The organism is Nocardia sp. NPDC001965 (genome assembly GCF_053594175.1).
In genome coordinates, this window is sequence record NZ_JBSFDZ010000012.1 from 115343 (window position 1) to 172528 (window position 57186).

A 57186-nucleotide genomic window follows, 5' to 3' on the forward strand; every position below is an offset into this window, starting at 1 on the left:
CGCGGCGGCCTTGGTGGCTGTCTTCTTGGCCGTGGCCTTGGCGGCCGTCTTCTTGGCCGTGGCTTTGGCGGCCGTCTTCTTCGCTACCGTCTTGCGGGCCGCGGTCTTGGTGGCCGCCTTCTTCGCGGCGGTGCTCTTGGCCGGCGCCTTGGTGGCCGTCTTACGAGCCGTTGTTTTGGCGGGCGCCTTCGTGGCGGTCTTCTTGGCGGTGGTTTTCTTCGCCGTTGTCTTCTTGGCTGTGGATTTCTTGGCCGCCACAGGAGCATTGACGCCGCGTTTCACCGCGGGGCCGGTTGCCGCCAGCTTCTGTTTACCGGCGATAACCGCCTTGAACTGGGCGCCGGGCCGGAAGGCCGGCACCGAAGTGGGCTTCACCTTGACGGTTTCCCCGGTACGCGGATTCCGCGCGACCCGGGCTGCCCGCTTACGCTGTTCGAACACACCGAATCCGGTGATGGTGACGCTCTGCCCTTTGTGTACCGCGCGCACGATCGTGTCGACCACATGCTCGACTGCCGCGGTGGCCGTGCGCCTGTCAGTACCCAACTTTTCGGTCAGAACGTCGATCAGTTCCGCCTTGTTCATTGAATCCTCCGCAGACTAATGGCCCGTCGTCGGACCGACTAGGTACCACGGTAAACCCACAATGGGCAAGAGTCTATGTGCCACGCCAAAATTCATGTGGTCTAGCACACGCCCAGCTACCACGACATCTGAGCGGCCTCTAAGAGGCCGAGAACATTACGCCTGCGAAATAGGTTCCGGCAGGGTCTTTGGTTTCCAAGCCGGCCTTGTCTTTTCGAACTCGGCGATCACATCGCTACGCCGCAGCGTCAGGCCGATGTCATCCAATCCTTCCAACAGGCGCCACCTGGTGTAGTCGTCAATATCGAACGGCAACACGATGGTTCCTGCCGTCACCGTGCGCGCCTCCAGGTCCACAACCAATTCCAGTCCGGGCTGTTCCTCGAGCAACTTCCAGAGCATTTCGACATCATTCTGTGACATTCGCGCCGCCAGCAGGCCGCCCTTGCCCGCATTACCGCGGAAGATGTCGGCGAAACGTGAAGAGATAACTACCCGAAAGCCATAGTCCATGAGCGCCCAGACAGCGTGCTCACGCGAAGATCCGGTACCGAAATCCGGCCCCGCCACCAGGACCGTGCCCTGCTTGTACGGTTCGGTGTTCAGAATGAAGTCCTCGTCACCGCGCCACGCGGCGAAGAGGCCGTCTTCGAATCCCGTACGAGTGACACGCTTCAGATAGACGGCCGGGATGATCTGGTCGGTGTCGACATTGGACCGGCGCAGCGGAACGCCGATCCCCTTGTGCACGGTGAACGCTTCCATCGCAATTCTCCTGTATCAGCTATAAGTGGTTTTCGATATAAGACGGGCTCAGTTCAGGTCCGCGGGGGCCGAAAGTGTGCCCCGGACCGCGGTCGCGGCGGCCACGAGCGGCGATACCAGATGGGTCCGGCCACCTTTGCCCTGCCGGCCCTCGAAGTTGCGGTTCGAGGTGGAGGCGCAGCGCTGGCCGGGCTCGAGCTGATCGGGGTTCATTCCCAGGCACATCGAGCATCCGGCCTGCCGCCATTCGGCTCCGGCCGCGGTGAAGATCTCACCCAGGCCCTCGGCATCGGCCTGTTCCCGCACCCGCATCGAGCCCGGAACCACCAGCATTCGCACACCCTCGGCGACCCTGCGGCCCTTCAGGACCCCGGCCACGGCCCGCAGATCCTCGATCCGGCCGTTGGTGCAGGATCCGACGAAGACGGTGTCCACCGAGACCTCGCGCAGCGGCATCCCCGGGGTCAAATCCATATAGCGCAGCGCCTTCTCCGCGGACTCGCGCGCGGTCTCGTCGCCGATCTGGGCGGGGTCCGGGACATTCGCGCCCAGCGGCAGCCCCTGGCCGGGATTGGTGCCCCAGGTGACGAACGGGGTCAGCGCGCTCGCGTCGATGTGCACCTCGCGGTCGAAAACCGCGTCCTCGTCGGTCTTCAGCGCCTCCCACGCTTCGACCGCGGCATCCCAGTCCGCGCCCTGCGGGGCGTGCGGGCGGCCTTTCAAGAACTCGTAGGTGGTTTCGTCCGGTGCGATCATTCCGGCCCGGGCACCGGCTTCGATGGACATATTGCAGACGGTCATCCGCGCTTCCATCGACATATTCCGAATGGCCTCACCGCGATACTCGAGCACATAGCCCTGGCCGCCGCCGGTGCCGATTTCGGCGATTACCGCCAGAATCAGGTCTTTACTGGTGACTCCCGGCGGCAGCGCACCGTCCACGGTGATGGCCATCGTCTGGAACGGCCGCAGCGAAAGGGTCTGCGTGGCCAGCACATGTTCGACCTCGCTGGTACCGATTCCCATTGCCAGCGCGCCGAAAGCACCGTGGGTGGAGGTATGGCTGTCCCCGCACACCACGGTCGTTCCGGGCTGGGTCAGCCCCAGCTGCGGTCCGACGACGTGGACGATGCCCTGTTCCCGGTCACCCATCGGGTGCAGCCGGACACCGAATTCCGCGCAGTTGCGGCGCAGCGTCTCCACCTGGGTCCGGGATACCGGATCCGCGATGGGCTTGTCGATATCGACGGTCGGGACATTGTGGTCCTCGGTCGCGATGGTGAGATCGGGACGGCGCACCGGACGACCGGCCGCCCGCAGACCGTCGAAGGCCTGGGGGCTGGTCACCTCGTGCACCAGATGCAGATCGATGTAGATCAGATCGGGTTCGCGCGCCTCGCCCTCACCCTCGCCGCGAGCGACGACGTGTTGTTCCCATACCTTCTCCGCCAGCGTACGTGGCATATTGCGATCACCTTTCGGGCTCGGTATCCGTGCCGGGCCCGGGCCCGGCACGGATACGCGCTAGCTGGAATCCTTGCATCTCCATCCTGGACGCCACCTGGGCTGTTTGTGATGGCATCTCAGAATGCAGGACGCTAATATCGTTGTATGAGACAGCATAGCGGTATCGGCGTCCTGGACAAAGCGGTGGCAGTGTTGTATGCGGTCGCCGAGCGCCCGTGCGGTCTCAACGAACTGTGTGAGCGCACCGGCCTCCCCCGCGCGACAGCGCACCGGCTCGCTGTCGGCCTGGAAACCCACCGGCTGCTGGCCCGTGACGGTAACGGCGCCTGGCGCCCCGGTCCGGCCCTCGCCGAACTCGCCGCCGGCGCCGCGGACCCACTGCTCGAGGCCGCCGGCTCGATACTGCCCCGGCTGCGTGAGATCACCGGCGAAAGCGTGCAGTTGTACTGCCGCGAGGGCAACGAGCGGGTGTGTATCGCCGCGCTCGAACCGCCCGCCGGCCTGCGCGATACCGTCCCGATCGGCTCCCGCCTGCCGTTGACCGCCGGATCTGCCGCCAAGGTACTGCTCGCCTGGGCCGATCCCGAACTTCAGCGCACGGTCCTGGGGGATGCGATGTTCACCGACCGCACGCTGGCCGAGGTCCGCAAACGCGGCTGGGCGCAGAGCGCCGGTGAACGCGCGGCCGGGGTGGCCAGCGTTTCGGCACCGGTCCGCGATCAGCAGGGCGCGGTGGTCGCCGCGGTCTCCGTATCCGGCCCCATCGACCGAATGGGCCGCCGCCCCGGGGCCCGCTGGGCGGCGGATCTTGTCGCGGCCGCCGATGCCCTGCACCGCCGACTCTGAGCGGCGGGCAGATGCCGTCACTTATGGTGACCTGATGGGAGTGAACCAACGGTCACAGATCGTGATGACCGATACCGAGATCACCGATTTCCTCACCCGCAGCCGCGTCGCCACCCTGGCATCGCTCGGCGCGGACGGAAAACCACATCTCACCGCCATGTGGTACGCGCTGATCACCGATCCGGAGCGGCCCGACGCGATCCCCGAATTGTGGTTCGAGACCAAGGGCAAATCCCAGAAGGCGGTCAACCTGCGCCGCGATCCCACGGTCACCTGCATGGTCGAAGCCGGAAAAACCTACGACACCCTGCGCGGTGTCTCCCTGGAGGGCCGCGCCGAGATCATCGACGACCCCGAGAAGCTGTTCGCCGTCGGTGTCAGCGTGTGGGAACGCTATACCGGCCCCTACACCGAGGGCATGCGCGAATACGTCGAAGGCATGCTCAACAAACGAGTCGCCGTACGCATCGTCCCCGACCGGATCCGCAGCTGGGATCACCGCAAACTGGGCCTACCCGCCATGCCCCTCGGCGGTTCCACCGCCGGCGCCCTGGACGATTGATCGCCACCGGGTGCCGTCCCACCGGCGGCACCCGGAACCCGTCCCCGGCCGCATACCGGAACCGGTAGGGACATGATGAAACAGCAAAGGCCCATGCTCTCCATGAGCATGGGCCTCGCATGAGTAGCCCCGACGGGATTTGAACCCGCGCTACCGCCTTGAGAGGGCGGCGTCCTAGGCCGCTAGACGACGGGGCCAGGACTTCTGACCAACTCCTGGCTGGAGCGGATCGCGGATCTCTCGATCCGAAGCTCGATCAGCGTAACCGACCGGGCGGCGGCGACCAAATCGCCTGGAAAACTCGTTCCGCACCGCATCTGGACGATGAAGCTGAGAGCGATCTCCGCTGGGGTACCAGGACTCGAACCTAGAATGGCTGAACCAGAATCAGCTGTGTTGCCAATTACACCATACCCCAATGACCTGGGCTTTCGGTCGCACCGCTGGCTGCGGTGACGCCGTCGTTCCGGCCGAGAAAGAGAGTACCAAACAGCTCGGGGGAAACTACAAATCGCCTGGTCACGCCGCCACGTCAGCTAGGTAACGGTCGTGCCCGCCGACACCGCGGTACACGCGGCGGCAGGAGCCGGGACCACCTCCGGAGCTCACCGAAGACGGTCCCGGGTCCCGGAACTCACTCGGCCGGGGCCACCCATTCGCGACCCGCCCGCAAGCGCGCCATGGTGAGCTCGCGGCCCAGCAGTTCCATCGATTCGTAGAGCGGTGGGCTGATATGGGATCCGGTGACCGAAACCCGCACCGGAGCGAATGCCTTACGCGGCTTCAATTCCATTCCGTCGATGAGCGCGGCTTTCAACGTGTTCTCGATCTCGGACGCGGTCCAGGCGGTCAGCGGTTCGAGCGCGGAAATTGCGGCGTCCAATACCGGGACGGCGTCGGGTCCCAAATTCTTCTTGCCGGCGGCGGGGTCGATGGTGAACTCGTCCACCGGTATGAAGAGGAATCGCAGCAGACCCCATGCGTCGTCGAGGACGACAATTCGCGTCTGCACCAGATCCGCGGCCGCCGCGAAAATCTTCTCGTCCGTTCCGGTGCCTATATAACCGTGCTGTAAGAAAAATGTGCGCAACCGTCCGGCAAAATCGGCGGGCTCCAGCAAACGGATGTGTTCGGCATTGATCGCATCGGCCTTCTTCTGGTCGAAGCGGGCCGGGTTCGAATTCACTTTCGATATGTCGAACGCGGCGACCATCTCGTCCATGGAGAACACATCGCGGTCGTCGGCGATGCTCCAGCCGAGCAGTGCGAGGTAATTGAGGAGCCCCTCGGGAATGAACCCGCGCTCACGATGCAGGAAGAGGTCGGCCTCCGGGTCGCGTTTGGACAGCTTCTTGTTGCCCTGACCCATCACGAACGGCAGGTGACCGAATTCGGGGGTGAAATCGGTGACCCCGATCCGCCGCAGTGCGCCGTAGAGCGCGATCTGCCGCGGCGTCGACGAGAGCAGGTCTTCACCGCGCAGGACGTGGGTTATCCGCATCGTCGCGTCGTCGACCGGGTTGACCAGCGTATACAGCGGATCGCCGGTGCCGCGGGTGAGTGCGTAGTCCGGTACGGAGCCGGCTTTGAACGTGGTCTCGCCGCGAACCAGATCGTGCCAGGTGATATCGGTATCGGGCATTCGCAGCCGGACCACCGGCCCCCGCCCGGCGGCCTTGTATTCGGCGATCTGCTCGGCCGTGAGCTCGCGATCGAAATTGTCGTAGCCGAGTTTCGGATCACGTCCGGCCGCCTTGTGGCGCGCCTCGACTTCCTCTGGCGTGGAAAAGGATTCGTAGGCCTCACCGGCGTCGAGGAGTTTTTGCACCACATCACGGTGGATTTCGCGGCGCTGCGACTGCCGGTAGGGCGCATAGGGTCCACCGATTTCCGGCCCCTCGTCCCAATCGAGTCCGAGCCAGCGCAGGGCATCCAACAGCGCCTGATAGGACTCTTCGGAATCCCTCGCGGCGTCGGTGTCCTCGATTCGGAAGACGAACGTGCCGCCGTGATGGCGGGCGTAGGCCCAGTTGAACAGCGCAGTGCGGATGAGCCCGACATGCGGTGTCCCGGTGGGTGACGGGCAGAAACGGACCCGTACGTTTGTCATGGCTCTCTTTCGTTCAGCGTTTTGCGGCAACAGGATTGGTCAGCGTACCGATTCCGGAGACGGTCACCGACACAGTTTGACCGTCTTTCATCGGACCGACGCCCTCGGGAGTTCCGGTGAGGATCACATCACCGGGAAGCAGAGTCATCACGCGAGTGATCCATTCGATGATTTCCGGGATATCGTGCAGCAGTAGCGATGTGGTACTGCGCTGGCGTACTTCGCCGTCGAGTTCGGTGGTGATCTCGAGATCCGCGGGGTCGAGTTCGGTTTCGATCCACGGGCCCAGCGGGCAGAAGGTGTCGTAGCCCTTGGCCCGGGTCCACTGACCGTCCTGGGCCTGCTGATCGCGAGCGGTCACATCATTGGCGACGGTGTAGCCCAGGATGACGTCCTTGGCACGGGCGGCGGGCACGTCCTTACAGGGCCGCCCGATGACCACCGCGAGCTCACCCTCGTAGTCGACGCGGGAGGAGCTGGGCGGCAGGGCGATCGGAATACCGGGGCCGATGATGGAGGTGTTCGGTTTGATGAAGATCACCGGTTCGGCCGGGGCCTCCCCACCCATCTCCGCGGCGTGAGACGCGTAGTTCTTCCCGATGCAGATCACCTTGCTGGCGAGGATCGGAGCGAGGAGGCGGATATCGGGCAGCGACCAGCTGCGGCCGGTGAACGTCGGGGTGCCGAACGGATGTTCGGCGATTTCCTTTGCGGTCTCGCCTTCGATGGCGACGAACGCGACCCCGTCGGGGCTGGCAACTCGACCTAGACGCATGACCGAAGTCTATCCAGCCCGGTTCACCAGCCCGAATGCGCCCGACCGGTCGGTCCGGCCGGCGGAGAAACCGCGGCACTACTTGCGGACCACCCGGCCGAGAGGTGTACCGTAACCGACGTAAGTTCATACTTTGAGAATCTCATCTCAAATATTGAGATCCTTTGTTTCCGAGATGGGGAACCATGGCGCACACTTCATCGGCGGCCGTCCCGATCGCCGCACCCGGTAGGCAGATATCCTCCGCCCACCGCTGGCTCATGCTCGCCTTCGGGGTCTTCGCCCAGAGCACCAGCGCGATCTTCGTCCACGGCGTCCCGTTCCTGCTCCCCGCGCTCACCGCCGGTGGTATGCCACTGCCCACCGCCGGTCTGCTCGTCGCCATGCCCACCGTCGGCCTGTGCTGCACCTTGATCGCCTGGGGGTATCTGGTCGACCGGGTCGGCGAACGTATCGCCCTGGTCGCCGGGCCGGTGATCATGTGCGCGGCCGGTGCCGCGGCCGCTGTCACGACCAGCTACCCAGCTCTCGGAGTTCTGCTGTTCCTGGGCGGTATCGGCGCAGCCAGTACCAACGGCGCCAGCGGCCGGGTGATCGTCGGCTGGTTCCCACCCGACCGCCGCGGCCTGGCCATGGGAATCCGCCAGACCGGCCAGCCGCTGGGGGTCGGCATCGCGGCCATGTCGATTCCGCTGGTCGCGGACCGATTCGGAGTGGCGCCCGCCTTGAGCGTGCCCGCGATCCTGGCCGGACTGGCCGCGGTGTGCTGCCTGCTCGGGATCATCGACCCGCCCCGTCCCGCGCGGGCAGCGACCACCGGCACCAATCCCTATCGGGGCAGCAGCACCCTGTGGCGGATCCACGGCGTCTCGATCCTGCTGGTCGTCCCCCAGGCCACCGTCTGGACCTTCGCCCTGCTGTGGTTGCACCGCGATCTGGGCTGGTCGCTGGCCGCGGCCGGCGCCCTGGTCACCGGCACCCAGATTCTGGGGGCGCTGGGCCGGATCGGCGCAGGCGCCTGGTCCGACCGAGTCGGCAGCCGGATGAGGCCGTTACGTCAGGTAGCGGTCGCCGCGGTCGCCACGATGACCCTGCTGGCACTCACCTCGTGGACGCACTGGTGGTGGGCCGCGGTACCGCTGCTGGTGATCGCCTCGGTGGTCACGGTCTCCGACAACGGTCTCGCCTTCACCGCGATCGCCGAACGCGCCGGCCCGTTCTGGAGCGGCCGGGGCCTGGGTATCCAGAACACTGGGCAGAATCTGACCGTCGCCGCCGTACCGCCGGTATTCGGGGCACTGATCACCGCGACCGGTTTCCCCGCTGTCTATCTGGCGGCGGCCGCCTTGGCCGCGGTGGCGATCCCGCTCGTCCCGGTAAGGTCGGAAGAGCCCTCGGGATAGTCGTTCACACTGACCGATCGATCCGGGGCTGCTCCGGGCCCTGGATCGATCGGTCGGATCTCGATCAGGACCGCGGGATCGAACTCCACCCGAATCGTCTTGTCCGCCTCGATCTCAGCGCTGAACACTTGCCCCTCGGTGACCGTGGACTCCCATCGATAGGTGGCACCGTCCAGTACTCCGCGATGGATCCGGACCTTCGGCTGATGCTCGACGATCCAGTACTGCGGTATGCCCAGTTCCGCGTATTCGCGCACCTTACGCACACGGTCGGTGCGCTCGCTGCCGCTACCCGGGGAAATCACCTCCGCCACAAGCAGCAGGTCGATCCCCGGGATCAGCTTCGGCGACTCGTCGGCGATCACGGAACGCGCGACGTCGTAAGGAACCAAGGCGATGTCGGGTTTTCGCACGCCGGCCGGTGTGCTGACCTCCCATTCTCCGCCATCACACACGATCACCGCGGCATCGCCGAGCATTCCCTCGATCCTGCGGGCCAGCGTTCGCGCAATCCAGTTGTGCCGAGCCCCCGCTGCCACCTCGACCAACCACCCGTCTTCGAGTTCGAATCCTTTGCCGTCCTCCGGCCGGTCGTACAGATCCAGCACCGTGTACGGGCCGAAGCCGGCATCACTGGTGGCGTGCCACGCGGTCATGCTGCCTCCAAGTGCTCGGGCCGCCCATCAGGGACGCCCAGGTACCCCGATGGTATCGGACACGCGACCCGATTCCGCCCGCGGAACAACGGATCACCGAGGTCAGAGGGCGGCGGCAATCCGATCGCCGACCTCGGTGGTCGAGGCGGTGCCGGTGCGGCCGGAGAGATCCTTGGCGACCGCGTCCTGGATGCGGGCCGCGGCCGCCGATTCGCCTTTGTGCTCGAGCAGCAGCGACACCGAGAGGATCGCGGCGGTCGGATCAGCCTTGGACTGACCGGCGATATCGGGGGCGCTGCCGTGGACCGGTTCGAACATGCTCGGATTGGTCCCGGTGGCGTCGATGTTGCCGCTGGCCGCCAGGCCGATTCCGCCACTGACGGCGGCGGCGAGGTCGGTGATGATATCGCCGAAGAGGTTGTCGGTGACGATCACGTCGAACCGTCCCGGATCGTTGACCATATGGATGGTGGCGGCGTCGATGTGCTGGTAGGCCACCTCGACATCGCCGAATTCCGCGCCGACCTCGTCGACCGTGCGCTGCCACAGCGAACCGGCGAAGGCGAGCACGTTCGTCTTGTGTACCAGGGTGAGGTGCTTGCGCCGGGCCTGCGCCTTGGCGAAGGCGTACCGGACCACCCGTTCCACCCCGAACCGGGTGTTGGTGCTGACCTCGGTGGCGACCTCGTGCGGAGTGTCCACCCGGATCGCGCCACCGGTGCCGGTGTACGGCCCCTCGGTGCCCTCACGGACCACCACGAAATCGATATCCGGGGTACCCGCCAGCGGGCTGCCCACTCCCGGGTACAGCTTCGAGGGCCGCAGGTTCACATGGTGGTCGAGCGCGAAGCGGGTGCGCAGCAGCAGGCCGCGCTCCAGGACACCACTGGGTACCGACGGGTCGCCGATGGCCCCGAGCAGGATGGCGTCGTGCTGCTTCAGTTCGGGCAGTACCGATTCGGGCAGCACCTCGCCGGTGGCGTGGTAACGCTTGGCACCCAGGTCGTATTCGGTGCGCTCGACTCCGGGCAGTACCACATCGAGCACCTTGAGCGCCTCGGCGACGACTTCCGGACCGATACCGTCACCGGGGATCACGGCGAGTTTCATGACAACCACGCTTTCTACGAACGACGAGGCCGCGAACGGAGCGGGACGCGGCGGCGGGGCCGGGTACGCCTCGTCGCGGTCGTATCCGGTCGCGGCGACGGTTTTCCGGGTACCGACCGCCCCGGGCGCGCGGCCGGGGGCGGATCGGCCACCGTCGGTGCGCGCTACCCACCGGCCCGGACGGTAGCGCGCACGGATTACATCAGAAGAGGTCGACCAGGGCGACCTTGGCGGCGCCGACCGCGGCGGCGATCTCCGACCGCACCGCCTCGGGCACCTCCTTGTTGACCCGCAACACCACGGTGGCGCCTTCTTTGTTGGCGTCCTGGGTGAGCTGTGCGGCGAGGATATCGATCCCGGCGGCGCCCAGTGCGGTACCGACCTTGCCCAGCGCGCCCGGCTTGTCCTCGTAGTTGAGGACCGCCAGGTTGATGCCCTCGGCCCGCAGATCGTAGTTGCGGCCGTTGATGTTGACGATCTTCTCGACCTGCTGCGGCTCGGTCAGCGCGCCCGCGACATTGATGGTGCGGCCGTCGCCGAACACCGCGCGCAGATCCACCAGGCTGCGGTGGCTGGGGCTCTCGGTCGCGGTGGTGACCTCGGCGGTGATTCCGCGGGCCTCGGCCAGCGCCGGGGCGTTGACGAAGGTGACCTGGTCGTCGACATGGGCGGAGAACACGCCGCGCAGCGCCGCGAGCTGCAGCACCTCGACCGAGGAGGCGGCGAGTTCGCCGCGCACCTGTACCTCGACGCTCACCGGCAGTTCGTCGGCGAGCGCACCGAGCAGGGCGCCCTGTTTGCGCACCAGATCCAGCCACGGTGCGACATCGTCGCCGACGGTGCCGCCGGTCACGTTGACCGCGCCCGGCACGAACTCACCGGCCAGGGCAAGCAGGACGGACTTGGCCACATCCGTGCCTGCCCGGTCCTGGGCCTCGCTGGTGGAGGCACCCAGATGCGGGGTCACCACGACCTGCGGCAGGTCGAACAGCGGGCTGTCGGTGCACGGCTCGGTCTCGTAGACGTCGATACCGGCGGCCCGCACATGACCCGAGGTGATCGCCGCGGCGAGCGCGGCCTCGTCCACCAGGCCACCGCGCGCGGCGTTGACGATGATGACGCCCTTCTTGGTCTTGGCGAGCGCGTCCTCGCCGAGCAGGCCCTTGGTCTCCGGGGTCTTCGGCAGGTGGATGGAGATGAGGTCGGCCCGCTCGAGCACCTCGTCGAGGCTCAGCAGTTCGATTCCGAGCTGCGCGGCGCGCGCCGGGGAGACGTAGGGGTCGTAGGCGACGATCTTGGTCTCGAAGGCGGCGAGGCGGGCCGCGAACAGCTGCCCGATCCGGCCGAGGCCGATCACGCCGACGGTTTTGCCGAAGATCTCCACACCGTTGAAGCTGCTGCGCTTCCAGGTGTGCTCACGCAGCGTGGCATCGGCGGCCGGGACCTGGCGGGCCGCGCTCAGCAGCAGGGTGACGGCGTGCTCGGCGGCGGTGTGGATATTGGACGTCGGGGCGTTGACGACCATCACGCCGCGTTCGGTGGCGGCGGGGACATCGACATTGTCCAGGCCGACTCCGGCCCGGGCGACGATCTGCAGGTTCTTGCCGGCTTCGAGAACTTCGGCATCGACGGTGGTCGCCGAGCGGACGAGCAACGCATCGGCCTCCGGCACCGCGGCGAGCAGTGCGGGCCGATCCGGGCCGTCGACCCAACGGACCTCGACACCGTCACCGAGCGCGTCGACGGTCGACTGGGCGAGCTTGTCGGCGATCAGAACTACAGGACGGCCTGCTTGGCTCACAGTGGGATACTCCTGGATGTGGGGACGGCCAGTTGACGGGCCCAAGCTTAGTTCGGACCGATCCGGCCATGTCCCGCCCCCTGCTGTCGGTCTCCGGCGACCTGCGCGGACCCCGGTCGCCGGGTGTGCGGAATCACGCGCGTATCCCTGCCGACGCCGGGCCGAGCGTCGCCGGGATCGGGCGCCACGGCCCGCACCGGCCGGGCAGAGCACGTACCGGCACAGCGATACCCAGCCCCCGCGGGCGCCGACCCGAAAACGACGCGCGGCCCCGCACCTTTGTCAGGTGCGGGGCCGCGCTACATCGTCACATCACTCAGATGGAGCGAACATCCTGAGCCTGAGGACCCTTCTGGCCCTGCCCGATCTCGAACTCCACCCGCTGGCCCTCTTCGAGGGTCCGGAAACCACTACCGGAGACCGCGGAGTAATGCACGAAGACGTCAGGTCCGCCCCCGTCTTGCGCGATGAAGCCGAAGCCCTTCTCGCTGTTGAACCACTTCACACTGCCTTGAGCCATGATACTTACTTCATACTTTCTGTTGCGAGCCAGCCGGATCACGGTCGATCCATCTGATCTCCCTGACAACGATGCCACGATCCGGAAAGTTCCTCCACCTCGAAAACCCCCCACTGTGAGGGAGAACGCGGCTTTCGGACACCGGATATGACGTCCCGGTGCGTGCGATCCATCTCACGGACGACCCGCTTCCCCGCCCATACGGGCGGCCCCGGGAGATCCCGTAGTACCCGGGGATGATTCTTCAACCGAATCCGCCGAAGGTATGTGACTTTCGCGACCGTTGCGCAAGGGTGGGGGTCTATCGCTCTCCGGACGGTCGTTGTGGCTGTGCGGGAGGGCACAGTACGAGAGGATTCGACGTGTTACGCACGAACCGAGCACCCGCGACACACCGGGCGGCCACCCGTATCGCCGTCGCGAGTGCGATCGCCCTGCTTCCACTGGCCGCCGTGGCGGCTCCGGCGGTGGCCGACCCGGCGGCTCCGGCACCGGGCTACACCCAGGTCGACCGGGATCGGCACGGCGATCGCGACCGCGACCGCCATCGGGACCGCGACGACCGCCACGACCGTGACGGCTGGTGGGACCGTGACGACCACCGGGACCGGCATCACGACCGCGGCTGGCAGGATCCGGCCGGCTGGGCCCGCCACCTGCTGCGCGGCCTGTTCGGCAGCAGCTGACCGAATGCGGGCCCGCGTGGCCGCGGGCCCGCACCGGCCGATCGGCGAATTCGTATCGCACGATCCCGAAGGATTCGTATCGCACGATCCCGAAGGAATTGCGAAGCCACCGCTTCGGACCGATCCGGTTGTCCGCCCGTAGCGTAATCCGCCCGTGCCGGCACCTTCGCGCCCTAGGCTCGGTCCATGACCGAGCCTCGCAGACTCCAGGCGATCCCCGGTGGACGCGCCGAGCGTGCGCCCCGGCAGCCGGCGGACCCACCCGAACCGCTGTGGCGCGAGGTCCTCGGCGGGCAACTACGCACGCTGCGCACCGAGAAGCGGGAGACGCTCGCGGAAACCGCTGAGCGCGCAGGCATTTCACCGCAGTACCTCTCCGAGGTGGAGCGGGGCCGCAAGGAACCGTCCAGCGAGATGATCGCTGCCCTGGCGGGCGCGCTCGGTACCTCACTCGGCCTGCTCACCGAACTGGTGGCCGACGAACTCCGGGCCCGGCGCAGCCCCGTGGCCACCCGGCGGCCGGGTGCCGCCCCCACCGCGCTGCTGCGGGCAGCCTGACCGAGTCGCGACACCGGCCCGTCCCGGGTTCGCGATCACCGGGTGGGCACGGGACTCCTGGGCTCCAGTACCGAATCGACCAGTCCGTATTCGACGGCGGCCGCCGCGGTGAAGACCCGGTCGCGGTCGGTATCGTGCCGCAACTGTTCCGGCGTACGCCCGGTGTGCCGGGACAGGACGGTCTCGATCTCGGCACGCATCCGCACGAGTTCGTCTGCCTGCAGGATCAGATCGGGAATGGCTCCCTGCCCACGGGCCGCCGGCTGGTGCAGTACCACCCGAGCGTGCGGGAGAATGGCCCGGTGTCCGGCCGCACCCCCGGCCAGCAGGACGGCGCCGACCGCGATGGCCTGCCCGACGCAGGTGGTGTGCACCGGGGCGCCGATGTGCTGGATGGTGTCGTAGACCGCCAGCATGGAGGAAAGGTCGCCGCCCTCACAGTTCACATAGAAGGCGATCTCCTGACCCGGGCTCTCCGATTCCAGGTGCAGCAATTGCGCGATGAGCGCGTTCGCGACCCCGGAGTCGATGGGGGTGCCCAGATAGACGATGCGTTCGGCGAGGAGATGTGAATAGATATCGGTGATCCGCTCACCGCGCGGATGCTGGGCGATCACATTGGGAATCGTGTAACTGCTCATCGGGCCTCCCGTCGGCCTGGGTGTGCTCGGCGCCGTTGTCGTCGAGTCTTCGTTCGGTGGTCATGTGGGCTGTCGCCGCCGGGCGGCGCCCGGTCATGCGGAGATCCCGACCCGCTGCCGTTGCGGTACGACCTGTGCGAATTCGCCGACGATATGGTCGATGAAGCCGTATTCCTTTGCCTGGGGCGCACTGAACCAGCGGTCGTGCAGGGAATCCTCGTAGATCCGTTCGTAGGGTTGCCCGGTATCCGCGGAGATCAGGCCGAGCACTGTTTCCACCGTGTAGCGCAGATCGTCGGCCTGCACTTCGACATCCACCGCGGAGCCGCCGATTCCGGCCGAACCCTGGTGCATCAGGATCCGGGCGTGCGGTAGCGCGAAACGTCTGCCGGGTGTGCCGGAGGAGAGCAGGAACTGCCCAGCGCTACAGGCCAGTCCGAGCGCGAGGGTGGATACCGGGCTGGGCACGAGTCGCATGACATCGCGGATGGCCAGCATCGCCGGCACCGAACCGCCGGGCGAATGGATCCACAGCGAGATACCGGCCTCGCCGTCCTCGGCGGCGAGGGTGAGCAACTGGGTCGCCAGCAGGGTGCCGTTGTCGTCGTCGAGGGGTCCGTCGAGTACCAGGATGCGCCGGGACAGCAGTTGTTCCCGGGCGCGCCAGCCGAAGAGCGGGGATTTGTCGTCGTGAGCCATGTGCACCACGCTGCCGGACCGCGGGCTCGGGCGGGAGTGCGCGCTGCTGTGGGCAGATCCGCTCTCAGCAGCGGCGGCGGATCCGTCGGCCGATCGATACTCGAGCTTCACGCTGCGATACGTGGCCGAAACACAGCCTCCCTACCGTAATTCTTCGTATACGACGCTGTATACAACGCCGAATACGAGCAAGTCAGCGGGCTGACCTTTCCTGAGTGGAGGCCGAACGGCCATGTTTGCAGCCAGAACCGAAGAATCCGGAAATCCCATGACAGTTACGGCTTCACGCCACGCACGCAATCGCCGCGAGCGCCGGCGGGCCCGCACCCTCCTCGCGCTCCCGGCCGCCCTGTGCGCGACCGCGCTGGTGGTCACCGCCTGCGGTAGCTCCGCCTCGGATCAGGCCGGCGCGAACACCGCGTCCTGTGTCGATACCGCCGGTCCCGCGATCAAGGTCGGTTCGCTGAACTCGCTGTCGGGCACCATGGCGATCTCCGAGGTCACCGTGCGCGACTCGATCAAGCTCGCCGTCGACGAGATCAATGCCGCCGGTGGTGTGCTGGGCAAGCAGATCCAGCTGGTCGGTGAGGACGGGGCCTCCGAGCCGACGGTCTTCGCGGAGAAGGCCGAGAAGCTGATCAGCAGCGACTGCGTGGCCGCGGTATTCGGCGGCTGGACCTCGTCGAGCCGTAAAGCCATGCTGCCTGTCTTCGAGGACCGCAACGCCCTGCTCTACTACCCGGTCCAGTACGAGGGCCTGGAATCGTCGAAGAACATCTTCTACACCGGCGCCACCACCAACCAGCAGATCGTGCCCGCCCTCGACTATCTGAAGGGCCGCGGCGTGAAATCGCTCTACCTGGTGGGTAGCGACTACGTCTTCCCGCAGACCGCGAACCGCATCATCAAGGCCTACGCCGAAGCGAACGGAATCGAGATCAAAGGCGAGGACTACACCCCGCTCGGCTCCACCGATTTCTCCACCATCGTCAACAAGGTGCGCGCGGCCGATGCCGACGCGGTGTTCAACACGCTCAACGGCGATTCCAATGTCGCCTTCTTCCGCGAATACAAGAACGTCGGCCTGACCGCGAAGGATATGCCGGTGGTGTCGGTGTCCATCGCCGAGGAAGAGGTCGGCGGTATCGGCGTGCAGAACATCGCCGGTCAGCTGACCGCCTGGAACTACTACCAGACCGTGGACAACCCGCAGAACAGCGCGTTCGTCAAGGCCTACAAGGCGAAGTACGGCGCGAACAAGCCGACCTCCGATCCCATGGAGGCTGCCTATGTCTCGGTCCACCTGTGGAAGAACAGTGTCGAGAAGGCGCAGTCCTTCGCGGTCCCGGATGTGCAGAAGGCCGCGGGCGGTGTCACCTTCGAAGGCCCCGAAGGCCCGGTGACCATCGACGGCGAGAACAACCACATCACCAAAACCGCCCGTATCGGTGAGATCCGGCCCGACGGACTGATCTACAGCGTGTGGGACTCCGGTCAGCCCGTCGAACCGGATCCGTACCTGGCCGGTTACCCGTGGGCCGAGGGACTCGGGGGCTGACGCACCGTGGAAGCAGTCATCGGCCAGCTGTTCACCGGTCTGAGCCTGGGATCGATCCTGTTGCTCGCCGCCCTGGGCCTGTCATTGACCTTCGGTCAGATGGGGGTCATCAACATGGCCCACGGCGCGTTCATCATGGCGGGGTCCTATACGGCCTACACGGTGCAGGAATATCTGGTCTCCGATGCCGAGCTCTCGCTGATCGTCTCGCTGCTCATCGGGTTCGGTGTCGGTGGCCTCATGGGCGTCGCCCTGGAGGTGACGCTGATCAAACGCATGTACGACCGGCCGCTGGACACCCTGCTGGTGACCTTCGGTGTCGGCCTGATCCTGCAGCAGGCCGCCCGCGATATCTTCGGCGCGCCGGCCGTCCGTGTAGTCACTCCGGAATGGCTCGGCGGCGGGGTGGAGATCCTCGGGGCGGTGGTCCCGAAGACCCGGATCTTCATCATGTTGCTCGCGGTGCTGTGCGTGACCGCGATCGCGGTGACCATGAAGTACACCGCGATGGGCCGCCGGATCCGGGCCGTGGTCCAGCATCGGGATCTCGCGGAGACCAGCGGAATCTCCAGTCGCGGCACCGATATCACCACGTTCTTCATCGGTTCGGGGCTGGCCGGCGTGGCCGGGGTGGCGCTGACCCTGATCGGCTCCACCAGTTCCAATACCGGCGCCACCTACCTGGTGGACGCGTTCCTGGTGGTGGTGATCGGCGGCCTCGGGCAGATCCGGGGCGCGGTCCTCGCGGCAGTGGCGCTGGGACTACTGAACTCGTTCATCGAATACAGCACCACGGCCTCGGTCGCGAAGGTGATCGTATTCGTCGTCATCGTGATCTTCCTGCAGGTCCGCCCGCAGGGATTGTTCATCATCCGGTCGAGGAGTCTGGTATGAGGGGATTCTGGAGGACCCGCTGGAAGACCTACTCGGGTTTCGCGATCGCCGCCGTACTGCTGTTCGCGGTGGCGCCCGCGGTGCTCTCCGATTTCCGGCTGAACCTGCTGGGCAAGTTCCTGTGCTTCGGCATCGTCGCCGTCGGTATCGGGTTGGCGTGGGGTCGCGGCGGCATGCTCACCCTGGGACAGGGCGTGTTCTTCGGGCTCGGCGCCTACATCATGGCCATGCATCTGAAGATCTCCGACGCCCAGCTGCGCGGCGACGACGTCCCGGATTTCATGCAGATCGCCGGTATGCGCGAACTGCCCGGCTACTGGGTGCCGTTCGGTTCGCCGGTGGTCACGATCCTGGGCATCCTGATCGTGCCACCGCTGGTGGCGGTGCTGCTCGGGCTCGGTGTGTTCAAACGCAAGGTCAAAGGCGCCTATTTCGCGATCCTGTCGCAAGCGCTGGCGGCGGCGTTCGCGATCCTGCTGGTGGGTCAGCAGTCCACCGGCGGCAGCAACGGGCTCAACCGGTTCCGCAGTTTCTTCGGGCTGGCGCTCAACGATCCGGTCAACCGGCGGCTGCTGTTCTTCATCGCGGCGGCGACGCTGCTGGTGATCGTCGCGCTGACCCGGCAACTGATGTACAGCCGCTACGGCGAACTGCTGGTCGCGGTGCGCGATCAGGAGGAGCGGGTGCGTTTCCTCGGCTACGACCCGGCCAATGTGAAGGTCGTCGCCTACGCGGTGGCGGCACTGTTCGCCGGTATCGCGGGCGCACTGTTCGTGCCGATCGTCGGGATCATCTCCCCCGCCGATATCGGGATCGTGCCCTCCATCGCATTCCTGACCGGTGTCGCCATCGGCGGCCGCACCACTCTGCTCGGCCCGGTGCTGGGCGCGATCGCGGTGGCCTGGGCACAGACCAGCTTGTCGGAGAACTTCCCCTCCGGCTGGGTCTACGCGCAGGGCATCCTGTTCATCGTCGTGGTCGGTTTCTTCCCGGCCGGTCTCGCGGGCCTGGTCACGCTGGTGCGACGGCGACGACGCGACGACGCGAGGGACCCGGCACCGCCCGGTCCGGTACCCGAATCCACACCCGCTACCCCGGTAGGAGTGTCGTAATGACCGAACAGGTGGTGACGATGGCCGGCGGTCCGGTCGCCGGCGGTAACGCCGGTATGCACAGCGACTACCTCGAGGTCCGCGGGCTCAGCGTCGAATTCGACGGGTTCAAGGCGGTATCGAATGTCGATCTGACCCTTTTCCAGGGCGATCTGCGCTTCCTCATCGGCCCCAACGGTGCCGGGAAGACCACCATGATCGACGCGATCACCGGACTGGTCCCGGCGACCGGATCGGTGCAGAAGTCGGGAGTCGAACTGCTCGGCAAGAAGGTGCACCAGATCGCCCGGCTGGGCGTGGGCCGCACCTTCCAGACCGCCAGCGTGTTCGAGGAACTGTCGGTATTGCAGAACCTCGATATCGCCGCGGGCGCAGGCCGTTCGGTATGGACCATGCTCCGCCGCCGACCGGTCGAGGTCGCCGAATCGATCGAACAGGCGCTGGAGACCATCGGTCTCACCGCACTGCGCGACAAACCCGCCGGAACCCTGGCACACGGTCAGAAGCAATGGCTCGAAATCGGCATGCTCCTGGTCCAGAACGCCTCGGTCCTGCTGCTGGACGAACCGGTCGCCGGGATGAGCCAGGAGGAGCGCGAGGAGACCGGCAACCTGTTGCGCCGGATCGGTGGCGAACGCACGGTCGTCGTGGTCGAACACGATATGGACTTCATGCGCAATTTCGCCACCTCGGTGACGGTGCTGGCCCGCGGCGCGGTCCTCGCCGAGGGGTCGGTGGCCGAAGTCCAGGCCGATCCGGCGGTCCAGGAGGCATATCTGGGCACCGCCGCGGTCACGCACGAGCGCGTCCCGGCCCCGGTGGCCGAGCGCGAACACGCGGGGCCCGCGTCCGGGGAAACCGATGCGAGCGAACCGGTCCCGGACGAACGGGACGCGGGGCCCACCGGAAAGGAAGGGTGACCGCGATGCTGGAACTCATCGACGTCCACGCCGGGTACGGCCGCACCGAGGTCGTGCACGGGGTGGGGATCGAGGTCCCCGGTGACGGAGTGGCCGCGATCATGGGACACAACGGCGCCGGGAAGACCACGCTGCTGCGCGCCGCGGTCGGTCTCGTCCGCACCGGCCGGGGCCGGATCCGCTTCGACGGTGCCGATATCACCGCGCTGCGGCCGAGTGCCCGCGTGAAACGCGGGCTGGCCTATGTGCCGCAGGGGCAGCAGTGCTTCGGCCATCTCACCACCGCCGAGAATCTGCGGGTGGTGGCCGACGGCCGTCGACGCGGGTCCGCGTTGATCGATGAACAACTGGATCTGTTCCCGGCGCTGAAGGATCTACTCGACCGCCGCGCCGGACTGCTGTCCGGCGGCCAGCGCCAGCAGCTCGCCATCGCCCGCGCACTGATCACCGAACCGCGCATGCTGATCCTCGACGAACCCACCGAGGGCATCCAGCCGTCGGTGGTGGCCGAGATCGAGAACACGATCACCGAGCTGGTGGAACGCGGTGGTCTCGGAGTGTTGCTGGTGGAACAGCACATCGGTTTCGCCTTGCGGGCCGCGAGCCGGTACTACGTACTGGAGAGCGGCCGGGTCACCGCTACCGGGGCGGGCGGGGCCGGGGCCGTCGACACCGTTCGCGCCGCCATGACTCTCTAGGCTGCGCGTCGTGACCGAACCACGAAGTAAACGCGAATCACGCAGCGACACTGTGTACAAGGCGTTGCGCGACGAACTCATGGCCGGTGCACTGGCGCCGGAGGAGCGGCTCGGCGAGGAACGGCTGGCCGAACGCTACGGTGTCTCGCGCACCCCGGTGCGCGAGGCGCTGGCCCGGTTGCAGGCCGACGGTCTGGTGGAACGCCACGATGCCGGACTTTTCCCCTACCGTCCGCGCCTGGACACCCTCGGGGACTACTACGAGCTGCGGATCACCCTGGAGGTCCAGGGCATCGCCCGCGTCCTCGACGATCCCGAACTGGGCCACGAACGCGCCGTCCTCGGACCCGAGATCGACCGCTGGCGCGCATTCCGCACCACACCCCCGGACCCGGACGCCGGTTTCGTCGACGCCGACGAACAGTTCCACACCGTCCTGCTCGACTCCTCGGGCAACCACGCCCTCACCGACGCCCTGCGCACCGTGAACGCCCGGATCCGGCCGGTCCGGATGTTCGACTACCTGACCCCCGACCGCATGCTCGCGACCATCGAGGAACACATCGCCATCGGCGAGGCCGTCCTCGATCGCGATCTCACCGGCGCCCGCGAGCAACTCCTCGCCCATATCGATCAATCCCGCCGGGTGGTGGCCGACCGTGCCGGTCAGGTACTCCAGCTGACCCGGATGGCCCGCGCGACCAAAACCTGAAACTCCCGGCTACTCCGGTAGCCGCACTGTCCACGCCGAGAGGACCGACCGTGACCGAGACCGCCCCGCAGTTGTATACGCCGTTGCATACGACCCTGCCCGAATGCCTGCTGATCGCCAATCGCGGTGAGATCGCCTGCCGCATCCTGCGTACCGCCCGGCGGCTGGGAATCGAAACGGTCGCGGTGTTCTCCGATGCCGACGAGGGGGCACGGCATGTGCGCACGGCCGATCGCGCGGTCCGGCTCGGTCCTGCCCCGGCCGCCGAGTCGTATCTGCGCGCCGACGCGGTGATCGAGGCGGCGCTCGCCACCGGCGCGACCGCCGTCCATCCCGGTTACGGATTCCTTTCCGAGAACGCCGATTTCGCCGCCGAGGTCGAGGCCGCCGGTATCGCGTTCGTGGGCCCGGCCGCCGAACACCTGCGACTCTTCGGCGACAAACACAGCGCCCGGGCGGCCGCGGCGGCCGCCGGTGTGCCGCTGGTCGCCGGCAGCGGTCTGCTCACCGATCTAGACGAAGCCCGCGCCGAGGCCGAGCGAATCGGTTATCCGGTGATGCTCAAAGCGGCCGGGGGCGGCGGCGGGATCGGGATGGCTGCCTGCGCCGATCCCGCGGAACTCGCCGAGGCCTACCAGCGCGTGATCCGGCTCGCCCAGAACAACTTCGGCTCCGCCGCGGTCTACCTCGAACGGTTCGTCGCCCGGGCCCGCCATGTGGAGGTACAGATCTTCGGTGACGGGCGCGGCCGTGCGGTATCCCTGGGCACCCGCGATTGCAGCCTGCAGCGGCGCAACCAGAAGGTCATCGAGGAGGCACCCGCCCCCGGTCTCCCCTACACCGTGAGTGAACAGCTCCTCGAATCGAGCCGCAAACTACTGGGCGAGGTCGGTTACCGTTCGGCGGGCACGGTCGAGTTCATCTACGACGTCGACCGCGGCGAGGCGTCGTTCCTCGAGGTCAACACCCGGCTCCAGGTCGAGCACCCGGTCACCGAAGCCGTCACCGGGGTGGATCTGGTGGAGTGGATGCTGCGGCTGGCGGGCGGGGAGTCCGCGTTCCTCGACGCGATTCCCGACGCCGGCCCGCCGATCACCGGCCATGCCGTGGAGGCGCGCGTCTACGCCGAGGACCCGGGCAACGACTACCGGCCCGGGGCCGGCACGCTGACCGGCGTCGAGATCCCCACCGGGACCGCCCGGGTGGAGACCTGGGTCGAAACCGGGACCGAGATCAGCCCCTACTACGACCCGCTGATCGCCAAGATCATCACCTCGGGTGCGAGCCGTCCCGAGGCGCTGCACCGGCTGCGGGCGGCACTCGACGAAACTCGCATGTTCGGTATCACCACCAACCTGCCCCAGCTCCGCGCCGCCGCCACCAGCTCCCCCATGCTCGATGCCCGGCACACCACCGCGACCCTCGGCAGCCTCGCCACCATCCGCCCCCGGCTGGAGATCCTGCGCGCCGGAGTTTCCACCACCATCCAGGATTCCCCGGGCCGCCTGGGGCTCTGGAACGTGGGTATCCCGCCGTCGGGCGCATTCGACGATCTGTCCTTCCGGCTCGCGAACCACGCCGTCGGGAACGCACTGGGCGAGAACGGTCTCGAGGCCACCCTGCTGGGGCCGCGGATCCGGGTCACCGATACCACCGTCGTCTGCGTCACCGGCGCCGAAGCCCCGGTGACCGTGGACGACGAACCGGTGCCCATGTGGGAACCGGTCACCGTCCCCGCCGGTTCGGTCCTCGATATCGGCGCGCCCCACGACACCGGGCTGCGCACCTATCTCGCCGTCCGCGGCGGAATCCTCGCCCCCGACTACCACGGCAGCGCGGCCACTTTCACCCTCGGCGGATTCGGCGGTATCACCGGCCGGGCCGTCGCGGCCGGCGATATTCTCGGCATCAAACCCGATGCCGGCGGGCTGCTCGAGCCCGCGCCCGTCCCGGCCGGCGAACGCCCCGAATTCGGCCATACCTGGCACGTCGGGGTCGGTGAGGGCCCGCAGCCCGCCCCCGACTATTTCACGCCCGCCGATATCGCCCAGTTCTACGACGCCACCTGGCAGGTGCAGGCCCATGCCAACCGCACCGGCCTGCGGCTGGCCGGTCCGAAACCGACCTGGTCGCGCACCGACGGCGGCGATGCCGGGCTGCACCCCTCCAACCTGCACGACTGCCCGTACAGTGTCGGCGCTCTGAACCTCTCCGGCGATACCCCGATCCTGCTGGGTCCCGACGGTCCCAGCCTGGGCGGTTTCGCTTGCCCGCTGACCGTGATCTCCGCGCACCGCTGGAAACTCGGTCAGATGCGCCCGGGTGACCGAGTGCGTTTCGTTCCGGTCGCCGACGAACGCACCGGCGCGTTCCGTTCCTCGCCCGCCCTGCGCGGCCGTGACCTGCCCGCACCCGAACTCCTCGGGCCACGGGAGACCGACGACGGGGTCCTGGGCCGCCGCGATGCCGGTACCGGCACCCCCGAGGTCGAATACCGGCGCGGCGGCGACGACAACGTGTTGATCGAATACGGCCCGATGGAACTCGATCTGGGTCTGCGGATGCGCGTCCATGCCCTGAGCGAACGCCTCGACCACGCGTCCATCCCCGGTCTGATAGATATCACGCCCGGTGTGCGCTCCCTGCATCTGCACTTCGACCCCGACATCATCGACCAGCGCACCGTGGTGCGCCTGCTCGGCGAACTCGAGGACGATATCCCCGATACCGCCGACCTGCGCGTCCCGAGCCGGCATCTCGAATTGCCGCTCTCCTTCGACGACCCCACCATCGCGGCGGCCATCGAACGCTACGGGCGCGGTGTCCGGGCCGAAGCGCCCTGGCTGCCGTCGAATATCGAGTTCATCCGCCGGATCAACGGCCTGGACAGCGTCGAGGACGTACGCGATATCGTCTTCGACGCCCAGTACATGGTGCTCGGTCTCGGCGATGTCTACCTCGGCGCGCCGCTGGCCGTCCCGCTCGACCCCCGGCACCGCCTGGTGACCACCAAGTACAACCCCGCCCGCACCTGGACCCCGTCCGACGCGGTCGGTATCGGCGGCAAGTACCTCTGCGTCTACGGCATGGAATCCCCCGGCGGCTATCAGCTCGTCGGCCGCACCCTTCCGATCTGGTCCGGTTACCGGCAGCGCGCACCGTTCGAATCCGGTAAACCGTGGCTGTTCCGGTTCTTCGACCGGATCAGCTGGTATCCGGTCGCGGCGGATGAACTGCTCGAGTTGCGTGCCGAGATGGCGGCGGGACGATACGAGATGCGCACCAGTGCAGGCGAATTCGCCATGGCCGAACATCTCGCGTTCCTCACCGAGAACTCGGGCGATATCGCCGCCACCGAGGAACGCCGGCAGGCCGCGTTCGCCGCCGAACGGCAGCGCTGGGCGGCGAGCGGCGAACTCGACGCCCAGGCCGACCCCGCCGCCGAACCCGAAACCGCCGAAGACCTGGACCTGCCCGAGGGCACCCATCCGGTGACGGCACCGATGATGGCCAATGTCTGGCGGGTGGAGGTGGCTGTGGGCGACCACGTCGAAGCCGGCACCACCCTGCTCGTCCTCGAGGCGATGAAGATGGAACTGCCGGTGGTCGCGGAGGTCTCCGGCACCGTGCACACCATCGCCGTCGCGGCGGGCGATCAAGTCACCACCGGCGCACCTCTGGTCGCCATCGACACCGAAGGAGCGGCATGACCATGGAGCAACTACCGCTAGCGGATTTGTCGGCCCCGGCTCCGGCCGGCCCGGCCGAGAAGGTGGCCCGCGCCTACCGGACCATCCGCGAACACGACCGGCCCGAAATCTGGATCACCCTGCGCGCCGAAGCCGAGGTCCTGGCGGAGGCGGTCGCGCTCGAGGACCGACTCGCCCGGGGTGAGCAGTTGCCGCTCGCGGGGCTGCTCCTCGCCGTCAAGGACAACATCGATATCGCCGGCCTCCCCACCACCTGCGCCTGCCCCGGTTTCGAGAGAACGCCGGAGCGCACTGCTCCCGCTGCGGCGCGGCTGATCGAGCAGGGCGCCCTGGTACTCGGCAAAACCAATCTCGACCAGTTCGCCACCGGCCTCGTCGGCACCCGCAGTCCCTACGGTGCGGTCCGGAACGCTCTGTTCCCCGACCGGGTCTCCGGCGGCAGTAGCTCCGGATCGGCGGTCGCGGTCGCGCTGGGTATGGTCGACGCGGCGCTGGGCACCGATACCGCGGGCTCCGGCCGGGTCCCGGCCGCGCTCAACGGCATCGTCGGGGTGAAACCGTCGCTCGGGCTCGTGCCCACCACCGGTGTGGTGCCTGCCTGCCCCGATTACGACGTGGTCACCGTTTTCGCCCGCGACCTCGCCCTTGCCACCGCGGTGACCGCCGCCATGATCGGCCCCGACGCCGCCGACCCTCGCTCGCGGGCCTGGCCCGCCGACACCCCGCTGGGCGCCCCGGCCCGCACCACGCTCGCGATTCCCGCCGACCACAACCTGACCGCCCTCACCCCCGCCTACCGCGCGGCTTTCGATGCGACGGTCGCGCGCTGGAAGGCGGGCGGCGGCGAGGTGGCGACTGTCGATATCGGTGAACTGCTCGAGGCCGCCGTCCTGCTCTACGACGGAGCTGTCGTGGCCCAGCGCTACGCCGCGATGGGCGAATTCCTCGGCGGTGCGCCCGAGGGCGCCGACCCGGTGGTCGCACGGATCGTCGCTGGTGCCGCCCGCCCGGCCGCCCACGAATACGTCACCGATCTGGGCCGGCTCGCGCAGGCGGCGGCCGCCGCGCGCCGATTGTTCGACGACTACCCGGCCCTGCTGCTCCCCACCACGACCGAGCATCCGACCCTGGCCGCCGTCGCCGCCGAACCGGTGGCGATCAACAGCCGTATGGGCACCTTCACCAATTTCTGCAATCTGCTGGATCTGGCCGCGGTCGCGGTACCGGGCGCGGAGACCGCCGAGGGCGATCCGTTCGGCGTCATGCTGGTGACCCCGGCGTTCGCCGATCAGATAGGGATCGATGCGGCCGCCCGGCTGCTGGACGCGCCCGGCCCGCTGCTCACCGATATCGGTACCGATCTCCTGGTCGTCGGCGCCCATCTCCGTGGGCTTCCGCTGCATCATCAATTGGAGCAGGCGCGGGCCCGGTTCCTGGGCGAGGTCGCCACCGCACCCGCGTATCGCATGGTGGCGCTGCCCGCCGACCCGCCCAAGCCGGGCATGCTCCGCGTGGGAGCCGGTTCGGGCAGTTCGCTGCCCGGCGAGCTGTACCGGCTCTCCCCCGCCGCCCTCGGCACATTCCTGAGCAATCTGCCGTCGCCCATGACGCTCGGAAAGGTCGAACTGGATTCCGGGGATTGGGTCACCGGTTTCGCCTGCGATTACGAATCCGCCCGCGACGCCACCGATATCACCGGATACGGAGGCTGGCGCAACTACCTGGAAGCCGGTCGCTGAGACCGATCTCCCCGAGAGGCCCGCCGCGCGGCCCGTCCAACCGCACGGCGTGCCACCCGGCCGTTCCGATGAGGGTTGCAGGGCAGCCTGCGAAGCAGGGACGGCCGGGTGGCCATCGGCGGAATTCCTTTTCTCCCGGGGCCGCCGGACGAGTCACATCCGGACAATTCGAAACGCCCACGAGTCACCCCGCGACCGGGTCCGATGACCTGCGGCGCCGCGCTCGCCCCACGTAATCCACAGCGCTGGACTACAATTCACGCGGAAAGTCATCCGACGAAGCGGGAGGGATTCGTTGTGCCGGGTCGTGCCGCGCCACCGCAGTCCGCCGGGCCGGCCCATTCGCGATTCCCCCTCCCCGACGGTGCCGGCACCGTCGGCACGCACGCCCTCGGTACGCCGTTCTCCCGTTCGCCGTCGGCCAGTGCCCGGCGTTGTATCGACCACGCTCATCCGATGACCCCGGCCCCGCACCCCCGCCGGAGGGTGCGCGCCGCATGTCATCGGCGACGACGCGCGCGCACGGTCACCGTGATCCGGCGAACTCCGCCGCCCCCGGCCGGCCCCCGATTATCGACGGCCGGCGACCCCGCCCCCGCGCGGCGCCCCGGCCCGATCTTCGAGTGATACGCGACGTTTCGCCGTCCACGAAACCGTCCGCTCTCACCTGGACAGCCCTGTGGTCGTTCCGAATCGGGAACACCGCACGGTGGGCCGAGTCCTGCTCGCCCGCAGCCGTCTTCGTGCTGCCGTCACGCGGGCACGGCCGTGCCACCGGGGCATTCGACCGAACCATCGATCCGCTATGGAGTACGTGACCATGACGATGTCGTCCGCGCACTCGGCCCAACAAGGGTCGCCCCTCGCCGCAGGTGGGGAGCGTGTGCCGCTGTACACACCCGATTTCACCGCCGACCCCGCCGCCGCCTACCGCGATATGCGGCGCCGTTTCGGACCGCTGGTCCCGGTGGATCTGGCACCGGGTGTGCCCGCGACGCTGGTCATCGGATATCGGCACGCTCTGAAGATCCTGCACGACCCGGAACATTTCCCCGCCGACCCCCGCCGCTGGCAGGCGACCGTGCCCGCGGATTGCCCGCTGCTGCCGATGATGGAATACCGACCCAATGCCCTGCGCTCCGCCGGCGAGGAGCACATCCGGTTGCGGGCGCCCATCGTCGCCGGCCTCGAGGCGGTAGATCGGCATCTGTTGCGCGCCACCATCGAACGCCTGGCCATTCCGTTGATCAACGATTTCTGCGCGACGGGTTCGGCGGATCTGCGCACGCAGTACGCCTTTCCGCTCACCTTCGCCACCTTGACCGAGTTGATGGGGCTTTCGCCGGAGGCCGGGCGCACCGCGTTCGAGGGAATGGCGGCGATCCTCGACGCCAGCTCCGCCGAAAGCGCCGCCGAGGGCAATATGCGTTTCGCCGGTGTGCTGATGGAGGCGGTCGGGCAGAAACGCGCCTGCCCGGCCCGAGATGTCACGTCCTGGATGATGCGACACGATTCCCGCCTCGACGATATGGAGATGGTCCAGCAGGCCGCCCTCGTCTACGCGGCCGGCACCGAGCCGACCACCTCGCTGATCACCACGACTTTGCGGCTCATGCTCATCGACGAACGATTCGGCGGCCATATGCTCGGCGGTTCGCTCGCGACCCGCGACGCCATCGACGAGGTGCTCTTCACCGACCCGCCGCTGCCGAATTTCTGCACGTCCTATCCGCGCCAGCCGATCCTGGTCGGCAATACCTGGCTGCCCGCCGATCAGCCGGTGGTGATCAGTATCGCCGCCTGCAACACCGACCCGAAGATCGGTGGTGGCGAACGGATCGGCAACCGGTCCCATCTCGCGTGGGGCCAGGGCACGCACGCCTGCATGGCCGAGGACATCGCCCGCATCATCGCCGGCGAGGCGGTCGATCAGCTGCTCGATGCCCTTCCCGAGATCGAGCTCGCGATCCCCGCCGACCAGCTCACCTGGCGCCCCGGCCTGTTCCATCGGGCGCTCAGCGCGCTGCCCGTCGAATTCCCACCGTCCGCGCCGTTGATTCCGATGCACCCGTGATCCGATGACAGGAGCAACCCGATGACCCAGGAACAGTCACAGACCGAACCGCTTGTGCTCGACCCGGCCGGCGCCGATTTCCACACCGAGATACACCGGATCCGCGCCCGCGGCCCCCTCGCCGTGATCGAGCTCCCCGGCGGCGTGCCCGCCTGGTCGGTGATCGATGCCGGGTTGCTGGAGAAACTCTTCACCGACCCGCGCGTCTCCAAGGACGCGAACCGGCACTGGCCGGCCATGCACACCGGCGAGATCCCGCAGGACTGGGTGATGTGGCCGTGGGTCGCGGTGTCCAACCTTCTCACCGCCTATGGCGAGGACCACCGGCGGCTGCGGAAACTGGTGGCTCCCGCGTTCACCCACCGCCGGACCCAGGCGCTGCGCCCACGGATCGAGGCCATCACCGCCGAACTGCTCGACGATATCGCCACCACTCCGGCCGACCGGCCGGTCGACCTGCGGGACCGTTTCGCCTGCGCCCTGCCGATCCGGGTGATCGGCGAACTGATGGGTGTACCCGCCGAGTTGTCGGCCGCGCTGCGCACCTACGCCGGCGGCACCCTCGACACCACCCTCACGCCCGAGCAGGCCCAGGCCAATTTCGCCGGGCTCTACACCACCCTGCACGAACTCCTGGACTACAAACGCCGCAACCCCGGCGACGATCTGACCACCGTACTGATGACCACCCACGACGAGGACGGTTCGAAACTCAGCGAGCAGGAACTGGGCGACACCCTGCTGCTCATCATCGTCGCCGGCCACGAAACCACCGCCAACCTCCTCGATCACGCCGTGTACGCGCTGCTCACCCACCCCGCGCATCGCGCCGCCGCGCTCGCCGGGCAGCTCGACTGGTCCGACATCATCGAGGAGACCCTGCGCTGGGAACCGCCGATCGCCCATATGCCGATGCGTTTCGCCCTCGAGGACATCGACCTGCCCGGCGGCCACCGCATCGCCGCGGGTGATGCCATCCTGGCCGGGCTGGCCGGCGCCGGACGCGACCCCGGTGTCCACCCGGACCGTCCCGACCTGTTCGATCCGACCCGGCAGTCCAAGGACCATATGGCCTTCGGGCACGGCGTGCACCACTGTCTCGGCGCGCCGTTGGCCCGGCTAGAGGCCGCGGTCGCACTGCCCGCCCTCTTCGGCCGGTTCCCGGATATGCGACTGGCCACCGGTGACCCCTCGGCGCTCACCAATGTGCCCAGTCTCGTCACCAACGGCCATCGCACCCTCCCCGTCGTGGTGTGAGCCCGGCCCCCTTCCGATACTTAGGATTGACTAACCTAAAGTCCGCCGCTAGCGTTTCGCATTATCCGAGTGGGTCCCGCGCTGCGCGTACCCATTCGGACAGCGCCGGCGGACGAAGTACGCGACACCGCGGACACCGGTCCCGGCGCATCGGTTCGCAGGTTGGTCTTAGAAGGGGCCGTCATGTCCAGATTCATCAGAATCGCCGCTGTCTGTATTCTCACCGCACTCATGGGATTCGGCCTGACGCAACCCGCGTCGGCCGATTTCTCCATCCGGGCTTCCCAGACCTCCGATCTCTACGTCCGCGACGACGTACCTACCCTGGCGCAGATCGAACGGCAATTCGCCGCGTTCTGGAACCCGAACATCGGCATGGAACCCAAGGTCGAGGTGAGCTACAACGGCCCCGGCGCCCGCCCCGCCCTGGAGCGGATCATGGAGACCAGCAAGACCATGGATTTCTTCTCCATCCAGGGTCGCGCCATCGCCCCGATCAATGTCTCCGGTAACACCATGTCGGTCACCGTGCACGGCGTGATGGCCGGCTTCCCCGCGCAGAGCAACGTCTACCACTACCTCCGCGAAGGCGGCCTGTGGAAATTCGACTGGAAGGCCACCTGCCAGGAAATGCAGTGCCAGGGTGACCCCACCTTCGGCTACTGATCTCGGCCACACCTGTCGGAGCGGCGCACCGTGATCATTCGATCCGGCCGCGCCGCCCCGCTCGGGCGTGCATCCCGAATTTCCGAAACACACCACGGGACACCATATTCCCGGCCGCACCGGCACCAGTAACCCAGGAATTCATATGATCAGCGTTCGTGGCGTTTCCAAACGCTTCGGCGAGAAACTCGCCGTCGACGACGTCACCTTCGAGGCCGGGCAGGGCTCGATAACCTATCTGCTCGGACCCAACGGCGCCGGGAAAACCACGGTGATGCGCATGATCGCCGGTCTGGCCCACCCCAGCTCCGGCACGATCTCGGTCAACGGCAGCGGACTGCGCGAGCTCCGCAGCGTCATCACCGAAATAGGATTCAGCCTGGGCCCTTTCGCCCGCAACCCCGCACATACCGCCGAACAGCATCTGCTGTGGCAGGCGAGGCTGGGTGGCCTGCCGAAATCCGATATCGCGCCGGTACTCGACCGAGTCGGCCTCACCCCGGTCGCGAAACGCACGGTCGGCAAATTCTCCTACGGCATGCTCCAGCGCCTCGGTATCGCCTCCGCACTACTCGGCGACCCGAAAACGATGGTTCTCGACGAACCGGCCAACGGCCTGGACATCGAAGGCATCATCTGGCTCCGCGAACTCCTAGTCGACCTGGCCGCCGACGGCAAATGCCTCCTGGTGGCCTCCCACAACCTCACCGAAGTCGAGATCACCGGCACCCGCGTGGTCATCATGGGCAAGGGCAGAGTCCTGTCCGATACGAGTAAGGACGAGCTGGTGGCGGCAGGTTCGGGACCACGCCCCCTGGAATCGGCGTACATCGAGATCACCCACAGCAGCGTCGAATACGCCGCCATCGGAGGTACCCGGTAGATGATCGCCACCCACCTCCTCCGATCCGTCCGCAGCGAACTCGCCAAACTCTCCTGGCGCAGCCCGGTCTGGTACGCTGTCGTCCCCCTGGCCGTCGTCATTCCGGTCGCCCTCAACTTCGGAATCGCGAAAGCCACCGAAGCGAACAAACTCAACGGCGCCGGCGGTATGGACACGAACAACGCCGCCTACTGGATTCTCATCTTCTCCGCCTTCATCCTCATGGCGGGCGGGGTGTCGTCGCTGTGCGCGGAATTCAAGGACGACACCGTCGAAACGGTTTTCGGCATCCAGACCCGCCGCTGGCTCCTGCCCCTCGCCAAACTCGTCGTCTTCGGCGTGATCGCGGCCCTCACCGCCCTGGCGGTCACCTTCCTGATCCTCTGGGCCTTTCCGCAGCTGTTCCCGGAGATCTGGGGCAAGGTCGAGGTGTTCTCGGGTGACGGGATCGCGCTGCTGATCGGGGTCCCGCTCTACACACTGCTGATCACGGCACTCGGGCTGGGAATCACGGCACTGGTTCCCAAGCCGGGGTTCGTGGTGATGATCGTGCTGCTGTGGAAGTTCGGGGTGGAGGTGTTCATGACCTTCGTACCCGGGGACCTGGGGGTCACTCTGCAGCAGCTGTCCCCGTTCAAGAACGGGGAGCTGGGGGTCGGGCAATTGGCGACCATCGAGAGCCTGTTCGGCGGACAGAACGGGTCACTGCTGTATTTCGCGGCGGTCTGCGTCGCGATCTTCGCAATCGGCACCGTCCGGCTGGCCCTCACCGACACGCAGGGCAGCTAGCGCGCGGCGGGCAGTTACCAGCCCCGGAAAGGACCGCGGCGACGCACAGATCGCTGTGGGAGACTGGGGTGCATGCCCGATCAGCCGGTCCCCACCGTCATCTGCGGTTCGCGGACCCGCCCACAGCCCGAGGCGCACGAACGGGCCGGGCGCCTCGCAGCGGCACCGGCGGAAACGGGTATCGACCGTAAAAGCCGCTGGCCGGTCCGGCCTGCAACCGATTGCTGTTCGGTGAGTCCGTTTTCGGTGCACCGCAGATTCGCCCCGGCCGGGAAACGAGGAACTCCTCGTGGAGCAGCACCCGCGCCGCCCCCGAGAAAGCTGTCCACGAATTCGCGACTTGTCTCGGGTAGGAGAACACATGCGTAACAAGCTGCGAGATCCAAGCTTTCCGCCCCGCCACCGATTCCATACACAACGAACCGTCAGAGCAGCCTTCCGCTCGAGGCGAGTGCTTCGACAATGGATATCCCAAGTCGGCCGGACGCGCCTCGGGCAACGAGCCCACCGAGACTTCCGGCCGAGTCCGTGGTGGGGAGGTTCGTGACCTTCGTCCTGGGAATTTCGGCGTGACCCAGCAACGGCCGGCGCCGTTCGAGAGCATGTTCGGCGGGCAGAACGGGTCGCTGCTCTGCACGGTGCGGCTGCCCAGCACGAGCACGAAAGCCTCCTGACCGGCTGTCGACATACGTCGGCAATCGATTACGACCGACCGCGCGGCCACTCTGGACTCTTGTCCACGAGGGCGCACAGATAGTCCTGGCAGGGCCACCGTCCAACCTCTGGGGCAAGGTTCGGGTGTCGGGCGCAGGGACAGGACCACGGGTCGTCGAGTCCGTGGTAGCGCGTACGCGACCATGAAACGGTCCTGTTCACCAACGACTTCCCGCGGTGGCCCCTCTGTAATGAGGGCATGACTACAGCGTTGACCGACCGGGGGCCGCTCGGGTCCAGCCCCCGGACCCGGCGCAAGGGCGTTCTCTGGTTCCTCGTACTCGCTTTCGCGGGCGCGTGGGTTCCGTGGGGGATCGCCGGGGCGGCCGGGTACTCCCTCGATAATCCGGTCGTCCAATTACTGACCGGAGCTTTCGTCCCGGCGCTCGCCGCGGTCTGCACTCGACGGTGGATCACCCGCGAGGGTTTCGCCGATGCCGGTCTGCAGCTGCGACTCGCCCGACAGTGGCGCTCGTACCTGATCGCCGCACTGCTCCCAGTCGGTGTTCTCGCCGTCGCGCTCGGGCTTGCGGTGGCGCTGGGAATGTGGCGTCCCGAGGCCGGCGACTTCGATTCCGGTCATCTGCTGTTCCTGGCACTCGCCCCGATCATCCCGGTCGTGGCCGCACCGATCTTCTTCGGTGAGGAGTTCGGCTGGACCACCTATCTGCGCGATCGTCTCGTTCCCGGTCGCCCCGTGCTCACCACCTTCGCGACGGGCGTGATCTGGGGTGTGTGGCACTGGCCGCTGCCCTGGGTGGGCTACCTGGGCGCGGGCGGTTCGGCCACCGATGCGTTCATCGCCATGGTGCTGTGGTTGCCGCTGTCGATCGAACTCGAGTTCGTGATCGGCTGGTTGTGGGTGCGCAGCGGTTCGGTCTGGCCACCGGCCCTACTGCACGGCGGAAGCAACCTCGTACTCGCGCTGGGACTGGAACTGTTCGCCGGTACCGCCGACCCCTCCGGCGCCGCCACTACTCTGCTGATGTGCGCAGCATATTCGCCCGTGGTCGCGTGGATCGTCCTGACGACGAGGCGCGGCGGCCCGCAGAACGCGCAACCGGCGACGCCGCTGGGAGTCCGGCAGTGACCGGGGTGGGGTCCGCACTGCGGACAGGCCCACGCTTCTTCGTTTCCCGTTGGCCGTGGTGCGCACTGCTCTCCGTGCTGTGCGGCGGAGTCCTCGCAGCGGCCGCGGTGGCCGGTTTCGTGCCGGTGGTACTGCTCGGTGTGACCCGCGATCTTCGGGCCGCCCTGTGGGAACCTGTGCTGCGGCTCCAGTGCGCCCGGCTCCGATTGGTCGACCCCGACACCGCGGATCACGCCGCGGCCCGAGTGCGGGCCGCGGCGGCCGAGCGCCGGTTACCCACTTTCCGGCACGTCACCTACCTGGCCACCACCACTGTGTTCGGCGGGGCGCTGTGCTGCCTGACAGTCTTCGCCGTCATCCTCATCGCGGTCCTGCTCGCCGCGCCGCTCCTCGTCCGACGGGATTACTTCGACCTCGGCCCCTGGGTGGTCGACGAGCAGTCGGGAGCATGGATCTGCACCGGCGCGGCGTTCGTCGCCGCGGTCCTGCTGCTGGTGCTCCTCAGCGCCTGGTCGGCACTCGAAGCGCTGGCGGCCCGAAAGCTGCTGGCCCCCGATACCGGCCGCTGGCAGCGCGAAGCGGTCCGCATCGAGAACTCCCGCTCCGCGCTGCTGGAAGCCGAAGGGTTCGAGCGCGACCTCCTCGAATCCGAACTACACGACCGTGTCCAGCATCGGCTCGTCGCCCTCTCGATGACCCTCGGCCTGGCCGAATCCCAGGACGCGGACGGACCCGCCGGTCGCGTCGCCGCCGACGCCCACCGGCAGGTCGACGAAACCCTGAGCGAACTGCGGGCCGTCCTGCGCGGGTTCTCGCCCCGGGTCCTGACCGAACGCGGCCTGGGCCCGGCGCTGATCGATCTCGCGGCAGACCTACCACTCGATATCCACATCGACCTCGACGACGCGTCCACCCCGGATGACCGGCTACCACCGGCGGTCGAGCACATGTCCTACGTCTTCGCCGCCGAATCCCTCACCAACGTCGCCAGGCACACCGCCGCCACCCGAGTCGACCTCCACGGCACCCGCACCGGTACACAGTGGATGGTGCGCATTACCGACGACGGACCGGGCGGCGCCCACATTGTGGGCGGCCACGGCCTCGACCGCCTGCAACGCCGTCTCGCTGCCCTGGACGGACAACTGACGGTGTCCAGCCCACCCGGCGGACCGACAACCATCCGGATGGAGTGCCCGGTGTGACATTCCCACCCACTCGACTGCGGATCGTCCTGGCCGAGGACAGCCCACTACTGCGCGCCGGCCTGGAGAGTGTGCTCGCCTCGGCCGGCCACGAGGTGAGCGCGGCAGTAGGCGACGCACCCGGCCTCCTCCACGCCTACGCGGCCTACACACCCGACCTGGTGATCACCGATGTCCGGATGCCGCCGAACGGCACCGACGACGGCCTCCGCGCCGCCGCCGAACTCCGCCGACGAGACCCACGACTACCGATAGTGGTTCTGTCACAGTACGTTTCCGTCGCCTACCTCGACGACTTACTCGGCGATGATTCGACTGCCGGTGTGGGGTACCTCCTGAAAGAGCGCGTCGGACACGTCCGGCAGTTCCTCGACACCATCTCCCGGGTCGCCACCGGTGAAACGATCGTCGACCCGGAGGTCGTCCGAGCCCTCGTCAAGTCCAGCCGGCACCGCACTCCGTTGGCCGATCTCACCGCCCGCGAACGGGAAGTACTCGCACTGGTAGCCGAAGGAAAGACGAACTCCGGCATAGCGGAGGTCCTGACCGTTTCGGAAGCAGCCGTGCGCAAACACATCGGCGCCATATTCGCGAAACTACCGCTGCGCGAAGGCGATCGACGAGTCCAGGCGACGCTCATCTATCTTCGTTCGCTCGGCCGGCCCCCGACTCCCTGACGACGAGAGTGCCGCAGTTGGAAAGCCTTTACACACCACTGACAGTTACTGCGCGTGGCGTCGCACCGATACAGCGCGACTGGCGTATTCCCCTCGAGGTACGTTCTCGATCTCGGCGTCGACCACTACACCTTCCTGCAGGGTGAGCACCTCGGACTGCGCGACGCAGGATATGTGAAACCACGCCAGTGAACCATCGGGCCGGGACAGCACCCCGGTCCCGTTGCGGAGGTTCCAACGGTACACGGTGGCCTGTTCGATGGGCACGCACCATTTCTCTCACCGGCTCCCTCGTGTCAGGACCGCTGCCCCCACGAGCGCAGCGCAGCCTCCACTTGTTCCGGATCGACCGATTCAGGATTCCCCCAGATATCCCTTGCCCACCCGATTTTGCCCACAAGATTGGATACCAGCGCATGCTCACCATCGATTCCGCGATCACCGTCGGCCAGCACTTTCGCGTAGCGAACCGCGTCGACAATCACGGATTTGACGCGTTCGTGGTTCAAGTACGTTCGCAGATCCGTGGCCCATTCACCGACAGCGGCCGCGGGCTCCGCCGTTGTCCATGCCGCCAGCAGCGCTTCCTGCTCATCAGGAAAGTAACCCATCTTGTGGAGGTGCGAGGCAACGTCGTACACCGGGTCGCCGTATAGCGCCAATTCCCAGTCGATGAATACGACCCCGCCGGCCCGGGTGATCATGTTCTTGCGGTGGACATCGGAGTGCAGCAACCGGAATGGTCTGGCCTGCAATGTGGTCCAGGAGTCGACGATTCCGGCGAACGGGTCCGTGGGCACTCCCAAGTCGTGGTAGAGCCGACCGAACGATTCCCTCGCCTCCCGATACACGTTCTGCGAGACAGCCGAAAGCCGCCGGGCGAACGATACGGGGTCACCTCTGTTCTCGCCGGCGGTGGTAGGCAGCCGCTCCGAGGGTACCTCCCGCAACGAACCGAAGAATGCGGCCACATCCGCGGGAACATGCGCGGGCACCGCCACACCCCGGGGAGCGATCCGATCCAGTAACTCGCCCTCGATGTAGTCGTGGATCTGGTATTTCGGGGACCGCGACTCCCATCGCAGTCGTGGCGCCGGGACCACGGATGCCTCGATCGCCCGCAATACCACTGCTTCGGGCCACTGCCGCAGGTCCATCACATCCGCACCCGCGACAGGAATGCGAACGTTCACCGTGCCCAGCCGACCGTTGACTCGCACATTGTGGTTGTAATACCCTGCCGCCGTGTCGGTGCGGGCTGTGGCCTCGTAATAGAGCTGGTCCGGGTCGATTCCCAGGACACGTGCGATCAGCCGCTGAGCTCCCCGGTCAGGATCGGCGTCCGGAGACGGCGGCTGGATCCGGGCCAGCGCCCGCGCCGCCGCGGCGGAGACATCCGGTTCGATCCAGCCGTAGAGCGACAGCACGGCACGCGCCACCAGGATCAGACCGGGATACACCTCGGCGGCTTCCAGTTCGGAAATCGCCCACCGGACACTGCTGATCGCTTCCGGCCGCGCACCACGCCGTGCGTACACCCCCGCACGGAACAGTTCGGCCCGTGCCCGACCGGAGCGATATCCCGCCTGCTCCAGGACATCACATCCATCGGAAAGCGCGCGCTCCGCGGCATCGAGCTCGCCGAGAGCCAGTTGAGCCAACCCCAGCGCGGTATAGGCCTTACCGAGTTCGTGCAGAGCACCGAGTTCACGTTGCCGGGTGATCGCGGCACCAGCGGCGTCGATCGCAGTGCCGGGGTCGGTCAATGCCAGTAGTTCGGCGCGATTCGTCACGATATTCGCCTGGCCGACGATGCTGCCCGCGGCAATGTAGTGGACTTCCGCCTCCGCCAGATAGCGTGCGGCTGCCTCGGTATCGAAGGCGAGACGATAGGACAGATGACGGAGGCGGGCGATGTCGCCCAGCAGTTCCCGATCGTCCCCCGTAGCAGCGACCAGCTCGTCACACAGACCGAGAGCTTGTTCGAATCGGCCCTGGCACATATGGAGATCCGCAGCCCACAGTCCTGCTTCGAGCCGTGCCCGGCCGGCTCCCTCGTCCCAAACCGAGCCATAGATGGTCAACGCCGCATCCGTTTCACCGAGGATGCGGCGCGCATTCCCGGCGGCGACCGCAAGCCGATCCGCGATCGGCCCGGTGCGCGCCAAATCGATATCCCGGGTCAACCGGTCGGCAGCTTTCGCGTCGCCGAGTAGCAGCGCGGCCTCCGCTTCCAGGCAGGTCGCCAAGTCCGAGATCTCCGCCATAGCTCCTACGTTCCCATGCCCATCACACAGATAACGGTTAAGGTCACTGATCAAACCGTCGATGCCCTGATACCCGCCGCCGGCCACGATGCGGTCCACATAACCCAGCAGATCTACTGCGGCGAGAGCCCCGGACCACAACCCGTGATATCCGGCTTCGCGCCACGCCGATACCTGATTACCCGCCTGCTGGGCCCGCTCCCACCACAGCTGGTGCAGGGCGGAATGCAGCTCGGCGCGCACATCGTCGGGCAAGCGGCGACGCAGTGCGGAAACCATGAGCTGGTGCAGCTGGTAGCGGTCGCCATCGCCATCCGCAGAGGAGACGAACGAGTATGCGATCAGCGAGTTCCAGACCACCGGGTTGCCCGGAAGGTCGAAGCGAGCGGTGATTGCTCGGAAGATATCGTGATCGAAGGTTCGCGGCAGGCCGAGTAGTTCGAGCACACGTATCTCATCGTGAGGAACATAGCGAAGGAAGCGGTCGAGTATCGCTTCCGGCGACACGAGCTCGTCCGCGCCCACCACATCGGGATGGCCCCGGGCATCGATCGCGAGGTGTAGGTAGAAGGGCACCCCAGCGCTGGAGACGGCGATCACCTCGCGTTCGGCGAGGTTCTCGACACCGCAGGCGTCCAGCAGCGCGTACCGGGCATCCATCGGCAGATCGTCGACCCGCACCTCACGGACCCGCTCGCCCCATTCCGGGTCGTGCCGTTCCCATCCGAGTGGCTCGCGACTGGCGATCACCACCAGCCCGGTATCCAGCTGGGCGACGACATCACGCAACCACAAATCCACCGCGGCGGCCCGCCCTTCCCGCTGCGGCCCACCCATCATCGCCTCGTAGGCATCGAAGAAGATCGCATAGGAGCGGCCGGCAGTGCCCGCCGCAAGGTCTTGGGCAAACAGATAGGACACAGCCTCCTCGAGCTGGCCCAGGCCCATCCGATCCAGCTCTTGCAGCACCGGATCGTGCCGAATCCGGTGACTGCGGACTACGCGGCGCGCCCCGGTCTCGACCAGTTTGGCCGCCGTCCCGAACACCGGAATTCCGGTCGCGTCATTCAGGATCTCGGTCAAGATCTCGCTGTGCTCGGCCAGCGCCAGCGAGTCACCGGTGAATCGGAGGTGCGGGTGCAGCCGTTGCCAGAGCACCGCACAGGCAATATCGAACCGGTGAAATTTGATCTTCCTCTCACCCAGCTGGATACGCAGCGCAACCAACGCCTCCGCGGGCTGCCGCTGGCCGGGCACTTGAAAGTCGAGCATTGCCGTCGGGCGGTCGCCACCGACTCGCGAGCGCAGTTCGGTGAGAAGGCGAGACTTCCCGATGCCACCGACACCGCTCAGCAACAGCACACAGGGTCGATCCGAGAGTTCGGCCACGGCGCTGTCGAACGCGGCGAGCGCTGTCTCGCGATCCACGAAGGGCCGACGGGTGGATCCCGGCTGGAACCGTGCCGTCAACGCCATATCGTCCCCCTCACCGCGGTTGTACCACGGTCCCACACGTCATCGTGTCACGGCGAATCTTATTGCAGTAAAACGACTGTCGCGCACCGACTCGATGGAAGTATCTGCAGTCGACGCCTGCACCGACTGTAACCGCTCGGTCACTGGTAGAAGGCTAAGCCCCCGCCCGCGTCTGCTGCGATCACGGCACCGAACAAGACTACGAAGGCGTGGCGGGGCACGCCTCGAAACCACAGCCTGAGCACAATGGCAGGCTACTGCTGACGCCCGCCACCAGACCGACGATGATCGCGCTCGCGTGACACCAAGAGTCCGCGATGCCAGACTTCATCCGTGGATCGCGGTGTAAGTATCGAGCTCGAGCTACGAAACATGATCTTCGACCATCTGGCTCAGCAGGTCGCGGACAAGGGCACCCTGACGCGGAAAGAGCTGTCCGCGTTCCCGGTAGGAGACCGTACCCAACGACTGATCGACCAGAACAAGGGAATCTGGAACCCGCGCGACTACGCGGCGACGCTGTCGATCATGTCGAAGCCGGACAGTCCGTACGAGGATGACCACCTGGACGATTCGTTGTTCATCTACTCGTACCGGGACGGAAGCACCGACGGTGACAACCTCAAACTCCGCAATGCGCTCGCGCTACAACTGCCGTTGATCCTGTTGCGTTGGATCACCGATGGCGTATACGTTCCGGTATTTCCTGTCTATGTCATCCACGACGACTTCGAGCGCCGCCGCTTCATCCTTGCATTGGATGAGCGTTTCATCGGGGCCGAGGATCCCATCGACCTCAGTCCAATCGAACGCAGTTACGCACAGACGATAAATCGAAAACGACTGCATCAACCGGAATTCAGAGGCCGGGTGATGACCGCCTACGACAACAAGTGCAGCATCTGCAGACTGGGCCACCGACAGCTTCTCGATGCAGCCCACATAACTCCCGATAGCCAAGAACATGGAACCCCAGATGTGGATAACGGTCTATGCCTCTGCAAGATCCACCACTCGGCCTACGACGCCGACCTCATCGGCATCTCCCCGGACTACCAGGTGGTCATCAGCAATACGCTCCTGGAAGGCGGTGACGAGAGCCCCATCGTCCGACACGGGTTCCTAGAGCTCGACCGCAGGCAGCTAACGGTACCCAGGTCGACCAAATACCGTCCTTCACGGGACCGGTTGGAAGAGCGATTCACCGCATTTCAGGCAGCGAGCTGACAAGAGCATAATTTTCGCAATATTACCCAGGAACGAGATATGCCGAACTATCCGAAATGGTCCGAAGAAGAGCTGATTCTGATATGCGACGCAATGATGAAAACCGGATGGAAGCAGATCCGCCAAAATAGTCCAATGGCAACCGAGCTATCGGAGCTGTTGCAGCACCGAGCCGAATATCTACTTCATGAGGTCGGCCCTCGGTTCCGTAGCGTAGGGAGTATTTCCAGAAAATCGGAAGACATCAGAACCGTTCTTCCCGATCATTCCGGCGGGAAGACCCGTGGGGGCAAACTCGACGCGGCAGTGCTCGAACGTTTTCTGGACACACCGGTGAAGATGCACTGGGAAGCCGAGAATATCCGCGAACGCTACGCACCTGCAGAAGTCGAGCCAGCAGCGACCGACCTTCCGGAGAATATGGATATTTCTTTCCCTCCAGCGCGTGCTCCGTGGGGAAAGGTTGACACTACATTGTGGCGCGAGATCGGGACTGCCGGTGAACTGGCCATCGTAAACCTACTCGAGTCGGCCGCGCCCGACCTATCGGTAGACCATGTTGCTGCCACGAGGGACGGACTCGGCTACGACATCGCGGTCTCCGGGAGGAGCAAGGCGCACCTGGAGGTGAAGTCGACCACTGTTCAGGGACAACTCACCATCTTCCTCAGTCGAAATGAATACCACGCCCTGCATCGTGATCCCGACTGGCAACTTGTTGCCGTTCGCCTGAGTCGCACAGCCCGTCTGCCGACTGCCGTTGCCACCGTCCCGAATGACTGGATTTCGGAAAACGTTCCCACCGATCGGAGTCTTCGGGGGCGCTGGGAGTCGTGCCGGATGGACGTGCCGCCGGATGTGCCGACCCCAGGCATACCATCGCTCGACATCGGTTCGGACACAGATACCGCGAGCCGACTCCTGAGCGGTGCAGAATCTTGGATGGTTTGAGACATAAGACGAAGGTTCATGGCCGCTTCACATTGGGTTCGTGCCGACTTTCATCCAGATTTCATCCAGAGCTGTTCCGGGCACACCGTCATGAGGTCGCATATATCACAGACGCGGCCGGGGTGGTTTTCGAGATGCGCGAGGTCAGGGATGATGAGTGTTGTCGTGCCGGTGGCTCGGATGATATCGAGGACGTAGCCGGTCGCGTCCGGAACTGCGTCAGGCCCGAGACAGACAATGCAGATCAGCGTGTATCCCTGTCGCCGGGCGAGTCGACGGATAGCGTCCGTGTCGTGGGTCTCGTAGCGCGAGAGGTCGGTTCGGAGATAGCCGACCGCTCGCGCGTGATGCGGACGCGGTCTTCCATCCACCGGATGTATCGTCATCTGTTCTAACCCTTTTCGGATTTTAGATTTTCCTTTGATCGTGCATAGCAATTCCTGCCGGCGCAGCGAATCCGATTCCGGCCGCCTTCCTGAATATTCCCGATGAAAGCCGTTACGCTCGCCTTCTATCCCGCATCCCGTCGATCGGCATGGATACAGTAGACACCGAAATCTGTTCGCTGGAAAGACTATTCGGGATCGTCCGGCCAGTTCGTCAGGCGTCCAGTATGGGTAGGTCCAGTAAATATAGGTCCATACTGGACCACGACGAGATAGCGAGGGTGGGCATGGCTATTGGTTCGACTCTGCCTCGGCGCGCTTTGGGTCGACGGCTCCGGGAACTCAGGTTCCAATCCAAGAAGAGTCAGTTGGCCGCAGGCTTGGCGATCGAAGTGTCCAAGCAAGGAATCGGGAGGTTGGAAGAGGGGCAACCGGTTCGGATCAGCACCGCGCAGTTCCGGGATCTACTGGCGTTCTATGGGGCCGACCACGAGGTGACTGATGAGGTTCTGGGCCTGGTCCAAGAGGTGAAGGTGGCGAAGGGTGATCCGTCACGCGGGTGGTGGCGCACCTACGCCGATGTGGTGAACCCGCACTTCGACCATTTCATGAGTCTCGAGCAGGCGTGTTCCCAGCTGACCGCATTCCAGCTGACGTTGCTGCCCGGTTTACTCCAATCACCCTCCTATCGGCGATGGATTGTGACGATGACCAACCCGACTATGGCGACCGTCGATGTGGAGCGCCAGTTGGAGCTCACCGCTCGTCGGCAACGTCGGATCCATGAGGTACCGGACTTTTCGCTGAACGTGGCCGTTTCGGAGGCGGTCTTGCGGCACCAGGTAGGCGGGCCGGAAGTCATGAGGGAGCAGCTACAACATCTCGTGCGTGTGTCTGAGCTGCCGAATGTTTCACTTCGAGTGATCCCGTTCGACGCCGGCCCACACTTCGGCCTGGTGGTTCAATCCTTCACGCTGTTCGAATTTCCATCTCTCCGCGCGGGTCGCCCGCCAGAGCCCCCGGTCGCCTTCGTGGAAGGCTTCACCGGTGCACTGTTCCTCGAAGACGACGAAACGATCACCCGCCACAGGGAGGCGGTGGCGAGCATCCGAGCGGTAACGTTGGAAGAGGACGACACCCGGAGTCTGATGCAAGTGATCGCAGAGGAGCATGTCGCGTGAGCAGGGGTCTATTCGGAGCGGACTGGTTCAAGAGCAGCCACAGCCAAGCGGGCGGCGACTGCGTGGAGGTCGCACATCTTGCAGACATGGTCGGTGTTCGTGACTCGAAGAACCCCGCTGGTCCCGCGCTCGTGTTCGCCCCGGCCGAGTGGGATGCGTTCATCCGGGTGATCTCATCTGGTAGTTGAATGCCGCGGCTGCCGGGTGGTTTGATCTGCCGCGATAATTTTGGTGAGCACGTCGATATCGAACCGCGAGAGGCCCCGGGCCCGCGCGCCCCTTCGAACAGTTTGAGATCAGCGCGACGACCGTACCCCGCCCTGAGCAAGGCGACGGACGCCGATTCGGCGGTTGCCCCACAATCAAAGATCGGCGATGCGCAGGGCACCGCCGATCTTTGTACAGCGCAGTGACCGGGTCTACGTGTCGATGACCTGCGTCCCACCCGCCGCGTTGTCGTGCCAACCCTGTTTCGTCGGGCTGGAGCTGATCGTGAAGGCGATGGCGATGGCCGCGATGAACCACAGCAGCCCGCCCACCCAGGGAATCAGGTTCAGCAGCATGTACGCGTTACGGATCGCCGAGTCCTTGAGGCTGGGTTTCGATGCCCCACCCGACCCGTTGACGTGCAGCGAGAGCAGTTTCTTACCCGGCGTCGATCCCGAGGACACCTCGAAGGCGACGAAGTAGAGCCAGCCGAAGGCCGCTCCCGGGAGCACCGAGACCCAATCCGGCGTGTCCCAGACCGAGCCGAGGAGCCAGAAGAAGAGGGCGCCGATGATGCCGGCGATGATCCAGTCGACGAACCTGGCCACCGCGCGTTTGCCCAGGCCTGCCGGTCTGATACTGGTGGTCTGGCTGAATGCGGGGTCGAATCCACCTGCGGTCATCACGCCTCCTAGCGAACGCTGTGTGACTCGGTTGCCTGTCCGGTGCTGATCACGGCATATCGATCTCCAAGGATGTCATACGCACCGGTGGCGGCCGCCCCTTCGACGCTGATTCGTGTCCAAGACGAGTTGGGGATTCAACCTTCCTGAAGTGCGAAAACAGTGACGATTCCGCTTCGGGGGCGAGCGGGAGAGTCGGACGACACGGCTAGGTTTGCTGTTGGATAGCGGCGGCTTCGGACCAGCGCTCGAACGGATCAGGGGCCGAGGGCTGCGGGGGTCGCGCCGGTGAGGCGACGAGCGTCCCGCCCGAAGTGCGCCTGATCCGAGTATCCGGCGGCCAGGGCGACCAGGGACAGCGGCATTTCCGGTTCGCCGCGAACCAAGCGGATCGCCCGCTGTAGCCGACCGACCAGTTGCACGGTCTTGGAGGTGAGTCCGGCTTCGGTTTCCACGAGTCGTCGCAGGTGGCGGGATGTGAGGGAGAGCTGGCTCGCCAGGGTTTCGACGCTCACGGCGCTGCCGGCCAATGCGGTCACCGCTGTCCGGACGCGGGCGTCGATGCGCAGGTCCGGCCACAGTGTCCGGGCGAGCGGTTCGCCGAACCGTCCCTCGGCGAGGCTCTCGGTCAGTGGTCGGGCGATGCGGCTGGGCAGCAGATCGTCGACCGGGATCTTGGTGTCCCGGAGTTCGGGTCCGTTCGCTCCGGTGACCGCACGCAGGGCGGCGGTGTGGATCCGGGCGCCGTGCAGCAGCGTGCCGGCGGGGAGTTCCGGTAGATCGACGGTGGTGGCGGGGCCGACGAGCCAGCGGTCGCCGGTGCTGCTCACGATGAAATCGGCGTGGTTGTCGGGGACGATCCGGGCGACTCCCCCGCCGCTGCGATGTGTCCAGGCGCAGACGAAACCGGATCCGATGCCGGTGAAGCGGATTTCCCGGTGCCGGCTGCCGTCGGGTCCGTTTCGTACAAGACCGGCGGCGGCATCGTTCCTATCGTCCGAACCGTGTTCTCCGATGGAGTGGGCGCCGGATGCGTGCATATCCCACCTGCCTCGTGTCGCGTGGTCGATTCGAACGCTACGCCGGGCCGATGCGGGCATGCGGGGTCGCCCGTGACAGGCGGCTGCCTTCCGGAGTCCGCGCCATCGCATCGCGAAGAAAGGAACGAATCATGACCGTATCCCTGGACCTCATCGGAATCGTCACCACCGATCTCGCCCGCTCGCTGGCCTTCTACCGGGTACTCGGCGTCGAGACACCGGAGGCCGACGGCACCGAACCCCACGTCGAGGCCGTACTCCCCAACGGTCTGCGGTTGGCCTGGGACACCCTCGACACCATCCGAAGTTTCGATCCCGGCTTCTCCCCGGCGTCGGGCGGCCACCCGGTGGCACTGGCGTTCGCGACGGCGAGCCCGGCCGACGTCGACGCGCTGTACAAGAAGGTGGTGGCGGCGGGCTTCCACGGGCACCGGGAGCCGTGGGACGCCGTCTGGGGGCAGCGCTATGCCGTGATCCACGACCCGGACGGCAATACCGTCGATTTGTTCGCGCCGTTGCCCGGATATCGCTGATCGGGAGCTGATCCGACTGTTCGCTCGCGTCGTGGCGGCACGGTCAGATGTTCAGTTTGGTGGTCGGGGTGAAGGTGACCGGTAGCTCGGCCAGGGCGCGATGGAAGGGGCCCGGTCGCCACGTCGGGGTGTCGTCCGGTAGTGCGGCTTCCATCTCCGGTAGCGCGTCGAGGAGCTGGTCGATCGCGCTCTGGGCGATCGAGTAGGACAGTGACTGGGCGGGGCAGGCGTGCTGTCCGATACCCCAGGCCAGGTGGGAGCGGTTCCCCAGGTGGTCGTCGGCGCGGATGGCGGGGTCGTTGTTGCAAGCGGCCATGCTGACCAGGACCGGCTGGTGGGCGGGCAGCCACACATCGTCGACCAGGACGGGGTGGCGGGGGTAGGTGATGAGGAAGTTCGCCAGTGGTGGATCGTTGAACAGGACTTCGTCCAGGGCGTCGAGGGTGGACAGGCTGCCGCCCAGCACGCTGGCGCCGAACCGGTCGTCGGTGAGGATGAGCAGCAGCGTGTTGACGATCAGGTTCTGCTGGAATTCGATACCGGCGCCGTAGTGTCCGGCGACCTGATGGACCATTTCGGCTTCGTCGAGGGCCGCGGGGTGTCGGAGCAACTGTGAGGTGATGTCGTTGCCGGGTTCGGCCCGTTTGAGGGCGACCAGTTCCAGCATCGCCGCGCTGATCATCTGATTGCCCTGTTCGGCATCGACACCCTCGACCAGCGCGGCCATCCCGGTGGCCACTCGCTGACCGATCTCGGCCGGGCAGCCGAGCAGGGCGTTGACGAGGGCGAAGGTCAGGGGGAACGCGTACTGGCCGATCAGGTCGGCGGTGCCGGTTTCACAGAAGCTGTTGATCAACGGGATCGCCGCCTGCTCCACGGTGGCGTGCAGGGGGTGCAGGTCCACGGCACCGATACTGGCGGTGATGGCCTGGCGGTAACGCTGGAAATCGGCGCCGGTGTTGCGGCTCGCGGTCGGCCGCCATTCCATGATCGGCAGCACGGGACAGTCGGCGGGGACGTCCTGCTGCCAGGTGCGGGGGTCGGCGGGGAAACGCTCCGGATCGTTGAGGATGCGTACCGCGGTGCTGTAGCCGAGGACGAGCGTCGCGGGTACTCCCGGCGCCAGCTCCACCGGTGCCAGTGAACCCCAGCCGGCCCGCATTTCACGGTAGGCGCGATGCGGGTCGGCGGCGAACTCCGGTGCGTACAGGGGCACCGGGGCGTCGGCGGACCGGTCGCGGTCGACGCCGGGCGGGGGTGGCGGGAACTGCGCGGGATGCCGCTGCGCCAATCGTTTTTTCCTAACCTCTTGTCTCACAACAGGTGTCGTCGATCGCCCGGGCGACGGATCGACCCGGCGATGGTGTCAGCTTCCGGGGCAGGCGAACAGTGCCGATGGTGCCGGGACGGCGGCGAACGGCGCCGAAATCGCTGACTCCTTCCACCGGAACGGAATTCGGTACCAATCGCCACAGCGAGGTGATCTCCCGGGCGCGGGCCTCGTGCAGCGGGTCGGTGCGGTCGGACGCGCGGGGATGGCGCGGCGCGGTGTCGTGCCGGCTCGCGACACGCAGGCCGGCCTCGGCGATACCGGTGAGCAGTTCGGCCCGGGTCCGCAGGCCCAGGTGTTCGGCGAGATCGGACAGGATCAGCCACCCTTCACCGTTCGGCGTCAGGTGGCCGGCGAGTCCGTCGAGGAAGCGGCGCAGCATATCGGAATCGGGGTCGTACACGCCGAGTTCGAGATCCGAGGTCGGCCGGGCGGGTAGCCACGGCGGGTTGCACACGACCAGGTCGGCCCGGCCGGACGGCCACAGATCGGTTTCGACGACGTGGGTGCGGTCGGCCAGGCCCAGACGGTGCAGATTGGCACGGGCGCATTCGACCGCCCGGCGGTTGATATCGGTGGCCACCACCTGGCGCGCACCGCGCCGGGCCAGGACCGCGGCGAGCACACCGGTGCCGGTGCCGAGATCGAATACGACCGGGCGGGGCGCACCGGGCGGCAGCGGGGCGTCGGCGACCAGATCGATGTACTCGCCGCGGACCGGCGAGAAAACGCCGTAGCCCGGGTGGATGCGCGCCCGCAGGGCCGGAATGTCGACGCCTTTCAGATGCCATTGGTGGGCGCCGAGCACTCCGAGGAGTTCGGGAAGCGAAACACAGAATTGCCCGGTGACGTCGGGGGGTCCGTAGGCGTGCCGGCAGGCATCGCGCACATTCGGTGCCCGGCGCAATCGCAGGGACCGGTCGGCTTCGAGCACGACCAGCAGCCGCCCGAGCAGTTCGGCACGGCGGGCGCGCGCCGCCCGATGGTCGTGGAACAGCGATGCGGCGTCGACTCCCGGGCCGGGGCGGGCATTCGCCCGTAGCCGCCGGTCGACCGCGCTCATGAGCCGGCGCGCGTTGTGGAAATCGCCGCGCCACAGCAGACCCGTTCCGCCGCTCACCAGTCGGTAGGCCGCCCGGGCCGATATACCGTCGTCGGCGACGACCACCCGATCCGGGGCCGGGGCGGCGTTCTCGGAATGCCAGCGGGCGGAGCAGGTTCCACTGTTCTCGGTCCAGCTGATCGTGGGCACGGGTACTCCTGGAAAGTCGAAGGCATCTGGTTCGGGATGCTTCGATTCGGGAGTACGCCAGGTCTACACGCTGGTCAGCAGCGAGTCGGGACAGGTCGCTCCCGCGTCGAAGCGCGGGAGCAGTGTTCTCCTACTACCTGGCCCATGATCACGGCCGATCCCTCCGTCGTCGGGGTACATCTTCCCACGGGTTCCGATTCGCACCGCACCCGGTAAGGAACCCCACTACCTTGTTCGAGGATCGGTGCCGGGGCCACGGGGTTCCGGCCCTGATACGACTACTCCGTTTCCGACCGCCCGGCACCGACACGACCTACGCCACGCCGAGCTCGGGAATCGAGCGCATCACCCCCTCCCGCGGACGGCTGCGTCGGTCCGGTCCGCTCGGTACAGTCGCGCTGTGCCCGACCTCATCGCGCCGACCACCACACTGCATCGCGCCTGGCTCGCGGCACATGCCGAGTGGGGCCCCGGCGCACATGAAGACGGGTTCGGGCTGACACCGGCCGACGACGTCGAATCGCCTACCGGATTCGCGGCTTGGGTGGAGCGGCTGGCCGACGAGTCGGCGCGGACGACCTACCGGTGGATTGTCGACGACGGGCAGGTCCTCGGCGGGATCGCGCTACGTCACCACTTCGACGACTACGTGCGCTGGGCCGGCCACATCGGTTTCGGCATCCGCCCGGCCGCGCGCCGGCGCGGGCTGGCCGGCTGGGCGCTGGCGCGCATGCTCGACCGTGCCCGCGAGATCGGTATCGACCGCCTCCTGATCGTCTGCGCCGTCGGCAACGTCGCGTCCGCGAGAACGATTCTGAGCGTGGGCGGGGTCTTCGAAGAAATCCGCGACACCCATCTCGGCCCCGCGCAACGTTATCGGATCACGCTCGATCCGCCGAGCAGCTGAGATCCAACCCACTGCTCACCGATACCCATACCACGCCGGCGTTCGCTGATGTGGTGGGCCGGGAGCACGTCATCGAGGCCCGACCACTCCTCGGTGGACGGAAGCCCTCAGGTGCCACCGACGCGGTCCGGGCGGACGCCGGGACCCGGCGAACCGTGCCGGGCGGCGGGCGAAACGCGCCGATTTCGCCCGCGCGGTTCGCCGCTGCCGAGTTCAATGGCCGGACCGGCTTTTCCACGCCCGGTACCCCACTGTGAATCGGGTTATGGTCGAACCGTTCCGGGCATATCGGTAAGGATTTTTGCTGGTTAGGTGTTCATAAGTGGATACAGTGGAGAGCGTCTCGTTCCCGAACTTCATGTTGGATCAGACCGGTGTGCGCGGGGCGGTGCGGCGGCAGCTCACCCGCGCCGCGGAACTACCGGATTGGGTGCTCGACACGGCGGACACAATGGTGTCCAGCAACTATCAGCTGCGGCTGTGGGAGTTGCTCGAACACGAACTGGCCGAACCCGATATCGCCCTGCGGGTCGGTGCCGCGAACACCCTGGGTCATTTCGGTGTCCACGACTACCTGTTCAGTAGCGCATCCACCCTCGGCGAAGGTCTCGGCCGCTCCGAGGAATACGCCGAGTTGATCACCACCAATGTGGGTTTCGCGGTGCTCGGTGATTCCGAGGAGGAAGCGAACGCGGATATCCGGCTGCTGAACGGGCTGGGCCGGGGCCGGCAGCTGGCCACCCAGTTCGCGCTGGCGGCGGTGGTCACCCGGGCGCGGAACGCGACCGGGCGCAATGTGGCGCCGATCCGGATCCGGTTCCGGCAGCCCGCACCGCGGCGGCACGACCGGTTCGTCGAGATGTTCGGCACCCGGCGGGTCGATTTCGGTGCCCCGACCGACCAGATCACTTTCCGCGCGGCCGATCTGATGCTGCCGTTGCGGACAGCCGACCCGGTCCTCGCCGACATCCTCCGCCGCTACGCGGCGCAACTGCCGCCACCGACGCGGCTCGAGGTCACCTGGACGGGCCAGGTGAATCAGGCGCTGACCCTGCTCCTGGGCGACGGGCGGGTGACCATCGACCGGGTCGCGCGGTATCTGGCGACCAGCCGGCGCAGTCTGCAACGACGCCTGGCCGACGAAGGAACCACCTGGACCCGCGAACTCGACCGTGCCCGGGCGGCGCTGCTGGATCAGCGGGTCCGGCTCAGCCCGGACGCCACACAGACCGCGCTCGCCCGGCGGATCGGTTACACCGACCCCGGCACGCTGCGGCGGGCCCGGCACCGGTGGTCGGCACAGCGCTGACCGGAGAGCGGCAACCGCGCCGCGCGCGCGGCGTAAGGCGCCATTTCACAGGGACTCCACCGAACCGGCAGGCACGGATATTCGCAGGTGGATGCCTCGAATCGAGCCGGCCGGTGGTGCTGCGCGCCGGTGCGCCACCGATCGCTGCGGGCCCATACTTGCGATCTGCCGGGCAGTTGTGCGGCGGCACGAACCGAGGAGGGCGAGGCAATGGGTGAAACAGCTACCGGCGGCCGATCGGAGGGTGTGCTGCCGGGAGTCCTGAAACTGGGCGGCAACGTGCTGGTCGAGAAGATGACACCGCGGCGCCGGGAGGGTATTCCGATGCGCCGGACCGAGGTCGACGCGCTGTGGTTCGACCGGGTGCTCACCGCCGAAAGCCCCGGCGCCCGGGTCGAATCGTTCGAGATCGCGGACGCGGACCCGGGTACGACCAGCCGGTGGAAGGCCACCGTCCGCTATAACGAGGCGGGGCGCCGGGCGGGACTGCCCGAGCATCTGTTCGCCAAGACGACGCTGACCTTCACCCAGCGTCTGACGCAATACCTGGCGCACGCCCTGCCCGGTGAGCCGGGATTCTTCCAGCATCTGCGGCCCGGGCTCGATATCGAAGCGCCCCACGGCTATTTCGGCGCCGCCGATACGCGCACGGGCCGATCACTCACTCTGCTGGAGGATGTGAGTGTCACCAGGCAGGCGCATTTCTGCACGCCGCTGGAACGCGTCACCAAGGCGCAAATGGAGGATCTGCTCGCGAATATGGCGCGCTGGCACGGACACTACTGGCAATCGCCGCGGCTGAACGCGCACGACTGGCTGAAGACACCGAGCGCGCATTTCCGCAATTTCGACCGCCTGCTCGGTATGCGTAAACGGGCTGCTGTCGGCCTGAAACGCGCCCCCGAGATCGTCCCCGGCACGTTGCCGCCGGTACAGGACGAACTCTACGACGCCTGCGGCCGCGCTCTCCTGATCGCCGAACAGGCGCCGCACACACTGCTGCACGGCGACCCGCATATCGGCAACGCCTATATCTGCAACGACGGCAGTATGGGTTTCACCGACTGGCAGCTGGTGATGCGCGGCAGCTGGGCGTTCGATGTGGCCTATACGATCACCTCCGGGCTGGAGGTCGACGATCGGCGGGCCTGGGAGCGTGACCTCATCGCCTTCTACCTCGACCAGCTGTGCGCGGCGGGCGGACCCACCCTCGCCTTCGACGCCGCGTGGCTGGCCTATCGCCAGCAGACCCTCTACCCGTATTTCGCCTGGATGATCACCATCGGGCGCTCTGCGCTGATGCCGGAGTTCCAGCCGGCCGAGGTCTGTCGTGCGATCGTGCACCGCACCGCCACCGCGATCATGGATCTGGAGGCGCTGCGGGCGGTCGACAGCTGACTATTTCTTCCGGCCGAGGGCGGCGTACCCCGCGGCGGGCGGCCTGGGTGCGCTGGTCTGTAGTTCGGTCACCCCGACCGCCCGCGACTGTTCACCCTCGGGGTACCAGTCCTCGATAGCGACGATTCCCGGCTCCACCAGCTCCAGGTCGCGGAAGAAATGCGAGACTCCCGCATGGTCGCGGGCTTCCATCTCGATTCCGCTCGCCCGATACGCCTGCACTGTGCCTTCGACCATGGCCGGATCGAAATCGGTGGTCAGATGGGTCATCACCAGATAGGAACCGGTCGGCAGCGGCGCGAGCAACGTATCGACGATCTCGTAGATACGGTCACCGGGAACGAAATGGCACAGTGCGATGAGGCTCAATGCCACCGGTTCGGTGAAGTCGAGGGTTTCCCGGACCGCGGGGGCGGACAGAATCCGCGCCGGATCGGTCAGATCGGATTGCACGTACTGGGTGACGCCTTCGGGGGTGCCGACCAGCAGCGCCCGCGCGTGGGCGAGCACGATGGGATCGTTGTCCACGTAGACCACCCGGGCATCGGGCACCGATTCCTGGGCCACCTGGTGCAGATTCGGCTCGGTGGGGATACCGGTGCCGATATCGAGGAACTGGCGAACACCCGAGGCGGCGAGATAACGCATCGCCCGCACCATGAACGCGCGATTGTCCCGTGCGACGACCCGCACCGAGGGAATGGCCTGCTCGATCTTTGCCGCGGCCTCCCGGTCGGCCGGGTAATTGTCCTTGCCCCCCAGGAAATAGTCGTAGATGCGGGCACTGTGCGCGCGGTCCTGCCGCAGGTCCACTGCCCCTTTACCTTCCACCACGGTCCACTCCTCACTCCGGCGATGATGTCCGCCGCAACGAGTTAACCACTCCGCCCGCCGTCGCGCCGGTGTCCCGGGTGGGATGGAATTCCGATGCGATTGTCCGGCAGCGGATATCCGGTGGCCGGCACGACGATCACTGCCGCCGACCGGTCCCCCGGTTCACTGCAGGACTGTCAGCAGTACCGCCAGGAGCACCAGTACGAACCCCAGCGCGATGCATACCGCGACCACGACCGTCATCGCGGTGTTCGCGGACACCGAAAGAGCCTCTTGCGAAAGGTGTTCGGTCATACCGGTCGATGGTAAAGAGACAGAACACCGGCCGCATGCGGACGACACCGGCACACCCGGAGGTCACAGATGCCGAGTAGGCCGGTAGACGAGCTCTTGGATGCTGCCGTCCAGGGTCCGGCTCTCCAGCAATTCCAGATCGAAATCGCCGGCGCCCCGCAGAATCGGCTCCGTGCCGGTCCGCCCGGTGAGCACCGGGAAGATCGTCACCTGCAGCCGGTCGACCAGACCGGCGGCCAGCAACGCCCAGTTCATCGACAGGCTGCCGTGCGACCGCAACGGCACCTCGGATTCCTGCTTCAGCCGGGTGACGATATCGACGGCGTCCCCACTCACCACGGTCGCGTCCGGCCAGTCCAGCGGACCTTCCAGAGTGCTCGACACCACCGTGGCGGGCAAGTTCCGCATCCGGGTGACCCACGCATCACCCGCCCCGGACTCCTCGGTGACATCGCCCAGCATCGCCACGAACTGCCGAAAAGTGTCGGCGCCGAATACCATCCGCTGCTCGGTGCCGAACAGGTCGAGGCGGTGTCCGAGCAGTTCGGGGCCCTGTTTGCCCCAGTAACCACCCCAGTCACCACCTTCTCCGTAGGAGCCGTAGCCGTCCAGGCTGGAGAACACATCGAAAGTGTAGGTGGCGGGCATGACGCTCTCCTCGGGTGAGTTCGCTCGGATACACGGGTAGAGACCCGACATCCCTGCCGAAATCATCGCCGACGGCCCGCCGACCCGAACCGGCCGTGTGACCCGTCGGCTGTCCTGTCACCAGCGGGGTCTACGACGTCGGTCAGCACTCGAACATTCAGCCGGTTGCGTGGACCTGCCCGGCAGCGGCAGCGTCCACTGCCCGGTCGAACCGCGCGCGGGCGCGGTCGACTTCGGGCAGTGTGCCGGTGGCCCAGTGCAGTAGTGCGTCGATGAGGTCCTGTAGCGACCGGCCGAGCGGCGTCAGCCGATACTCGACAGCGACAGGCCGGGTACTCGTGACGATCCGATCGACCATCCCATTGCGTTCCAGCCGCCGCAGCGCAGCCGTGAGCGACTTCTGCGTCACCGTCGGAATGGCCCGGCGGAGGTCGTTGAAGCGCAGCGGCCCGTGCTCGCACAGCGCGTCGAGAACCTGGAGCGACCATTTGTCGAGGACCTGGTCGAGCAGTTCGCGGTGGGCGTGGGTGAGTTTCGGGCCGCCCGGAGGCAGAGGCACGGTTTCCGGCATGACACCTAGTTTCGTTGAAGTTCTCTCCGGATACCAGGTAGATATCGGATACCTGCTCGATCAGCGAAAGGGATATCCATGACAGTCCAGCTGCGTACCCCCGAAGGCATGTTCGGTCCCGTCCCGTACCACCATGTCTCGATCGGCTCGGGCACCCGTCAGGTACACGTGGCCGGCCAGATCGCGCGGGACGCCGACGGCCGTCCTGTCGCGACCGGTGACCTCGCGGGCCAGGTCGCCCATGCCCTGCGCAGTACGGCACGCGGGCTGGCGGGGGCGGGGGCGAGTTTCACCGATGTCGTACGCCTGCGCTTCTTCGTCACGCACTGGACCCCGGACAAGTACGACGATTTCGTCGCGGGGATCGAGCGCGTCGTCGAGGAGCTCGGAATACCCCAACCGTTGCCACCCTTGTCGGCGATAGGCGTCGACTACCTGTTCGAGCCGGATGTGCTGGTCGAGGTGGAGGCGTACGCCGTACTGGACTGAGCGTTGACAGGAGAGAACCCGGACACCGCGGCGCAACGGATGCGAAAGGGGCCCTCCCGCAACCCGCGGAAGGGCCCCTTTCGGCGCTGGTCGGCGAACCGCTCAGGCGGTTTCGGTGATCGGCCGGTCCACCCAGCTCATCAGATCGCGCAGCTTCTTACCGGTGACCTCGATCGGGTGCTCGGCGTTCTGCTTGCGCAGGCCCTCGAGCTCCTTGTTGCCACCCTCGACATTGGCGACCAGGCGCTTGACGAAGGTGCCGTCCTGGATGTCCTTGAGGATGTCCTGCATCCGCTTCTTGGTGTCGGCGTCGATGACCCGCGGGCCCGACAGGTAGCCGCCGAATTCGGCGGTGTCGGAGACCGAGTAGTTCATCCGGGCGATACCGCCCTCGTACATCAGGTCGACGATGAGCTTCAGCTCGTGCAGCACCTCGAAGTAGGCCATCTCCGGGGCGTAACCGGCCTCGACCATGACCTCGAAACCGGTCTTCACCAGTTCCTCGGTGCCACCGCAGAGCACGGCCTGCTCACCGAAGAGATCGGTTTCGGTCTCTTCCTTGAAAGTGGTCTTGATGACGCCGGCGCGGGTACCGCCGATGCCCTTGGCGTAGGACAGCGCCAGGGCCTGGCCCTCGCCCTTCGGGTCCTGCTCGATGGCGATCAGGGCGGGGACACCCTTGCCGTCGACGAACTGGCGGCGCACCAGGTGGCCGGGGCCCTTGGGCGCGACCATCCCGATGGTGATCTCGGCGGCCGGCTTGATCAGGCCGAAGTGGATGTTGAGGCCGTGGCCGAAGAACAGCGCGTCGCCGTCCTTCAGGTTGGGCTCGATGTCATTGGTGAAGATCGACGCCTGCGCGGTGTCGGGGGCGAGCAGCATGATGACGTCGGCCCACTCCGAAACCTCGGCGGGGGTGCCGACGGTCAGGCCGGCTTCTTCGGCCTTGGCCCGCGACTTGGAGCCTTCCTTGAGGCCGATGCGGACCTCGACGCCGGAGTCGCGCAGGCTCAGCGAATGCGCGTGCCCCTGGCTGCCGTAGCCGATCACCGCGACCTTGCGGCCCTGGATGATCGACAGGTCGGCATCGTCGTCGTAGAACATCTCGACTGCCACTTGGTGGTATCCCTTCTGACTTATTCGAACCCGCGAAACGCGGGAAACGGTAAACGAGGCACGTGCTGCGGCCGGGCGCGGGGGTGCGCCCGGCCACGGGTTAGCGGGTGGCGGTGATCGATTTGGGTCCGCGGCCCACGGCCACCACCCCGGATTGCACGATCTCCCGGATGCCGTACGGCTCGAGCATGCGCAGCAGCGCGTCGAGCTTGGACCGGGTACCGGTCGCCTCGACGGTGAGGGCGTCGGGCGAGACGTCGATGACCTTGGCGCGGAACAGGTTGACCGATTCGATCACCTGGGTGCGCACACTGGCATCGGCGCGGACCTTCACCAGGATCAGTTCGCGGGCCACGGAGGTGTCCGGGTCCTGCTCCACGATCTTGATCACGTTCACCAGCTTGTTGAGCTGTTTGGTGACCTGTTCCAGCGGCAGATCGTCCACGGTGACCACGATGGTCATCCGGGAGATCTCCTTCACCTCGGTGGCGCCGACGGCCAGGGATTCGATATTGAATCCACGCCGGGAGAACAGGCTGGCCACCCGGGCCAGCACACCGGGCTTGTCCTCGACCAGAACGCTGAGGGTGTGGGTGGTGCTCATGAAGGATTCCCCTCGGTCTCGGTCTCGGCCTGCTCGCGGTTCATGGCCTCGTGGATGACCGCGGGTTCTTCGGCCTGCTCGTCCTCGTCGAACAGCGGGCGGATCCCGCGGGCGGCCATGATCTCGTCGTTGCTGGTGCCCGCGGCGACCATCGGCCACACCTGGGCATCCTTGCCGACGATGAAATCGATCACCACGGGACGGTCGTTTATCGACTGTGCCTCGCGGATCGCGGCCTCGACGTCCTCTTCCTTCTCCACCCGGATGCCGTGGCAGCCCAGCGCCTCGGCGAGTTTCACGAAATCGGGGATGCGCAGACCGTGGGTCTTGAGGTCGGTATTGGAGTAGCGCTGGTCGTAGAACAGGGTCTGCCACTGGCGGACCATTCCCAGATTGCCGTTGTTGATCAGCGCGACCTTGATCGGCACACCCTCCACCGCGCAGGTGGCGAGTTCCTGATTGGTCATCTGGAAGCAGCCGTCACCGTCGACCGCCCACACCTCGCGGTCGGGCTGACCCATCTTGGCGCCCATCGCGGCGGGAACGGCGTAACCCATGGTTCCGGCGCCGCCGGAGTTGAGCCAGGTCCGCGGCTTCTCGT

At 66.6% G+C, this 57186-nt stretch carries 55 protein-coding genes and 2 tRNA genes (2 of these 57 only partly in view); 30 read left to right on the forward strand and 27 right to left on the reverse strand.

The window, feature by feature from the left end; genetic code table 11:
- From ACWCPQ_RS18980 to leuC, 3 genes are all read right to left on the reverse strand, one after another.
- On the reverse strand, positions 1-585 hold the 5' portion of the coding sequence (locus tag ACWCPQ_RS18980; protein ID WP_449900450.1) for an HU family DNA-binding protein. The gene continues 60 nt to the left of window position 1, outside the view; the window shows 585 of its 645 coding nt (coding positions 1-585); it begins with the start codon at positions 583-585; its stop codon lies off the left edge, out of view.
- Between the two features lie 156 nt (positions 586-741).
- Positions 742-1350 carry a 3-isopropylmalate dehydratase small subunit gene (leuD, locus tag ACWCPQ_RS18985; protein WP_449900453.1) on the reverse strand — a complete coding sequence of 203 codons (609 nt, stop codon included), beginning with the start codon at positions 1348-1350 and terminating at the stop codon, positions 742-744.
- A gap of 48 nt (positions 1351-1398) precedes the next feature.
- Positions 1399-2814, reverse strand: a complete 1416-nt coding sequence (leuC, locus tag ACWCPQ_RS18990; RefSeq protein WP_449900455.1) for a 3-isopropylmalate dehydratase large subunit — start codon at positions 2812-2814, stop codon at positions 1399-1401.
- A 147-nt stretch (positions 2815-2961) separates the two neighbouring features.
- On the opposite strand from leuC, the gene ACWCPQ_RS18995 reads away from it, so the two are divergent.
- Positions 2962-3663, forward strand: coding sequence for an IclR family transcriptional regulator (locus ACWCPQ_RS18995; protein ID WP_449900457.1), 702 nt, complete (start codon positions 2962-2964; stop codon positions 3661-3663).
- 34 nt (positions 3664-3697) lie between these two features.
- Positions 3698-4225, forward strand: coding sequence for a pyridoxamine 5'-phosphate oxidase family protein (locus ACWCPQ_RS19000; protein WP_449900460.1), 528 nt, complete (start codon positions 3698-3700; stop codon positions 4223-4225).
- A 124-nt stretch (positions 4226-4349) separates the two neighbouring features.
- Here ACWCPQ_RS19000 and ACWCPQ_RS19005 read toward each other — a convergent pair.
- The 4 genes from ACWCPQ_RS19005 to ACWCPQ_RS19020 all read right to left on the reverse strand — a co-directional run bounded on the left by ACWCPQ_RS19005 (position 4350) and on the right by ACWCPQ_RS19020 (position 7110).
- Positions 4350-4422 (reverse strand) — tRNA-Glu (locus ACWCPQ_RS19005).
- Positions 4423-4571: 149 nt separating this feature from the next.
- Positions 4572-4643 (reverse strand) — tRNA-Gln (locus tag ACWCPQ_RS19010).
- 216 nt (positions 4644-4859) lie between these two features.
- Positions 4860-6335, reverse strand: a complete 1476-nt coding sequence (gltX, locus tag ACWCPQ_RS19015) for a glutamate--tRNA ligase (protein ID WP_449900462.1) — start codon at positions 6333-6335, stop codon at positions 4860-4862.
- A 13-nt stretch (positions 6336-6348) separates the two neighbouring features.
- Positions 6349-7110 carry a fumarylacetoacetate hydrolase family protein gene (locus tag ACWCPQ_RS19020; RefSeq protein ID WP_449900464.1) on the reverse strand — a complete coding sequence of 254 codons (762 nt, stop codon included), beginning with the start codon at positions 7108-7110 and terminating at the stop codon, positions 6349-6351.
- Between the two features lie 185 nt (positions 7111-7295).
- Here ACWCPQ_RS19020 and ACWCPQ_RS19025 point away from each other — a divergent pair, with 185 nt between their 5' ends.
- The gene (locus tag ACWCPQ_RS19025; RefSeq protein WP_449900466.1) at positions 7296-8513 is read left to right on the forward strand and encodes an MFS transporter; all 1218 of its coding nucleotides are present in this window, start codon (positions 7296-7298) and stop codon (positions 8511-8513) included.
- Here the strand turns inward: ACWCPQ_RS19025 and ACWCPQ_RS19030 are convergent.
- From ACWCPQ_RS19030 to ACWCPQ_RS19045, 4 genes are all read right to left on the reverse strand, one after another.
- Entirely contained in the window at positions 8438-9169 is a 732-nt protein-coding gene (locus tag ACWCPQ_RS19030) for a Uma2 family endonuclease (protein ID WP_449900467.1), read from the reverse strand. The two genes, ACWCPQ_RS19025 and ACWCPQ_RS19030, sit on opposite strands and share 76 nt — an antisense overlap.
- 102 nt (positions 9170-9271) lie before the next feature.
- Positions 9272-10279: a 3-isopropylmalate dehydrogenase gene (locus ACWCPQ_RS19035; RefSeq protein ID WP_449900469.1), complete on the reverse strand. Its 1008-nt coding sequence runs from the start codon at positions 10277-10279 to the stop codon at positions 9272-9274.
- A 202-nt stretch (positions 10280-10481) separates the two neighbouring features.
- Positions 10482-12080, reverse strand: coding sequence for a phosphoglycerate dehydrogenase (gene serA / locus ACWCPQ_RS19040; RefSeq protein WP_449900471.1), 1599 nt, complete (start codon positions 12078-12080; stop codon positions 10482-10484).
- A 316-nt stretch (positions 12081-12396) separates the two neighbouring features.
- On the reverse strand, positions 12397-12600 hold the full coding sequence (locus tag ACWCPQ_RS19045) for a cold-shock protein (RefSeq protein WP_357235719.1): 204 nt from the start codon (positions 12598-12600) through the stop codon (positions 12397-12399).
- Between the two features lie 362 nt (positions 12601-12962).
- Between ACWCPQ_RS19045 and ACWCPQ_RS19050 the strand changes: the two genes are divergently transcribed.
- Together ACWCPQ_RS19050 and ACWCPQ_RS19055 are read left to right on the forward strand one after the other, a co-directional pair.
- A complete protein-coding gene (locus ACWCPQ_RS19050) occupies positions 12963-13286 on the forward strand; it encodes a hypothetical protein (protein WP_449900474.1) in 324 nt (107 codons plus the stop codon).
- A 186-nt stretch (positions 13287-13472) separates the two neighbouring features.
- Complete coding sequence (locus tag ACWCPQ_RS19055; protein ID WP_449900477.1) at positions 13473-13844, forward strand: helix-turn-helix domain-containing protein; 372 nt, start codon at positions 13473-13475, stop codon at positions 13842-13844.
- Positions 13845-13879: 35 nt separating this feature from the next.
- On the opposite strand, the gene ACWCPQ_RS19060 is transcribed toward ACWCPQ_RS19055, so the two are convergent.
- Together ACWCPQ_RS19060 and ACWCPQ_RS19065 are read right to left on the reverse strand one after the other, a co-directional pair.
- Positions 13880-14485, reverse strand: coding sequence for a ClpP family protease (locus tag ACWCPQ_RS19060; protein WP_449900479.1), 606 nt, complete (start codon positions 14483-14485; stop codon positions 13880-13882).
- 93 nt (positions 14486-14578) lie between these two features.
- Entirely contained in the window at positions 14579-15184 is a 606-nt protein-coding gene (locus tag ACWCPQ_RS19065) for a ClpP family protease (RefSeq protein ID WP_449900481.1), read from the reverse strand.
- Positions 15185-15452: 268 nt separating this feature from the next.
- Here ACWCPQ_RS19065 and urtA point away from each other — a divergent pair, with 268 nt between their 5' ends.
- The 16 genes from urtA to ACWCPQ_RS19145 all read left to right on the forward strand — a co-directional run bounded on the left by urtA (position 15453) and on the right by ACWCPQ_RS19145 (position 35882).
- On the forward strand, positions 15453-16742 hold the full coding sequence (gene urtA / locus ACWCPQ_RS19070) for an urea ABC transporter substrate-binding protein (RefSeq protein WP_449900483.1): 1290 nt from the start codon (positions 15453-15455) through the stop codon (positions 16740-16742).
- Positions 16743-16748: 6 nt separating this feature from the next.
- Positions 16749-17636, forward strand: a complete 888-nt coding sequence (urtB, locus tag ACWCPQ_RS19075) for an urea ABC transporter permease subunit UrtB (protein ID WP_449900485.1) — start codon at positions 16749-16751, stop codon at positions 17634-17636.
- On the forward strand, positions 17633-18748 hold the full coding sequence (gene urtC, locus ACWCPQ_RS19080) for an urea ABC transporter permease subunit UrtC (protein ID WP_449900487.1): 1116 nt from the start codon (positions 17633-17635) through the stop codon (positions 18746-18748). Before urtB ends, urtC begins: the two co-directional genes overlap by 4 nt.
- Positions 18748-19668: an urea ABC transporter ATP-binding protein UrtD gene (gene urtD / locus ACWCPQ_RS19085; protein WP_449900489.1), complete on the forward strand. Its 921-nt coding sequence runs from the start codon at positions 18748-18750 to the stop codon at positions 19666-19668. Before urtC ends, urtD begins: the two co-directional genes overlap by 1 nt.
- 5 nt (positions 19669-19673) lie before the next feature.
- Positions 19674-20366 carry an urea ABC transporter ATP-binding subunit UrtE gene (gene urtE, locus ACWCPQ_RS19090; RefSeq protein ID WP_449900603.1) on the forward strand — a complete coding sequence of 231 codons (693 nt, stop codon included), beginning with the start codon at positions 19674-19676 and terminating at the stop codon, positions 20364-20366.
- Positions 20367-20376: 10 nt separating this feature from the next.
- Entirely contained in the window at positions 20377-21078 is a 702-nt protein-coding gene (locus ACWCPQ_RS19095; protein WP_449900491.1) for a GntR family transcriptional regulator, read from the forward strand.
- Positions 21079-21128: 50 nt separating this feature from the next.
- On the forward strand, positions 21129-24788 hold the full coding sequence (uca, locus tag ACWCPQ_RS19100) for an urea carboxylase (RefSeq protein WP_449900493.1): 3660 nt from the start codon (positions 21129-21131) through the stop codon (positions 24786-24788).
- Entirely contained in the window at positions 24785-26527 is a 1743-nt protein-coding gene (gene atzF, locus ACWCPQ_RS19105; RefSeq protein ID WP_449900494.1) for an allophanate hydrolase, read from the forward strand. The genes uca and atzF overlap by 4 nt, the downstream gene beginning before the upstream one ends.
- An 883-nt stretch (positions 26528-27410) precedes the next feature.
- Positions 27411-28601 (forward strand): cytochrome P450, encoded by a 1191-nt coding sequence (locus tag ACWCPQ_RS19110; protein WP_449900497.1) that lies wholly within the window; start codon positions 27411-27413, stop codon positions 28599-28601.
- 21 nt (positions 28602-28622) lie between these two features.
- Positions 28623-29858 carry a cytochrome P450 family protein gene (locus ACWCPQ_RS19115; protein WP_449900499.1) on the forward strand — a complete coding sequence of 412 codons (1236 nt, stop codon included), beginning with the start codon at positions 28623-28625 and terminating at the stop codon, positions 29856-29858.
- A 183-nt stretch (positions 29859-30041) separates the two neighbouring features.
- Complete coding sequence (locus tag ACWCPQ_RS19120; protein ID WP_449900501.1) at positions 30042-30524, forward strand: hypothetical protein; 483 nt, start codon at positions 30042-30044, stop codon at positions 30522-30524.
- 145 nt (positions 30525-30669) lie between these two features.
- Positions 30670-31407, forward strand: coding sequence for an ABC transporter ATP-binding protein (locus tag ACWCPQ_RS19125; RefSeq protein WP_449900503.1), 738 nt, complete (start codon positions 30670-30672; stop codon positions 31405-31407).
- The gene (locus tag ACWCPQ_RS19130) at positions 31408-32196 is read left to right on the forward strand and encodes an ABC transporter permease (RefSeq protein WP_449900504.1); all 789 of its coding nucleotides are present in this window, start codon (positions 31408-31410) and stop codon (positions 32194-32196) included.
- 913 nt (positions 32197-33109) lie between these two features.
- Positions 33110-34000, forward strand: a complete 891-nt coding sequence (locus ACWCPQ_RS19135) for a CPBP family intramembrane glutamic endopeptidase (RefSeq protein ID WP_449900505.1) — start codon at positions 33110-33112, stop codon at positions 33998-34000.
- Positions 33997-35205: a sensor histidine kinase gene (locus ACWCPQ_RS19140; protein WP_449900507.1), complete on the forward strand. Its 1209-nt coding sequence runs from the start codon at positions 33997-33999 to the stop codon at positions 35203-35205. The genes ACWCPQ_RS19135 and ACWCPQ_RS19140 overlap by 4 nt, the downstream gene beginning before the upstream one ends.
- Positions 35202-35882, forward strand: a complete 681-nt coding sequence (locus tag ACWCPQ_RS19145; RefSeq protein ID WP_449900509.1) for a response regulator transcription factor — start codon at positions 35202-35204, stop codon at positions 35880-35882. Before ACWCPQ_RS19140 ends, ACWCPQ_RS19145 begins: the two co-directional genes overlap by 4 nt.
- A 45-nt stretch (positions 35883-35927) precedes the next feature.
- On the opposite strand, the gene ACWCPQ_RS19150 is transcribed toward ACWCPQ_RS19145, so the two are convergent.
- Positions 35928-36149 (reverse strand): cold-shock protein, encoded by a 222-nt coding sequence (locus ACWCPQ_RS19150; RefSeq protein WP_449900512.1) that lies wholly within the window; start codon positions 36147-36149, stop codon positions 35928-35930.
- Positions 36150-36178: 29 nt separating this feature from the next.
- Positions 36179-39625 (reverse strand): phosphotransferase, encoded by a 3447-nt coding sequence (locus ACWCPQ_RS19155; RefSeq protein WP_449900514.1) that lies wholly within the window; start codon positions 39623-39625, stop codon positions 36179-36181.
- 333 nt (positions 39626-39958) lie between these two features.
- Here ACWCPQ_RS19155 and ACWCPQ_RS19160 point away from each other — a divergent pair, with 333 nt between their 5' ends.
- Together ACWCPQ_RS19160 and ACWCPQ_RS19165 are read left to right on the forward strand one after the other, a co-directional pair.
- Positions 39959-40852 (forward strand): HNH endonuclease, encoded by an 894-nt coding sequence (locus tag ACWCPQ_RS19160; RefSeq protein WP_449900516.1) that lies wholly within the window; start codon positions 39959-39961, stop codon positions 40850-40852.
- A 39-nt stretch (positions 40853-40891) separates the two neighbouring features.
- Entirely contained in the window at positions 40892-41803 is a 912-nt protein-coding gene (locus ACWCPQ_RS19165) for a protein NO VEIN domain-containing protein (protein ID WP_449900519.1), read from the forward strand.
- Between the two features lie 50 nt (positions 41804-41853).
- Here ACWCPQ_RS19165 and ACWCPQ_RS19170 read toward each other — a convergent pair whose 3' ends face one another.
- A complete protein-coding gene (locus ACWCPQ_RS19170; RefSeq protein ID WP_449900520.1) occupies positions 41854-42189 on the reverse strand; it encodes a hypothetical protein in 336 nt (111 codons plus the stop codon).
- Positions 42190-42476: 287 nt separating this feature from the next.
- Here ACWCPQ_RS19170 and ACWCPQ_RS19175 point away from each other — a divergent pair, with 287 nt between their 5' ends.
- Together ACWCPQ_RS19175 and ACWCPQ_RS19180 are read left to right on the forward strand one after the other, a co-directional pair.
- Positions 42477-43370, forward strand: coding sequence for a helix-turn-helix domain-containing protein (locus ACWCPQ_RS19175; protein WP_449900522.1), 894 nt, complete (start codon positions 42477-42479; stop codon positions 43368-43370).
- Complete coding sequence (locus tag ACWCPQ_RS19180; RefSeq protein WP_449900524.1) at positions 43367-43558, forward strand: DUF397 domain-containing protein; 192 nt, start codon at positions 43367-43369, stop codon at positions 43556-43558. The genes ACWCPQ_RS19175 and ACWCPQ_RS19180 overlap by 4 nt, the downstream gene beginning before the upstream one ends.
- Before the next feature lie 231 nt (positions 43559-43789).
- On the opposite strand, the gene ACWCPQ_RS19185 is transcribed toward ACWCPQ_RS19180, so the two are convergent.
- Both ACWCPQ_RS19185 and ACWCPQ_RS19190 read right to left on the reverse strand, forming a co-directional pair.
- Positions 43790-44260 (reverse strand): RDD family protein, encoded by a 471-nt coding sequence (locus ACWCPQ_RS19185; protein ID WP_449900527.1) that lies wholly within the window; start codon positions 44258-44260, stop codon positions 43790-43792.
- A gap of 257 nt (positions 44261-44517) precedes the next feature.
- On the reverse strand, positions 44518-45300 hold the full coding sequence (locus tag ACWCPQ_RS19190) for a helix-turn-helix domain-containing protein (protein WP_449900530.1): 783 nt from the start codon (positions 45298-45300) through the stop codon (positions 44518-44520).
- 131 nt (positions 45301-45431) lie between these two features.
- On the opposite strand from ACWCPQ_RS19190, the gene ACWCPQ_RS19195 reads away from it, so the two are divergent.
- On the forward strand, positions 45432-45833 hold the full coding sequence (locus ACWCPQ_RS19195) for a VOC family protein (RefSeq protein WP_449900533.1): 402 nt from the start codon (positions 45432-45434) through the stop codon (positions 45831-45833).
- Positions 45834-45876: 43 nt separating this feature from the next.
- Here ACWCPQ_RS19195 and ACWCPQ_RS19200 read toward each other — a convergent pair whose 3' ends face one another.
- Together ACWCPQ_RS19200 and ACWCPQ_RS19205 are read right to left on the reverse strand one after the other, a co-directional pair.
- Entirely contained in the window at positions 45877-47049 is a 1173-nt protein-coding gene (locus ACWCPQ_RS19200; RefSeq protein WP_449900605.1) for a cytochrome P450, read from the reverse strand.
- 85 nt (positions 47050-47134) lie between these two features.
- Positions 47135-48415, reverse strand: a complete 1281-nt coding sequence (locus tag ACWCPQ_RS19205) for a methyltransferase (protein WP_449900535.1) — start codon at positions 48413-48415, stop codon at positions 47135-47137.
- A 400-nt stretch (positions 48416-48815) separates the two neighbouring features.
- Between ACWCPQ_RS19205 and ACWCPQ_RS19210 the strand changes: the two genes are divergently transcribed.
- From ACWCPQ_RS19210 to ACWCPQ_RS19220, 3 genes are all read left to right on the forward strand, one after another.
- Positions 48816-49322 (forward strand): GNAT family N-acetyltransferase, encoded by a 507-nt coding sequence (locus ACWCPQ_RS19210; protein ID WP_449900538.1) that lies wholly within the window; start codon positions 48816-48818, stop codon positions 49320-49322.
- Positions 49323-49644: 322 nt separating this feature from the next.
- Positions 49645-50631 carry an AraC family transcriptional regulator ligand-binding domain-containing protein gene (locus tag ACWCPQ_RS19215; RefSeq protein WP_449900541.1) on the forward strand — a complete coding sequence of 329 codons (987 nt, stop codon included), beginning with the start codon at positions 49645-49647 and terminating at the stop codon, positions 50629-50631.
- Positions 50632-50841: 210 nt separating this feature from the next.
- The gene (locus ACWCPQ_RS19220) at positions 50842-52029 is read left to right on the forward strand and encodes a phosphotransferase (RefSeq protein ID WP_449900543.1); all 1188 of its coding nucleotides are present in this window, start codon (positions 50842-50844) and stop codon (positions 52027-52029) included.
- Here the strand turns inward: ACWCPQ_RS19220 and ACWCPQ_RS19225 are convergent, their stop codons facing one another.
- The 4 genes from ACWCPQ_RS19225 to ACWCPQ_RS19240 all read right to left on the reverse strand — a co-directional run bounded on the left by ACWCPQ_RS19225 (position 52030) and on the right by ACWCPQ_RS19240 (position 54376).
- Complete coding sequence (locus ACWCPQ_RS19225; protein ID WP_449900545.1) at positions 52030-52863, reverse strand: SAM-dependent methyltransferase; 834 nt, start codon at positions 52861-52863, stop codon at positions 52030-52032. It abuts the gene before it with no gap.
- A gap of 162 nt (positions 52864-53025) precedes the next feature.
- Entirely contained in the window at positions 53026-53157 is a 132-nt protein-coding gene (locus ACWCPQ_RS19230; protein WP_449900546.1) for a hypothetical protein, read from the reverse strand.
- Between the two features lie 63 nt (positions 53158-53220).
- The gene (locus ACWCPQ_RS19235; RefSeq protein WP_449900548.1) at positions 53221-53805 is read right to left on the reverse strand and encodes a dihydrofolate reductase family protein; all 585 of its coding nucleotides are present in this window, start codon (positions 53803-53805) and stop codon (positions 53221-53223) included.
- Between the two features lie 157 nt (positions 53806-53962).
- Entirely contained in the window at positions 53963-54376 is a 414-nt protein-coding gene (locus ACWCPQ_RS19240; protein ID WP_449900550.1) for a winged helix-turn-helix transcriptional regulator, read from the reverse strand.
- Positions 54377-54454: 78 nt separating this feature from the next.
- On the opposite strand from ACWCPQ_RS19240, the gene ACWCPQ_RS19245 reads away from it, so the two are divergent.
- The gene (locus ACWCPQ_RS19245; protein ID WP_449900552.1) at positions 54455-54865 is read left to right on the forward strand and encodes a RidA family protein; all 411 of its coding nucleotides are present in this window, start codon (positions 54455-54457) and stop codon (positions 54863-54865) included.
- A 102-nt stretch (positions 54866-54967) separates the two neighbouring features.
- On the opposite strand, the gene ilvC is transcribed toward ACWCPQ_RS19245, so the two are convergent.
- From ilvC to ACWCPQ_RS19260, 3 genes are all read right to left on the reverse strand, one after another.
- Positions 54968-55969: a ketol-acid reductoisomerase gene (ilvC, locus tag ACWCPQ_RS19250; protein ID WP_195055121.1), complete on the reverse strand. Its 1002-nt coding sequence runs from the start codon at positions 55967-55969 to the stop codon at positions 54968-54970.
- A 112-nt stretch (positions 55970-56081) separates the two neighbouring features.
- Positions 56082-56585, reverse strand: coding sequence for an acetolactate synthase small subunit (gene ilvN, locus ACWCPQ_RS19255; protein ID WP_058856806.1), 504 nt, complete (start codon positions 56583-56585; stop codon positions 56082-56084).
- A protein-coding gene (locus tag ACWCPQ_RS19260; protein WP_449900555.1) for an acetolactate synthase large subunit crosses the window boundary here: on the reverse strand, positions 56582-57186 show its final stretch. It continues 1327 nt past the right edge of the window; only the last 605 of its 1932 coding nucleotides appear in the window; its start codon lies beyond the right edge, outside the window — the gene reads right to left on this strand; the stop codon is at positions 56582-56584. The genes ilvN and ACWCPQ_RS19260 overlap by 4 nt, the downstream gene beginning before the upstream one ends.

Excerpts from the sequence above, each read along its gene's own strand:
- gltX (WP_449900462.1), bottom strand. The coding sequence starts at position 6,335 with ATGACAAACGTACGGGTCCGTTTCTGCCCGTCACCCACCGGGACACCG.
- ilvC (WP_195055121.1), bottom strand. The coding sequence starts at position 55,969 with ATGTTCTACGACGACGATGCCGACCTGTCGATCATCCAGGGCCGCAAG.
- ACWCPQ_RS19020 (WP_449900464.1), bottom strand. The coding sequence starts at position 7,110 with ATGCGTCTAGGTCGAGTTGCCAGCCCCGACGGGGTCGCGTTCGTCGCC.
- ACWCPQ_RS19245 (WP_449900552.1), top strand. The coding sequence starts at position 54,455 with ATGACAGTCCAGCTGCGTACCCCCGAAGGCATGTTCGGTCCCGTCCCG.
- leuC (WP_449900455.1), bottom strand. The coding sequence starts at position 2,814 with ATGCCACGTACGCTGGCGGAGAAGGTATGGGAACAACACGTCGTCGCT.
- ACWCPQ_RS19190 (WP_449900530.1), bottom strand. The coding sequence starts at position 45,300 with ATGCACGCATCCGGCGCCCACTCCATCGGAGAACACGGTTCGGACGAT.
- ACWCPQ_RS19025 (WP_449900466.1), top strand. The coding sequence starts at position 7,296 with ATGGCGCACACTTCATCGGCGGCCGTCCCGATCGCCGCACCCGGTAGG.
- ACWCPQ_RS19235 (WP_449900548.1), bottom strand. The coding sequence starts at position 53,805 with ATGCCCGCCACCTACACTTTCGATGTGTTCTCCAGCCTGGACGGCTAC.
- ACWCPQ_RS19120 (WP_449900501.1), top strand. The coding sequence starts at position 30,042 with ATGTCCAGATTCATCAGAATCGCCGCTGTCTGTATTCTCACCGCACTC.
- ACWCPQ_RS19055 (WP_449900477.1), top strand. The coding sequence starts at position 13,473 with ATGACCGAGCCTCGCAGACTCCAGGCGATCCCCGGTGGACGCGCCGAG.
- ACWCPQ_RS19035 (WP_449900469.1), bottom strand. The coding sequence starts at position 10,279 with ATGAAACTCGCCGTGATCCCCGGTGACGGTATCGGTCCGGAAGTCGTC.
- ACWCPQ_RS19130 (WP_449900504.1), top strand. The coding sequence starts at position 31,408 with ATGATCGCCACCCACCTCCTCCGATCCGTCCGCAGCGAACTCGCCAAA.
- leuD (WP_449900453.1), bottom strand. The coding sequence starts at position 1,350 with ATGGAAGCGTTCACCGTGCACAAGGGGATCGGCGTTCCGCTGCGCCGG.
- ACWCPQ_RS19185 (WP_449900527.1), bottom strand. The coding sequence starts at position 44,260 with ATGACCGCAGGTGGATTCGACCCCGCATTCAGCCAGACCACCAGTATC.
- urtA (WP_449900483.1), top strand. The coding sequence starts at position 15,453 with ATGACAGTTACGGCTTCACGCCACGCACGCAATCGCCGCGAGCGCCGG.
- urtD (WP_449900489.1), top strand. The coding sequence starts at position 18,748 with ATGACCGAACAGGTGGTGACGATGGCCGGCGGTCCGGTCGCCGGCGGT.
- ACWCPQ_RS19135 (WP_449900505.1), top strand. The coding sequence starts at position 33,110 with ATGACTACAGCGTTGACCGACCGGGGGCCGCTCGGGTCCAGCCCCCGG.
- ACWCPQ_RS19115 (WP_449900499.1), top strand. The coding sequence starts at position 28,623 with ATGACCCAGGAACAGTCACAGACCGAACCGCTTGTGCTCGACCCGGCC.
- ACWCPQ_RS19060 (WP_449900479.1), bottom strand. The coding sequence starts at position 14,485 with ATGAGCAGTTACACGATTCCCAATGTGATCGCCCAGCATCCGCGCGGT.
- urtE (WP_449900603.1), top strand. The coding sequence starts at position 19,674 with ATGCTGGAACTCATCGACGTCCACGCCGGGTACGGCCGCACCGAGGTC.
- ACWCPQ_RS18995 (WP_449900457.1), top strand. The coding sequence starts at position 2,962 with ATGAGACAGCATAGCGGTATCGGCGTCCTGGACAAAGCGGTGGCAGTG.
- atzF (WP_449900494.1), top strand. The coding sequence starts at position 24,785 with ATGACCATGGAGCAACTACCGCTAGCGGATTTGTCGGCCCCGGCTCCG.
- ACWCPQ_RS19165 (WP_449900519.1), top strand. The coding sequence starts at position 40,892 with ATGCCGAACTATCCGAAATGGTCCGAAGAAGAGCTGATTCTGATATGC.
- ACWCPQ_RS19000 (WP_449900460.1), top strand. The coding sequence starts at position 3,698 with ATGGGAGTGAACCAACGGTCACAGATCGTGATGACCGATACCGAGATC.
- ACWCPQ_RS19195 (WP_449900533.1), top strand. The coding sequence starts at position 45,432 with ATGACCGTATCCCTGGACCTCATCGGAATCGTCACCACCGATCTCGCC.
- ACWCPQ_RS19125 (WP_449900503.1), top strand. The coding sequence starts at position 30,670 with ATGATCAGCGTTCGTGGCGTTTCCAAACGCTTCGGCGAGAAACTCGCC.
- ACWCPQ_RS19170 (WP_449900520.1), bottom strand. The coding sequence starts at position 42,189 with ATGACGATACATCCGGTGGATGGAAGACCGCGTCCGCATCACGCGCGA.
- ACWCPQ_RS19045 (WP_357235719.1), bottom strand. The coding sequence starts at position 12,600 with ATGGCTCAAGGCAGTGTGAAGTGGTTCAACAGCGAGAAGGGCTTCGGC.
- urtC (WP_449900487.1), top strand. The coding sequence starts at position 17,633 with ATGAGGGGATTCTGGAGGACCCGCTGGAAGACCTACTCGGGTTTCGCG.
- ACWCPQ_RS19230 (WP_449900546.1), bottom strand. The coding sequence starts at position 53,157 with ATGACCGAACACCTTTCGCAAGAGGCTCTTTCGGTGTCCGCGAACACC.
- ACWCPQ_RS19175 (WP_449900522.1), top strand. The coding sequence starts at position 42,477 with ATGGCTATTGGTTCGACTCTGCCTCGGCGCGCTTTGGGTCGACGGCTC.
- ACWCPQ_RS19155 (WP_449900514.1), bottom strand. The coding sequence starts at position 39,625 with ATGGCGTTGACGGCACGGTTCCAGCCGGGATCCACCCGTCGGCCCTTC.
- ACWCPQ_RS19030 (WP_449900467.1), bottom strand. The coding sequence starts at position 9,169 with ATGACCGCGTGGCACGCCACCAGTGATGCCGGCTTCGGCCCGTACACG.
- ACWCPQ_RS19065 (WP_449900481.1), bottom strand. The coding sequence starts at position 15,184 with ATGGCTCACGACGACAAATCCCCGCTCTTCGGCTGGCGCGCCCGGGAA.
- ACWCPQ_RS19220 (WP_449900543.1), top strand. The coding sequence starts at position 50,842 with ATGGGTGAAACAGCTACCGGCGGCCGATCGGAGGGTGTGCTGCCGGGA.
- ACWCPQ_RS19240 (WP_449900550.1), bottom strand. The coding sequence starts at position 54,376 with ATGCCGGAAACCGTGCCTCTGCCTCCGGGCGGCCCGAAACTCACCCAC.
- ilvN (WP_058856806.1), bottom strand. The coding sequence starts at position 56,585 with ATGAGCACCACCCACACCCTCAGCGTTCTGGTCGAGGACAAGCCCGGT.